45 protein-coding genes (1 of these 45 only partly in view) are annotated in these 57,671 nt (G+C 73.7%); 14 read left to right on the forward strand and 31 right to left on the reverse strand.

Annotated elements, in window-relative coordinates; translation table 11 throughout:
* The coding region (locus ACIPSC_RS12400; protein WP_400825133.1) for a hypothetical protein at window positions 1-556 on the forward strand (556 nt) is incomplete at its 5' end.
* Window positions 557-918: 362 nt separating this feature from the next.
* Here ACIPSC_RS12400 and ACIPSC_RS12405 read toward each other — a convergent pair.
* The 18 genes from ACIPSC_RS12405 to ACIPSC_RS12490 form a co-directional block, all read right to left on the reverse strand.
* The gene (locus ACIPSC_RS12405) at window positions 919-1,428 is read right to left on the reverse strand and encodes a chorismate--pyruvate lyase family protein (protein ID WP_400825135.1); all 510 of its coding nucleotides are present in this window, start codon (window positions 1,426-1,428) and stop codon (window positions 919-921) included.
* The gene (locus ACIPSC_RS12410; protein WP_400825136.1) at window positions 1,425-2,846 is read right to left on the reverse strand and encodes a class I adenylate-forming enzyme family protein; all 1,422 of its coding nucleotides are present in this window, start codon (window positions 2,844-2,846) and stop codon (window positions 1,425-1,427) included. The genes ACIPSC_RS12405 and ACIPSC_RS12410 overlap by 4 nt, the downstream gene beginning before the upstream one ends.
* Window positions 2,843-3,526, reverse strand: coding sequence for an HAD family hydrolase (locus ACIPSC_RS12415; protein WP_400825137.1), 684 nt, complete (start codon window positions 3,524-3,526; stop codon window positions 2,843-2,845). Before ACIPSC_RS12415 ends, ACIPSC_RS12410 begins: the two co-directional genes overlap by 4 nt.
* Window positions 3,523-4,590 (reverse strand): nicotinate-nucleotide--dimethylbenzimidazole phosphoribosyltransferase, encoded by a 1,068-nt coding sequence (locus tag ACIPSC_RS12420; protein WP_400825138.1) that lies wholly within the window; start codon window positions 4,588-4,590, stop codon window positions 3,523-3,525. Before ACIPSC_RS12420 ends, ACIPSC_RS12415 begins: the two co-directional genes overlap by 4 nt.
* Complete coding sequence (locus ACIPSC_RS12425; RefSeq protein WP_400825140.1) at window positions 4,583-5,899, reverse strand: glycosyltransferase family 4 protein; 1,317 nt, start codon at window positions 5,897-5,899, stop codon at window positions 4,583-4,585. The genes ACIPSC_RS12420 and ACIPSC_RS12425 overlap by 8 nt, the downstream gene beginning before the upstream one ends.
* Window positions 5,896-7,056: a CDP-glucose 4,6-dehydratase gene (gene rfbG / locus ACIPSC_RS12430; protein ID WP_400825142.1), complete on the reverse strand. Its 1,161-nt coding sequence runs from the start codon at window positions 7,054-7,056 to the stop codon at window positions 5,896-5,898. Before rfbG ends, ACIPSC_RS12425 begins: the two co-directional genes overlap by 4 nt.
* Window positions 7,032-7,817 (reverse strand): NDP-sugar synthase, encoded by a 786-nt coding sequence (locus tag ACIPSC_RS12435; protein WP_400825143.1) that lies wholly within the window; start codon window positions 7,815-7,817, stop codon window positions 7,032-7,034. The genes rfbG and ACIPSC_RS12435 overlap by 25 nt, the downstream gene beginning before the upstream one ends.
* Entirely contained in the window at window positions 7,814-9,460 is a 1,647-nt protein-coding gene (locus ACIPSC_RS12440; RefSeq protein WP_400825145.1) for a carbamoyltransferase, read from the reverse strand. The genes ACIPSC_RS12435 and ACIPSC_RS12440 overlap by 4 nt, the downstream gene beginning before the upstream one ends.
* Before the next feature lie 102 nt (window positions 9,461-9,562).
* A complete protein-coding gene (locus ACIPSC_RS12445; RefSeq protein ID WP_400825146.1) occupies window positions 9,563-10,579 on the reverse strand; it encodes a 3-oxoacyl-ACP synthase III family protein in 1,017 nt (338 codons plus the stop codon).
* Entirely contained in the window at window positions 10,576-11,577 is a 1,002-nt protein-coding gene (locus tag ACIPSC_RS12450) for an isopenicillin N synthase family dioxygenase (protein ID WP_400825147.1), read from the reverse strand. Before ACIPSC_RS12450 ends, ACIPSC_RS12445 begins: the two co-directional genes overlap by 4 nt.
* Before the next feature lie 47 nt (window positions 11,578-11,624).
* Window positions 11,625-12,869, reverse strand: coding sequence for a cytochrome P450 (locus ACIPSC_RS12455; protein ID WP_400825149.1), 1,245 nt, complete (start codon window positions 12,867-12,869; stop codon window positions 11,625-11,627).
* Window positions 12,866-14,149: a daptide-type RiPP biosynthesis aminotransferase gene (mpaD, locus tag ACIPSC_RS12460; RefSeq protein WP_400825150.1), complete on the reverse strand. Its 1,284-nt coding sequence runs from the start codon at window positions 14,147-14,149 to the stop codon at window positions 12,866-12,868. The genes ACIPSC_RS12455 and mpaD overlap by 4 nt, the downstream gene beginning before the upstream one ends.
* A gap of 120 nt (window positions 14,150-14,269) precedes the next feature.
* The gene (locus ACIPSC_RS12465; RefSeq protein ID WP_400825151.1) at window positions 14,270-15,367 is read right to left on the reverse strand and encodes a MupA/Atu3671 family FMN-dependent luciferase-like monooxygenase; all 1,098 of its coding nucleotides are present in this window, start codon (window positions 15,365-15,367) and stop codon (window positions 14,270-14,272) included.
* 3 nt (window positions 15,368-15,370) lie between these two features.
* Window positions 15,371-15,727 (reverse strand): phosphopantetheine-binding protein, encoded by a 357-nt coding sequence (locus ACIPSC_RS12470; protein WP_400825153.1) that lies wholly within the window; start codon window positions 15,725-15,727, stop codon window positions 15,371-15,373.
* Window positions 15,728-15,748: 21 nt separating this feature from the next.
* On the reverse strand, window positions 15,749-16,990 hold the full coding sequence (locus ACIPSC_RS12475) for an aminotransferase class I/II-fold pyridoxal phosphate-dependent enzyme (RefSeq protein ID WP_400825154.1): 1,242 nt from the start codon (window positions 16,988-16,990) through the stop codon (window positions 15,749-15,751).
* Window positions 16,977-18,608: an AMP-binding protein gene (locus ACIPSC_RS12480; RefSeq protein ID WP_400825156.1), complete on the reverse strand. Its 1,632-nt coding sequence runs from the start codon at window positions 18,606-18,608 to the stop codon at window positions 16,977-16,979. The genes ACIPSC_RS12475 and ACIPSC_RS12480 overlap by 14 nt, the downstream gene beginning before the upstream one ends.
* Before the next feature lie 52 nt (window positions 18,609-18,660).
* Window positions 18,661-18,912 (reverse strand): acyl carrier protein, encoded by a 252-nt coding sequence (locus ACIPSC_RS12485; protein WP_400825157.1) that lies wholly within the window; start codon window positions 18,910-18,912, stop codon window positions 18,661-18,663.
* 1,011 nt (window positions 18,913-19,923) lie between these two features.
* On the reverse strand, window positions 19,924-20,382 hold the full coding sequence (locus tag ACIPSC_RS12490) for a hypothetical protein (RefSeq protein ID WP_400825158.1): 459 nt from the start codon (window positions 20,380-20,382) through the stop codon (window positions 19,924-19,926).
* A gap of 228 nt (window positions 20,383-20,610) precedes the next feature.
* Here ACIPSC_RS12490 and ACIPSC_RS12495 point away from each other — a divergent pair, with 228 nt between their 5' ends.
* From ACIPSC_RS12495 to fxsA, 4 genes are all read left to right on the forward strand, one after another.
* Window positions 20,611-21,051 carry an Lrp/AsnC family transcriptional regulator gene (locus ACIPSC_RS12495; protein WP_238861849.1) on the forward strand — a complete coding sequence of 147 codons (441 nt, stop codon included), beginning with the start codon at window positions 20,611-20,613 and terminating at the stop codon, window positions 21,049-21,051.
* A 30-nt stretch (window positions 21,052-21,081) separates the two neighbouring features.
* Window positions 21,082-22,740, forward strand: coding sequence for an amidohydrolase (locus ACIPSC_RS12500; protein WP_400825159.1), 1,659 nt, complete (start codon window positions 21,082-21,084; stop codon window positions 22,738-22,740).
* A gap of 290 nt (window positions 22,741-23,030) precedes the next feature.
* Entirely contained in the window at window positions 23,031-24,683 is a 1,653-nt protein-coding gene (gene lnt, locus ACIPSC_RS12505; RefSeq protein ID WP_400825160.1) for an apolipoprotein N-acyltransferase, read from the forward strand.
* Window positions 24,684-24,738: 55 nt separating this feature from the next.
* On the forward strand, window positions 24,739-25,317 hold the full coding sequence (gene fxsA, locus ACIPSC_RS12510) for an FxsA family membrane protein (RefSeq protein WP_400825162.1): 579 nt from the start codon (window positions 24,739-24,741) through the stop codon (window positions 25,315-25,317).
* Between the two features lie 228 nt (window positions 25,318-25,545).
* On the opposite strand, the gene ACIPSC_RS12515 is transcribed toward fxsA, so the two are convergent.
* The 3 genes from ACIPSC_RS12515 to ACIPSC_RS12525 all read right to left on the reverse strand — a co-directional run bounded on the left by ACIPSC_RS12515 (window position 25,546) and on the right by ACIPSC_RS12525 (window position 28,187).
* Window positions 25,546-25,920 carry an RNA polymerase-binding protein RbpA gene (locus ACIPSC_RS12515; protein ID WP_030396357.1) on the reverse strand — a complete coding sequence of 125 codons (375 nt, stop codon included), beginning with the start codon at window positions 25,918-25,920 and terminating at the stop codon, window positions 25,546-25,548.
* Between the two features lie 278 nt (window positions 25,921-26,198).
* On the reverse strand, window positions 26,199-27,842 hold the full coding sequence (locus ACIPSC_RS12520) for a hypothetical protein (RefSeq protein WP_400825164.1): 1,644 nt from the start codon (window positions 27,840-27,842) through the stop codon (window positions 26,199-26,201).
* 150 nt (window positions 27,843-27,992) lie between these two features.
* Window positions 27,993-28,187, reverse strand: a complete 195-nt coding sequence (locus tag ACIPSC_RS12525) for a hypothetical protein (RefSeq protein WP_238861855.1) — start codon at window positions 28,185-28,187, stop codon at window positions 27,993-27,995.
* A gap of 403 nt (window positions 28,188-28,590) precedes the next feature.
* On the opposite strand from ACIPSC_RS12525, the gene ACIPSC_RS12530 reads away from it, so the two are divergent.
* The 3 genes from ACIPSC_RS12530 to ACIPSC_RS12540 all read left to right on the forward strand — a co-directional run bounded on the left by ACIPSC_RS12530 (window position 28,591) and on the right by ACIPSC_RS12540 (window position 30,811).
* A complete protein-coding gene (locus ACIPSC_RS12530; RefSeq protein WP_400825167.1) occupies window positions 28,591-29,007 on the forward strand; it encodes an ankyrin repeat domain-containing protein in 417 nt (138 codons plus the stop codon).
* A gap of 42 nt (window positions 29,008-29,049) precedes the next feature.
* Window positions 29,050-29,592 (forward strand): GNAT family N-acetyltransferase, encoded by a 543-nt coding sequence (locus tag ACIPSC_RS12535; protein WP_400825527.1) that lies wholly within the window; start codon window positions 29,050-29,052, stop codon window positions 29,590-29,592.
* A 175-nt stretch (window positions 29,593-29,767) separates the two neighbouring features.
* Window positions 29,768-30,811, forward strand: coding sequence for a serine hydrolase domain-containing protein (locus tag ACIPSC_RS12540; RefSeq protein WP_400825169.1), 1,044 nt, complete (start codon window positions 29,768-29,770; stop codon window positions 30,809-30,811).
* 79 nt (window positions 30,812-30,890) lie between these two features.
* Here ACIPSC_RS12540 and ACIPSC_RS12545 read toward each other — a convergent pair whose 3' ends face one another.
* From ACIPSC_RS12545 to ACIPSC_RS12555, 3 genes are all read right to left on the reverse strand, one after another.
* Window positions 30,891-31,562: a vitamin K epoxide reductase family protein gene (locus ACIPSC_RS12545; RefSeq protein WP_400825171.1), complete on the reverse strand. Its 672-nt coding sequence runs from the start codon at window positions 31,560-31,562 to the stop codon at window positions 30,891-30,893.
* A 64-nt stretch (window positions 31,563-31,626) separates the two neighbouring features.
* Window positions 31,627-32,490: a DsbA family protein gene (locus tag ACIPSC_RS12550; RefSeq protein WP_400825173.1), complete on the reverse strand. Its 864-nt coding sequence runs from the start codon at window positions 32,488-32,490 to the stop codon at window positions 31,627-31,629.
* Window positions 32,491-32,735: 245 nt separating this feature from the next.
* The gene (locus ACIPSC_RS12555; RefSeq protein ID WP_400825175.1) at window positions 32,736-33,413 is read right to left on the reverse strand and encodes a hypothetical protein; all 678 of its coding nucleotides are present in this window, start codon (window positions 33,411-33,413) and stop codon (window positions 32,736-32,738) included.
* Window positions 33,414-34,061: 648 nt separating this feature from the next.
* Here ACIPSC_RS12555 and ACIPSC_RS12560 point away from each other — a divergent pair.
* A complete protein-coding gene (locus ACIPSC_RS12560) occupies window positions 34,062-34,220 on the forward strand; it encodes a hypothetical protein (RefSeq protein WP_400825177.1) in 159 nt (52 codons plus the stop codon).
* Window positions 34,217-34,603, forward strand: a complete 387-nt coding sequence (locus ACIPSC_RS12565) for a hypothetical protein (RefSeq protein WP_400825178.1) — start codon at window positions 34,217-34,219, stop codon at window positions 34,601-34,603. The genes ACIPSC_RS12560 and ACIPSC_RS12565 overlap by 4 nt, the downstream gene beginning before the upstream one ends.
* A gap of 539 nt (window positions 34,604-35,142) precedes the next feature.
* On the opposite strand, the gene ACIPSC_RS12570 is transcribed toward ACIPSC_RS12565, so the two are convergent.
* Together ACIPSC_RS12570 and ACIPSC_RS12575 are read right to left on the reverse strand one after the other, a co-directional pair.
* Window positions 35,143-35,565, reverse strand: coding sequence for a hypothetical protein (locus tag ACIPSC_RS12570; protein WP_400825180.1), 423 nt, complete (start codon window positions 35,563-35,565; stop codon window positions 35,143-35,145).
* A gap of 93 nt (window positions 35,566-35,658) precedes the next feature.
* Window positions 35,659-42,750: an RHS repeat domain-containing protein gene (locus ACIPSC_RS12575; RefSeq protein ID WP_400825181.1), complete on the reverse strand. Its 7,092-nt coding sequence runs from the start codon at window positions 42,748-42,750 to the stop codon at window positions 35,659-35,661.
* 484 nt (window positions 42,751-43,234) lie between these two features.
* On the opposite strand from ACIPSC_RS12575, the gene ACIPSC_RS12580 reads away from it, so the two are divergent.
* Complete coding sequence (locus ACIPSC_RS12580; protein WP_400825183.1) at window positions 43,235-47,647, forward strand: LamG-like jellyroll fold domain-containing protein; 4,413 nt, start codon at window positions 43,235-43,237, stop codon at window positions 47,645-47,647.
* 243 nt (window positions 47,648-47,890) lie between these two features.
* Window positions 47,891-48,784 carry a CHAD domain-containing protein gene (locus ACIPSC_RS12585; RefSeq protein ID WP_400825185.1) on the forward strand — a complete coding sequence of 298 codons (894 nt, stop codon included), beginning with the start codon at window positions 47,891-47,893 and terminating at the stop codon, window positions 48,782-48,784.
* A gap of 41 nt (window positions 48,785-48,825) precedes the next feature.
* Here the strand turns inward: ACIPSC_RS12585 and ACIPSC_RS12590 are convergent, their stop codons facing one another.
* Complete coding sequence (locus tag ACIPSC_RS12590; protein WP_400825186.1) at window positions 48,826-49,683, reverse strand: uracil-DNA glycosylase; 858 nt, start codon at window positions 49,681-49,683, stop codon at window positions 48,826-48,828.
* A 278-nt stretch (window positions 49,684-49,961) separates the two neighbouring features.
* Between ACIPSC_RS12590 and ACIPSC_RS12595 the strand changes: the two genes are divergently transcribed.
* Both ACIPSC_RS12595 and ACIPSC_RS12600 read left to right on the forward strand, forming a co-directional pair.
* Complete coding sequence (locus ACIPSC_RS12595) at window positions 49,962-51,056, forward strand: SPFH domain-containing protein (protein WP_400825188.1); 1,095 nt, start codon at window positions 49,962-49,964, stop codon at window positions 51,054-51,056.
* A 106-nt stretch (window positions 51,057-51,162) separates the two neighbouring features.
* Window positions 51,163-51,633: a CBS domain-containing protein gene (locus ACIPSC_RS12600; RefSeq protein WP_400825190.1), complete on the forward strand. Its 471-nt coding sequence runs from the start codon at window positions 51,163-51,165 to the stop codon at window positions 51,631-51,633.
* A 52-nt stretch (window positions 51,634-51,685) separates the two neighbouring features.
* Here ACIPSC_RS12600 and ACIPSC_RS12605 read toward each other — a convergent pair whose 3' ends face one another.
* The 4 genes from ACIPSC_RS12605 to ACIPSC_RS12620 all read right to left on the reverse strand — a co-directional run.
* Complete coding sequence (locus tag ACIPSC_RS12605; protein ID WP_400825191.1) at window positions 51,686-52,096, reverse strand: PaaI family thioesterase; 411 nt, start codon at window positions 52,094-52,096, stop codon at window positions 51,686-51,688.
* Window positions 52,097-52,255: 159 nt separating this feature from the next.
* Window positions 52,256-56,035, reverse strand: coding sequence for an FxSxx-COOH system tetratricopeptide repeat protein (gene fxsT, locus ACIPSC_RS12610; protein ID WP_400825193.1), 3,780 nt, complete (start codon window positions 56,033-56,035; stop codon window positions 52,256-52,258).
* Between the two features lie 83 nt (window positions 56,036-56,118).
* Window positions 56,119-56,670 (reverse strand): hypothetical protein, encoded by a 552-nt coding sequence (locus ACIPSC_RS12615; RefSeq protein WP_400825194.1) that lies wholly within the window; start codon window positions 56,668-56,670, stop codon window positions 56,119-56,121.
* A 191-nt stretch (window positions 56,671-56,861) separates the two neighbouring features.
* Window positions 56,862-57,671, reverse strand: the 3' portion of a protein-coding gene (locus ACIPSC_RS12620; RefSeq protein WP_400825195.1) for an FAD-binding and (Fe-S)-binding domain-containing protein. 2,169 nt of this gene lie beyond the right edge of the window; only the last 810 of its 2,979 coding nucleotides appear in the window; its start codon lies beyond the right edge, outside the window; the stop codon is at window positions 56,862-56,864.

Here is a 57,671-nt window from a genome sequence, read left to right on the forward strand (position 1 = left end):
CGCCAACGGTCACCTGCGGGTCACCTACAAGCCCGGCAACGGCGCGTGGGAGACCAGCGACCTGACCGCGAGCTTCGGTGCCCCGGTCAGCGACGGACACGTCGGCGCGATCATCGACGGCTCCGGCACTTTGGCGATCTTCAGCCGGAACTCCTCCAACGGCCACCCGCACCTGACCTACCTTCCGGCGAGCGGGGGCTGGCAGAACTTCGACCTGACCGACAATGTCGGCACGCCGGTCTCCGGCGGTGGTGCTCCGGCGGCGTTCCTGCAGAACAACGGCACCCTCGGTGTTGTCACGGCCGATGCCGCCAACGGTCACCTGCGGGTCACCTACAAGCCCGGCAACGGCGGGTGGGAGACCAGCGACCTCACCACCAGCTTCGGCGCCGCCACCTCGGACGGCAACGTCAGCACCGTGCTCGGCAACGACGGCACCCTCTCCGTCTACAGCCGCAACGCGGCCAGCGGCCACCTCAACCTGGCCTGGCTCCCGGCCGCCGGCACCTGGGGAACCACCGACATGGCCTACCAGGCCGGCACCCCCGCACTCTGAGACGGCGAACCCACGAGACGGGTGCCCTGGGCGGTCCGGCCTGAGGCTACCCAGGTGTCACCGGACAGGGCCGAAATACCGACGCGCGGGCATCCGACCGGGGCCGTGAGGACGACTTCGCCACCTCACTCCCACCGCACCTCCGGCCCAGGGTCCGGCACCGATCCCACGGGACGCTGTTGGTGAATCCCGGGCCTCGTTACTTCGCCCCGTCGAGCAACAGCTCGTCGGGGCGGAGTCGTGCGAAGTGGCTGGAAGGCCGACGTCACACACCTCCCGGGATCACCAACAGCGTCCCGTGCTGGTCCCGGGCCCCTCGGCGTCGGCGCGGGCGGATCAGCCGGCCGCACCCGTGCGGCGGATCAGCCGGCCGCCCGCAGGGACTCGGGCGAGAAGTGCTCGTCGATCAGCATCACCGGGACCCCGCCGGCGAACACCCGGTAGCGGCGGGCGGCACCCGACCCGGCCGGGACGCTGTAGGAGAGGATCTCGCGGAAGGACTCCACCCGGTGCCGGCGCAGCAGCCGGCCGATCGGTTCCTCGCTGCCCAGCAGGTCGGCCCGGAGCGGCGCCGGCAGCGCGGACACCGCCATCACGGTGGCCGCCCGCACGTACACCCGGCCCGAGTCGGCCCCCACCAGGTGCGTGGTGCGCGACAGCAGGGGTCCGGCGGCGGGCGCCAGCAGCTCGGCGACGTCCTCGGCGGGCGACGCGGGCGCGTGGGCCAGCCGGGCGGTGACGATGCGCTCGCCCACCACCTGCTCCACCAGTGGCGTCACGGTGCCGTCGCAGGTCAGGATCAGCCGGCCGACCAGGTCGAGCCGGGCCAGCTCCGGCGGCAGCGGGTGCGCGGGGGTGGCCGCGCGCCTCACCGTCCGGCCCCGGGTGCCAGCGCCTTGCCGGTGGCGGAGCGGGGGATCTCCGCGACCACGTCGATGCGCCGCGGCACCTGATGGGGGGCCAGCCGCTCGCGGCACCACGGGACGAGGTCGGGGGCGTCCGCGCGGAGCACCACGGCGGCCACCGGCACCTGCCCGTGCGAGGCGTCCGGTGCGGCCGTCACCCGGACGTCCGCCACCGCCGGGTGACGGGCCAGCACGCGCTCGATCTCGACCGGGGCGACCTTCTTCCCGGCCACGTTGATCAGGGTGCCGATCCTGCCGGCCAGCCGGATGCCGTGCCCGGTGGCGGTCCGGGCGAGGTCGCCGGTGCGGTACCAGCCGTCCGCGTCGAGGTCGAGCGGCACCAGGCCGTCCGGTCCGATCCGGCCGGCCGCCAACGAGGACGTCCGCAGCCGGAGTTCGCCGCTGTGCGGGTCGCCGTCGCCGAGCGGCACCACCCGGGCCTCGACCCCCGGCAACGGTGCGCCCACCGCGCCGTCCTCCGCCGCCCCGGTAGCCGGGGCCAGCGTGACGGCGCCGGCCTCGGAGGAGCCGTAGCAGTTGTGCAGGCGGAAGGCGAACCGCTCGGCGATCGCGGTGGCGACGCCCGGGCCGAGCGGCGCCCCGGCCGACACCGCGGCGGCCAGCGGGGCCAGGGCGGCCGCCAGCGTGCCGCCCGGGTCGGCGGCCTTGGTGAGCAGTGCGTAGTGGAAGGGCAGGGCGATCAGGGTCCGCGCGCCGTCGGCCCGGACGGCGTTCGCCAGCTGGGAGGGCACCGAGCGCGCCGGGCAGTACCGCGCGGGTGCGCCGAGCGCCAGCGGGGCGATCAGGCCGTAGTTGAAGCCGTAGGCGTGGAAGAGCGGTGCGGCGACCGTCACCGGCGCGTCGGGCCGGTAGCCGAGGAAGGCGCCGACCCGGCGGGCGTCCGCCAGCACGGCGGCGGCGGTGCGGACCACCCCGGTGGGCGTGCCGGTGGAGCCGGAGGTGAGGAAGACGTGGGCCCCGGCCGGGACTCCGGCGGGCAGCGTCGAGCGGCCCGGTCCGGTGAGCAGCAGCCGCGGTTCCGCGCAGAGCACGGTGGCCGGGCGGTCCGGGTGGTCCGGGCCGTCCGGATCGGTGTCGAGGACGGTCGGGACGACGGGGTCCGCGGGGGCGGGGGCCGCCGGGTCCTGATGGACCAGCGGGACGCCGGCCAGGTCGCAGCCGAGGACGAGCACGGCGTACGCGGCCGGGGCCGACAGCCGAGCGGTCACGGGCTCGTCGGGCGCCTCCCGGCCGCGCAGCGCCCCGGCGACCCGCTCGGCGGCGGCCAGCAGCTCGCGGTACGTCCAGGCCCGGCCCCCGGCGACCAGCGCAGTCGCGTCCGGCGGGGCCCCGTTGCCCCGCACTGCTTCGACGATGCTGCTCATGGACCGGCCTTTCGGAGGAGTGCGGGGAGGTCGTGGAGGGAACGGAGGGTGCCGTCGGCGGGCGGGCCGTCGCCCGGCCGCAGGAGCAGGGTGGTGACCCCGGCCGCCGCGCCCTGCCGGGAGTCCGCGGGGCTGTCGCCGATGTAGAGCGCCCGGCCGCGGGCGAGGCCGAGCCGGCGCAGCGCCAGCAGCAGCCCGTCCGCGGCGGGTTTGGGGTGCGCGGCGTCCTCCCGGGCGACGGTCAGCCCGACCGGGACGCCGACCGCGTCGAGCAGGGCCCGGGCGTGCGCGCGTGAGCGCCCGGTGCAGATGCCCAGCACCAGGCCCGCGGCCCGCAGCGCGGCCACCGCCTCCCGTGCCCCGGGCATCGCCAGCCGGTCCGTCGGCTCCTCGGCCAGCAGCCGCCGCAGCTCCCGGTCGTAGCCGAGCGCGGCCTCGTCGAGCAGGTCGGGCGGTACCAGGGCGGCCAGGGTCTGCGTATCGGTGGGCCGCTGTGCGGCGGCGAGCCGCGCGGCGCTCGGCTCGGGCAGGCCGACGGCGTGCAGGCTGCGCCGCAGGCAGCGCAGGTGCAGCGCCCAGGAGTCGACCAGCGTCCCGTCCAGGTCGAACACCACCCCCGCCGGTGCGTCCGCGGCGCCGAGCCCGGACCTGGGGCCGGCGTGGGCGGCGCCCGCGGTCACCGGGGCTCCGTGAGGCCGGCCGAGGCGGCGGTGGGAGTCGCGTCGGCGACGGCGAGGGCGCCGTTGAGCAGACCGACGGCCAGGGCCGCACCGGACGCCATGCCGAGGCGCATCTCCAGGCGCAGCAGCGGGGGCTGCCCGAGGGCGGCCAGGACGTGCGGGTGCGAGGGCTCGGTGGACTCGTGGGCCGCGATCAGGTAGCCGGCCGCGGCCGGGCAGAGGCGGACGGCCAGCAGGGCGGCCACCGCGGTGATCGCGCCGTCGAGCAGGACGACCTGGCGGCGGGCGGCCGCGGCGAGGATCACGCCGACGTTGCCCGCGATCTCGTAGCCGCCCAGGGCCGCGAGGACGGTGACCGGATCGTCGGGGCGCTCCGCGCAGCGGGCGAGCGCGCGCTCGACCAGGGCGGCCTTCTGCCGGACGGTGTCGTCCGGCACGCCCGAGCCGAGGCCGGTGAGCTCGGCGGCAGGCCGGCCGAGCAGCCGGGCGGCGAGCGCGGAGGCGGCGGTGGTGTTGCCGACGCCGATCTCGCCGACCGCCACCAGCTCCACGTCGGCCAGCCGCTCGGTGGCGTACCGGGCGCCGGCCAGCACTGCCGCGACGGCCTGATCGGGCGTCATGGCGTCCTCGACCGAGATGTCCCCGGTGCCCGGGCCGATCTTGTAGCGCTGGTCGCCGACCGGCTCTGCCAGGCCGAGGTCCGCGGACTCCACCCGGGCGGGCAGGCGGGCGGCCAGGATGCTGACCGGGGCCCGCCCGGCGTCGATGAGCCGGAGCACGCCGCCGGTCAGGCCGTGCCGGAACCGCGAGGTGCCGTGCACGGCGACCCCGTGGTCCCCGGCGAGCACGCTGACGGCGGCCGTCAGCGGGCCCGGCGCGGCGGTCCGGCGGATCGCGGCGACCCGCTGCACGAGGGTGTCGAGCTGCCCGAGGCTGCCGCCCGGCCGGGCCAGCGTCAGCTGCCGGACCTGCGCCAGCCGGGCGTACCGCCGCTCGGGGGCGGCCACGCCCGAGCAGAGCGCGGCGAGGCCCTCCAGGCCCGCCGCGGCGCCGGTCTCAGCCATCGGTCCGCTGCCCGGTCGCCTGTCGGGCGGTCTCCTGCCGGCCCGCCGTCAGGTCCTCGCCGAGCGCCGCGATGCCCTGTGCGAAGCGCTCGTTGGTGAAGCACTCGGCGATCCGCCGCTGGGCGGCCCCGCCTCGCAGCCGGGCCTCCTCCGGCTGTTCGAGCGCCTGGCGCAGCGCCGCCGCGAGGTCGGCCGGGTCGAGGGTGCGGTCGCCCGAGGGACCGCTCACCGGGACCGGGTAGCCGTACTCGGGGCCGGGAATCAGCTCGCGCAGCGAGTCGACCGCGCTGGCCACCACCGGGTGGCCGAACGCCATCATCTCGGCGCAGACGTAGCAGAAGGACTCCCAGAGGCTCGGCACCACGTTGACGTCGGCCACCGACATCCAGCCGAGGGCCTCCTGCCGGGGCACGTCGCCGAGGAAGGTCACCCGTTCGGCCAGCCCGGACGCGGCGGCGAGCCTGCGCAGCTCCTCCTCCTCGGGGCCGACGCCGACCAGGGCCAGGTGCGGCAGGACCGCCCCGGCGGTGCCCGGCACTTCGACCGCCCCGAGCACCTCCAGCGCCCGGAGCAGCTGGGCGAAGCCCTTGACCGGGACCAGCCTGCCGCAGCCGACCAGCAGCGGTGCGGAGCCGAGGGCCAGTTCCGTCCGGCGGCGGAGCCACTGCGGGTCCCCGGCCACGGAGGCGATCTCCGCCGGGTCGACGCCGAGGTGGACCACGCTGTGCGGGGCGGTGTTCTCCGGGTAGTAGCCGGTGATCGCGTCGGACAGCGCCCGGCTGATGAAGACGGTGTGGTCACTGCCCAGCACCGACTTGCGCTCCAGCTCCAGCAGGTGTGACCGGTCGGCGGTCACCCCGCTGGTGACGCGGTGCTTGTCGCGGTCGTACGGGGTGATCGCGCGGAAGTCCTGGAGCAGGACGTTGACCAGCGGCACGCCGTGCCGGCGGGCGAACATCGCGGCCTCGGGGTAGCAGAAGAGGTCGGGCAGGGCGACCAGCGCGGGGGCGCCCAGCTCGGCGGCCAGCGCCTCGGCGGCCCGGTGGAAGCGCCGGTGGATCAGCAGGCTGTCGTCGGCGAGCCCGCTGCCCGCGTTGTAGACCACCTCGGTGCCGACCCGGTGCACCGTCACCCCGTCGATCCGCTCGCGCAGGTCCTCGGCCGCGCCCGGACGGGAGGTGACCACGACGGCCTCCCAGCCCTCGGCGACCAGGCCGGCCGCGAGGTTGCGGGCGACGGTGCTGGTGCCGCCCACCGTGGTCGGCGGGTACTCCCGCGAGAAGACGAATACGCGTCGTGCGTCGGTCACTGCTGCCCGCCCGTCCGTTCGTTCTGGTTCTGGTGGTGCTGCTGCCGGCTCGCGGGGTAGCGGTCCCGAAGGAAGTCCCCGACCTGCCGCGCGGTCTGCTCCACGGGCGGGGTGCCCGCGGTCACGGCACGGTGCCAGGCGACGACCGCGGCGGCCGAGCCGTCGAGGTCGTAGCGGTGCTGCCAGCCGAGTGCGGCGGCGGCCTTGCGGCCGTCCAGCCGCAGCAGCTCGTCCTCGGTGAACTGCGCCGCCCCGTCGTCGGCGGCCACCTCGGCCGCGGCGCCGCCGGCCGCGGTCCAGGCCGCGGTGAGGGCGTGCGCGAGGTCGAGGACGGTCGCGCCGTCACCGGGCGGGGCGAAGTTGAAGACCTCCCCGCCGGCGACCGAGCCGTCGGCCAGCCGGTCGGCGAGCAGCAGCAGGCCGTGCACCACGTCCAGGACGTGCTGCCAGGGCCGCACCGCGTTCGGGCGCCGCAGCCGGACCGGGCGGCCGGCGTCCAGGGCCGCCAGCAGGTCGGGCACCAGACGGTTGGCCGCCCGGTCTCCGCCGCCGATGATGTTCCCGAACCGCACCGAGGCGCCCCGGGTCGGGGCGTCCCGGTCCCGCAGCAGCGTCGCGTACGCCTCGAAGACCAGCTCGGCGGCGGCCTTGGAGACGCTGTACGGGCAGCCGCCGCCCAGCTCGTCGATCTCCCGGTAGGGCCAGGGCCAGTCCCGGTTGCGGTAGCACTTGTCGGACGTGACGTGCACCAGCACCCCGGGGCGGCAGAGCCGGACGGCCTCCAGCACGTTGAGCGAGCCGGTGATGTTGGTGCCGAGCGTGCCGTGCGGGTCGGCCAGGCCGACGCTGACCAGCGGCTGGGCCGCCAGGTGGAACACCGCGTCGAAGGGCTGCGCGGCCATGGTCCGGTGGACGGCGGAGAAGTCCCGGACGTCGCCGGTGACGATCCGCGCGCCCAGGCCGGCCAGGCCGGCGCTGCGCTCCCGGGTCTGCTCGTCGGCGTCCGCCGCGAACCCGGTCACCTCGGCGCCGAGCCGCAGCAGCGCGGTGGTCAGCCAGGAGCCGACGAAGCCGCTGTGGCCGGTGACCAGGACCTTGCGGCCGTGCCAACCGCCCTGCCCGGCGGCCGGGTTCAGACCCGAACTGGGGTCGGCCATGGGAAGCCCTCCTGTGCCGCCAGCGCCTCGGCGTCGACGAAGTCCTTGTAGGTGTCGAACGGCAGCCACTGCCCGTCGTGCACCACCGCGTCCACCTCGCCGCGCGCGGCGAGGGCCGGCAACACGTCCTCCTCCAGCCCCAGTTCGGGGGAGAGGGCGGCCAGCAGGCGGGGCGAGCAGGCGAAGTACCCGGCCGAGATCAGCGCCGGCTGGAGCGGCTTCTCGACGAAGGCGGTGACCTCCATGCCCGGCCCGACGACCAGTTCGCCGTAGCGGGACCGGACCCGAGTGGCGGTCATCGTCACGGTGGCACCGGACGCCTCCCGGCGCTCGGCGAGCCGGCCCAGGTCGAAGTCGGAGAGCACGTCCCCGTAGCCGAGCAGGAACGGCCCGGGCCGCAGGTGCCCGGCGGCGTCCAGCAGCCGGACGCACTTCTCGGCGTACGGGCCGCTGTCCACCAGGGTGACCCGGATCCCGTCGGCGCTCAGCCGCAGCCAGCCCGGGCCGGTCGCGATGTCCGCGGCGGGAAGTTCGCCGAGCAGCAGCTGGTCCATGGCCCGCGCGCCGTATCCGGTGCAGAGCACGAAGTCGTCCAGCCCGAACGACCGGTAGTGGTCCAGGACGTGCAGGATCAGCGCCCGGCCGTCGGGCAGCGGGCGCAGCGGCTTGGGCAGGTCGTCGCCGTCGCTGCGCTGGCGCAGCCCGAGGCCGCCGCAGAGCAGCACCACCGTCGGCCGCCCGGGGAACGACCGGGCGTTCACGCGCCCGCCTTGCGGATCACCAGGTCGTGCAGGACCAGCACGTCCAGGTCGGTGGCGAGGAAGCAGCGCAGGGCGTCCTCGGGCGTCTCCACGATCGGCTCCTCGTTGTCGTTGAAGGAGGTGTTGAGCAGCACCGGCACGCCGGTGAGCTCGTCGAAGGCGGCGAGCAGTTCGCACAGCCGCGGGTTGAGCTCCGGGGTGGCGGTCTGCAGCCGGGCGGAGCCGTCCACGTGGGTGACGGCGGGGATCACCGCGCGCTTCTCCGGGCGGACCTGCGGCACCAGCAGCATGTAGTGGGCCGGGACGGCGGAGGCGAAGTACTCGGTCTGCCGCTCCTCCAGGACCACGGGGGCGAACGGTCGGAACGCCTCGCGGTGCTTGACCTTGGCGTTGATCCGGTCCTTCATTCCGGGGTCGCGCGGGTCGGCGAGGATGCTGCGGTTGCCCAGGGCGCGCGGCCCGATCTCGGAGCGTCCCTGGAACCAGCCGACGACGGCGCCGTCGGCGAGCTCGCGGGCCACCGTCGCACAGAGGTCCTCGGGGCGCTCCACCACCAGCCGGTCGGCCCGGGCGGCGACGGCCGCCTCGATCTCCTCGGCGCCGTGCAGCCGGCCCAGGTAGGGCGAGAACAGCTCGGCGGCGGGGGCCCAGGGGTGGCCGCCCAGCGCGTAGTGCCCGTGCAGCGCGGCGCCGATGGCGGTGCCGTTGTCGCCGGCGGCGGGCACGATGTGCACCCGCTCGAAGGGCGTCTCGCGGAGGATCAGGTGGTTGGCGACGCTGTTGAGGGCGACCCCGCCGGCCAGGCAGAGGTCGGTGGCGCCGGTCTCCCGGTGCAGCCAGCGGGCCAGCTCGACGACGATCCGCTCGGTGTTGGCCTGGACGGCGTACGCGAAGTCCGCGCGGACCTGCTCGGCGGCCTCCGCACCGCCGGCCCGGGCGAGTTCGCCGGCGATCAGGGCGCGCACCGCCTCCTGCTGGGCGAGCGACTGGCGGAAGTCGCCGTCGGCCAGGTCGTACAGCCCGGCCAGCGCCTCGACGTAACGCGGTGTCCCGTACGGGGCCAGGCCCATGGTCTTGCCGGGCGCGCCCATGCCACCGACGGTGAAGAAGCCGATCTCCTTGGAGACCGCCTCGTACATCCAGCCGATGGAGTTCTCGTAGGTGTCGTCGAGCCGCTGCTCGGCGGTGGCGATCCGGCCGGTCAGGCCGCGCACCAGGGTGAGCCCCCGGGCGTCGCCGGTGTAGAAGCTGATCGTCTCGCCGTGCCGCTCGCCGTCGCGTTCGACCTCGGAGCCCCGGCCGTCCATCACCATGACCGCCGCCCGCTCGAACGGCGAGGTGTAGAAGGTGCTGGCGGCGTGCGAGAGGTGGTGGCCGATCCACTCGATCCGGTCGCGGTAGCGCAGCGAGTACACCGGGTTGAGGAAGTCGTTGGCCACGATCAGGTCGACGTCCTCCGGCCCGACGCCGGCCTCGGCGAGGACGTAGTCCGCCGCCAGGCAGCGCTGCAGGCGCGGCCCGAGGCCGAAGGCGATCTTCACCCGGGTGAGGCGTTCCTCCTCGACGGCGGCCACGATCCGGCCGTCCTCCACCAGGCAGGCGGCGAAGTCGTGGTGGGACCCTCCGAGTCCGAGAATGCGCACGGGGGTTGTTCTCCTTACTAGTTCGGACGCGCGGTGCGGGTCGGGCGGCGCCGGCCCGCCGCCGGTTCGACGGCGGCCCGGGCGGCGCCCGGCGGAATCCGCTCAGACGCGCAGCAGGGTGCAGGCCCAGTGCATGCCGTTGCCGGTGCTGGTGAGGGCCACCGGCGCGCCCGCGGGGAGCGCGCCCGCCTCCAGCAGCCGGCCGAGGCTGAGCAGTTGGTCGGCGCAGCCGAAGTGGCCGTGGTCCAGGGCGATGGCGGCGTTGGTGTGCTCCAGCGGGACGCCGTAGTCGCGTGCGGCCTCGGCGAGGCCGTCCGCGGTGCCGTTCATGTGCAGGACGTGCCGGACGTCCTCGACCGGGACGCCGGCCCGCCGGCAGGCGGCCGCCAGCACGGCCAGGTTGTTGTCCCTGGTCTGCCGCATGAAGCGGAGCTTGGCGCGCAGATCGCCGCCGAGGAACGCGTCCATCAGCGCCACCGGGTTGCCGAGCACGCCGGGGTCCGGGTGCTCGGGGGTGACCGGCCGCGCCGCACCGCCGCCGGGCAGGCGCGCCACGTCGACCCACCGGCCGTCGGTGATCACCTCGGTGGCCAGCCAGCGGCACCGGCCGTGCCCGCGCCGGAGCACGGCCGCGACGGCGCCGTCCGAGGTGATCGCGGTGCTGGACTCCATCCGGTTCCAGTACTGCTCGCAGACCCGGTTGACGGTGATCAGCAGAGCGGTGCGGTAGTCCGGGTGGGTGGCGAACTTGCCGGCGGCGGCGTCGAAACCCATCACCCCGCTGCTGCACGCCTGGTTGACCAGCAACGCCTCGGCGTGGAGCGCGCCCAGCCTGGCCTGGGTGGCGGCCGCCGGGTCCCAGTAGAGGTACTCGGGGATGTCCGCCATCGCCAGTACCACCAGGTCGACCTCCTCGGCGGCCACCCCGGCGCGCTCCAGCGCGTCCCGGCCGGCCCGCTCGGCGAGGTCGGTCAGGCCGACGCCGTCCGGTGCGCGGTGGAAGCGGCGGTAGCCCCAGTCGCGGATCCGCTTGAGGTCGCCGGTGTAGCGCGGGGCGTGTTCCTCGACCTCGCAGGGCTCGCCGAGGGCGTAGCCGAAGGCGGCGATCCCGTACGTCACGGCGCCGCGTCCAACCGGCCCATGCTGCGCAGCACGTAGGCCCGCCGGGACTTCGACAGGAAGTAGTCGCCGGAGCGCACCGGGGGGTGGTGCGGCGGGTCGTCCGGCCCGGTGCAGGTGGGGATGCACGCGATCTCGGCGTCCGGGTTCGCCTGGTAGAAGAAGGCGATCGAGATCCGGTCGAGGTGCTCCTGCTCCTCGGAAGGGTTGACCACCCGGTGCACGGTGCTGGCCCAGCGGTCGTTCGTCCACCGGGTCATCAGGCGCCCGAGGTTGACGACGAAGGAGCCGGCCAGTGGCGGCACGTCCAGCCACTGCCCGTGCTGGTCGCGGACCTGGAGGCCGCCGGGCGCGTCGTCCTGGTAGAGGACGGTGAGGCTGCCGAAGTCGGTGTGCGGGCTGTTGCGCAGCTTGTCGTGGGCGACCCCGGTTCGCGGCGGGTAGTAGTTGACCATCATCGGCGTCATGTGCCGGTCGAACTTGTCGTCGAACCACGTCTCCGGCAGCTCCAGCCCGAGCGCGAACAGCCGCATGATCTCCCGGGACAGCCCGGCGGCGGCCTCGTAGTACGCCAGGAAGGCTTCCCGGAAGCCGGGTTGGTCCGGCCACCGGTTGGGGCTGTCCAGGCCGGGGAAGCGCCCCTCGGTCCGCTCGCCGAGCAGGCTGCCGCCGAACAGCTGCATCCGGTCGTTGGCGCTCCAGCCGTGCTGGAGCGGGTCCTCGAAGTCGTTGGCGGCCTGCTCGCGGACGTCCGCGGGTCCGCGGAAGAACGCGCCCGCGGCGTCGTACAGGCCGGTGACGGTGGCCTCGGGCACGCCGTGGCCGACCACGACCAGGAATCCGCTGGTCTCGCAGGCCCTGCGCACCGCCTGGGCGACGGCCGCCCGCCGCTGCGGGTCGGCCGGCTCCTCCAGCCCGAGGTCGATGACGGGCACGTAGCCGTGCAGCAGGGTGATGCCGTCCGCGTCCGGCTGGACGGCGGGCTCTGTCGTCGGCATGCCGGGCATCCGACCCCCCTCCGTTGGTAGTGGCTCCCGGTGACGGGTCACCAGGTGACGTTCAGGTTCCGCAGGCCGTAGATGAGCATCTCGGCCAGGAAGGCGGGTTCGGCCTGCGGTTCGGCGAGCCGGAGCCCGGGCAGGCGCCGCATCAGTGCGGCGACGGCGAGCTCGGTCTGGGTCTGGGCGAGGAAGCTGCCGAGGCAGCGGTGGATGCCGTGCCCGAAGGCCAGCTGGCTGCGGACGCCGCGGGCGAGGTCGAACCGGTCGGGCTCCTCGAAGACCGAGCGGTCCCGGTTGGCGGTGGCCAGGTGCACCACCACGCCGTCGCCGGCCCGGATCAGCCGGCCGCCGAGCTCGACGTCCCGGGTGGCGACCCGGGCGACGCCGTGCTGGACCAGCGTCCAGTAGCGCAGTGCCTCGGCGACCGCCGGGCCGGCCAGGCGCTCGGGGTCCTCGCGGACCAGGTCGCCCTGCCGCGGGTCGGCGAGCAGCGACAGCATGGTGAGCGAGAACAGGCCGGCGGTGGTCTCCAGCCCGGCGACGACGATCAGGTTGGCCACGCCCACCAGCTCGGCCATGGTCAGGACGCCGTCGTCCAGGCTGCGGGCGAGCCGGCTGAAGAGGTCCTGGTCGGTGCCGGTGCGCTTGGCGGTGAAGAGCTGCTCCAGGTACTGGTTCATCTTCCCGGCCGCCAGGACCCGCTGGGCGACCGTGGCGTCGTGGGTCTGGAGGTCGCGGGTGCAGACGAGGAAGAAGTCCCGGTCGGCGAGCGGGGTGCCGAGCATCTGCGAGGCGCTGAGCGCGGGCAGCGGGACGGCGAGGGCGGAGACGAGGTCCTGCGGGCCGCCCGCCGCGGTCATCCGGTCGATCAGCTCCTCGGCCGAGGCGGCCAGTGCGGGCCGCAGGGCCCGGACCCGGGAGCCGCTGAACTCGGCGGCGACCAGCTGGCGCAGCCGGGTGTGCTGCGGCGGGTCCATGGAGAGGAAGTGGCCGGGGACGGTCCGCTTGGAGGAGAGCGGGAAGGCCGGGTAGCCGGGCAGGGTGGAGTCGGAGCTGAAGCCGTGGTGGTCGGCCAGGACGGTCCGCGCCTGCTTGTAACCGGTCACCAGCCAGGCCTCGCCGCCGTAGCTGAGCGGCACCCGCCGGATCGGCTCGCCGTCCGCGGTCCGGTACTCGGTCGGCGGGTCGCAGGGCTGCGCGCGCGGCACCGGGAAGCTCCAGCCCACCGCGGTGGCGGCGTGCGGGCAGGTCGGGGCCGCGGCCGGGGGCGCGGTCGGGGCGTCGGTCATGCGCCGGTCGCCTCCCCGTCGAGCAGCCACTCGGCGGAGCGGTCCAGACCGGTGCGCAGGGCGGCGGCGAGCAGCTCCAGGTCGGCGTCCCGGTACACCAGGGCGGGAGCGAGCTGGAGGCGACTGGGCCCCGCGGACACCAGCGCCCCGGCCTCCCGGACCTCGTCCATCACCCGTCGCACGGCCTGCTCCGGCAGGTCGGCTCCGTTGACGCCGAGCCGCAGCGCCCGGAAGCAGCCGAGGCCGTTGTCGCCCGCGACCAGCGGGTGGGCGGCCAGCTCGGCGAGCAGACCGTCCAGCTCGGCGGTGACGGCGGCGGCCTGCTCCAGTGCCCGCAGGCGCTCCATCTCCTCGATGGTGGCGAGGATCGCGGCGCAGGTGGGGGGCGCCCCGGCCTGGGTCTCGGCGTGGGTGAGGGCGGCGTCGTGCCGGTCGAAGACGTCGCAGACGGCGTGCGAGACGACCACCGCGGCGGCGGCGCACGTGCCGTTGGTCATGCCCTTGGAGGCGAGCATGATGTCCGGCGGCTCCGGCCAGTTCTGCGAGGCGAAGTAGGAGCCGGTGCGGCCGAAGCCGGTGGCGACCTCGTCGGCCACCAGCAGGAAGCCGTACTCGGCGCGGAGGCGCGCCAGCGCGGCGAGCATCGGCTCGGGCAGCGGCAGTGCCCCGGTGCCGAGCACCGGCTCGACCACCACGGCCGCGATCTGCTCGCCCTCGGCCCGCAGCAGCTCCTCCAGCTCGGCCGGGTCCTCGTGGCTGACGTGCCGGATCAGCCGCTGGTCGACGCCGTAGTAGCTCTGGCCCAGCGACATGCCGGTGAGGCCGTGGCTGCCGTACGTCAGACCGTGGTAGCTGCCCTTGAGGCCGACGACGACCCGCCGCCGGAACTGGCGGTGCAGCGCCCAGTACTGACGGGCCAGCTTCATGGTCAGGTCGTTGGCCGCGCTGCCGGAGGTGGAGTGCACCACCCGGCCGAAGTGCTCGGGGCCGCAGACGTCCAGCAGGGCGCGCGAGGCGGCGACGGCGGGCTCGTGCCCGGAGCGGAAGAGCGAGAAGTAGGAGGACTCCAGCAGCGCCGTGTGGACGGCCTCGGCGACGGCGCGGTTGCCGTACCCGAGGTTGACGTTCCACAGGCCGCTGGTGGCGCACTGGCGCCACCGGCCGTCGGCGAAGAGCACCCGGGTGCCCTCCGCGCGCACCGCGGAGTACTCCCGCCGCCCGAACGTGCTGGGACGCTCCAGGAGTTCCCACAGCGGATAACGCCCGGAATTGTTGCCCACGGATTTCCCCCGACGTGCTGGTAGGTGCGGACGGAACTCGGCGCCCGCCGCCGCGCGCGGAATTCGCGATAACGCGGAAAGGCGCGGCCAAATGACTCTGATCATGTACCGTACAAGAGATTAGGGGTGCTGACCAGCCCTGTTCTCCCCGGTGCCGGGAGAATTCCCGGAGGATTCGCCGGCCGGAGCCGGCGCGGCGAGCCGGCGGCGAAGTTCGGCGAGGTGCTCCAGGCCGTCCAGAACCGCGTCGGCGGGCAGGCCGAAGTCGATCAGGCAGGCGATCTCGTCGACGCCGGCCCGTCGGTACCGGTCCACCAGCTCCTCGGCCCGCTCGACGGTGCCGAACAGCCCGCAGCCCCCGCGCAGGTAGCGCTCCATCGCCGGGCGGACGGCGGCCCGGGTGCGGGCCGGGCTCCAGGAGGCCGCGTCCGCGGGGCCGAACAGGGTCAGCGCGCTGACCAGGTAGTCCTGCAGCGGCCCGCGCACCTCGGCGGTGACGGCCTCGGTGTCGGGGCCGAGGCGGGTGTGCACCATCAGCACCACGTGCCCGTCCCCGGCGTGTCCGGCCGCCGCGAACGCGCGCCGGTACTCCGCGGTCCGCTCGGCGAGGCCGGCGAGGTCCTGGCCGGCCAGGTGCGTCAGCACGCCGACCCCGGCCCGGCCGGCTGCCCGGAAGGTCTCCGGGTTGCCCGAGCTGGTCAGCCACATGGGCAGCTCGCCGCGGACCGGCAGCGGGTAGATCCGCGGGCCCTCGCCGCGGCCGTCCGCGTCCGCGAGGCGCTCGCCGCGCCAGAGCCGGCGCAGCGTGTCGATCGACTCGACCACGGTGCGGGCGCGGTCGGCGTAGCCCTCGGGCCGCAGCACGAAGTCGTCCTCGTTCCAGCCCGAGGCCAGGGAGAGGCCGGCCCGGCCGCCGGAGAGGCCGTCCACCACCGCCCAGTCCTCGGCGATCCGCAGCACGTGGTGGAGCGGGGCGACGACGCTGCCGGCCCTGATCGCGATCCGCTCGGTGCAGGCCGCGACGGCGGCGCCGGTGACCGCCGGGTTGGGGTAGTTGCCGCCGAACCGGTGGAAGTGCCGCTCCGGCGTCCAGACCGCGGTGAAGCCGTGTGCGTCGGCGAACCGGGCGCCCTCCAGGAGCAGCCGGTAGCGGCCCGCCGCGTCGGGCCCGGTGCCGTCGTCGGCGTCGTCGGCGAAGTAGAAGAGGCTGAGGTCCACCGCTCAGCTCCCCGCGCGGCCGGCGTGCCGCAGCCCCGCGGCGACGATCGCGCTGATCCCGTCGATGCTGCCGAAGGACGGGTCCGCCAGCGCGTCGTCGTCGAGCTCCAGCCGGAACCGCTCCTCGATGTGGTTGATCAGGTGCACGGTGCCCAGCGAGTCGAGGTAGCCGGAGGCGAAGAGGTCGACCTGCCGGGTGAAGTCCGGGTCGCCGTCCTCGATCCGGCCCTCGGTCCGGACGAAGCGCTCCAGGATCTCCGCGACGGCGGCGGCGTCCACGGCGGATTCCGCGCCGAATCCGGCGGTCGTCCCCGTGGATTCCGCGGATTCGACGTCACGGGGGGTGGTGATGGTTTCCATGCTTTCCCTGCCTTGCTCGGTTCAGTTCTTCGGGGCGCGGTTCGGACCGGCTCGGCGGGGCGTGTCCGAACCGTTCGGGGTGGCGATTTCGAAGGCCGCGCGCAGGCTCCGGGAGATTTCCCCGAAACGCTCCGGGCCGACGTTCAGGGCCAGTCGGAAATACCCCTCTTCGTGGAACAGCGACGACGGCATCGCGATCACACCCCGGCCGGCGAGGAGCTCGGTGAACTCCCAGTCGCCGAGCCCTCCCGGGCAGCGCGCGTAGAGGAACGCCGTCGCCTCGCCGGGGACGACCCGGTAGCCGAGGCCGGTCAGCAGGGCGCGCAGCGCCTGCTGGTCCTTGCGCAGGGCCGCGCAGTCCGGGGTGAGGCCGGCGATCCGCTCGACCAGCCGCTGCATCAGCGCGGTCGGTGCGCAGTGCCCGAGGGAGCGCAGAGCCCGCTCGGCGCGCACCCGGACCTGCGGCGCGTGCGCCAGCCCGGGCCCGAGGGCGAGGTAGCCGGTGCGCTGCCCCTGGAGCGACCAGGCCTTGCCGTAGGAGTAGAGGCTGACGGTGTCCGGGTACAGCCGCATCGGACTGGTGAACGCCGTGCCGCCCCAGTTCTGGTCGCGGTGCACCTCGTCGCTGATCAGCACCGGGCGCCGGCCGTGCCGGGCCCCCGCCGCCTCCAGGACGCGGGCGAGTGCGGCGAGTTCACCGGCGTCGTGCAGCACTCCGGTGGGGCAGACCGGCTGGCTGATGATCACCCCGGCGGTGCGCGGCCCGAGGGCGGCGGCGAGTGCGTCGAGGTCGAGCCGCTTGTCCGGCCCGGACGGCACCGCCGTGGCCCGCAGCCCCAGCCGGCGCAGGTACAGGAAGTAGTCCATCCAGCACGGGGTCACCACCAGCACCTCGTCACCGGGGGCGAACAGTGCGGCCAGCGCGGTGTTCAGGGCGGCGGTCGCGCCCGGGGTGAGCAGCAGGTCGCGGTACCCCAGCGCGACGCCGGTCCGGGCGGCGAGCGCGGCGGCCGCCTTGCGCCGGGCCACCGTGCCCCCGCCGAACGGCGTGTACTGCAGCGCGTCCTGCCCCGTCCCGTCGAGCAGCCCCCGCAGCAGCTCGAAGGCGCGCGGATCGCGGTGGACCAGCGGGTTGGGGTAGGAGAGGTCGATGACGCCGCCGGAGCGGCGCAGGGCTGCTGCGTGCAGCGCGCCGAACCGTTCCAGCGGCTCGGCGAGCAGCGCCTCCTCGTCCGGCGCGGCCGGGGTGTCAGTCGCGGTCACGGCCGGCTCCCGTCGGTGTGGCTTCCGTCGGTGTGGCTTCCGTCGGCGCGGCGGCGTCCGGCCCGCCCGCGTAGCGGGCCTTGACCAGGGCGCGGTCGGCCTTGCCGGAGCCGGTGCGCGGCAGTGTCTCCAGCACGTGGAACCGGTCCGGCTGCTGGTAGCCCGGCAGCTGGGCACGGACGTGCGCGGCCAGGTCGTCCGGCCGGAAGGACGCCGGGTCGACCGGCACCACCGCGGCGACGATGCCCGGGTCCGGTTCCGCGGAGGCGTCGGCGAAGACCACGGCCGCCGAGAGCAGCCCGGAGGCGAGCAGCCCGGACTCGATCTCGGTCGGATTGACCCGGAACCCGCGCGACTTGAACTGCTCGTCGCGCCGGCCCAGGTAGCTGAGGAACCCCTGCTCGTCGCGGCGCACGTAGTCCCCGGAGTGGACCACGTACTCCGGCACCGCGCCCTCGGGGGCGAACGGGTACGGCCGGAAGACCCGAGCGGTGGCCTCCGGGTCGCGCCAGTACCCGGCCGCCACGGTCGGCCCGCGGTGCACCAGTTCACCGGTCTCGCCCGGCCCGCACCGGCGCCCGTGCTCGTCGAGCACCAGGATCTCGGTGTCGGGGACGGCCCGGCCGATCGAGTCGGGGTGGGTGTCGACCAGCTCCGGCGGCAGGTAGGTGGAGCGGAACGCCTCGGTGAGCCCGTACATGAGGTAGACGTCGGTGCCGGGGTGGGCGGCGCGGATCCGCGCCAGGGTGCCGGTGCGCAGCGCCCCGCCGGTGTTGGTGACGTACCGCAGGTCGGGCAGGTCCAGGTCGAGGAACGGTGAGGGCCGGTTGACCAGCAGCTCCCAGAGCGGGGGGACGCCGGCCAGGCCGGTGATCCGCTCGGCGGCGAGCTCGCGGCAGATCCGGGGTGCGAACACCGCGTCGCCGATCACCAGGGTGCCGCCGGCCCAGAACGTGGCGAGCACCTGGTTGAGCCCCGCGTCGAAGCTCCACGGCAACAGTGACAGGGTGCGGTCGGCCGGGGTGAGCCGCAGGTAGTCGGCGACGATCCGGGCGCCCGCGACCAGGTTGGCCTGGGTGACCATGACGCCCTTGGGACGGCCGGTCGAGCCGGAGGTGTAGACGAGCGCGGCGAGGTCGCGCCCGCTCGGCCCGGCCGCACCACCGCCCTCGGGGGCCGGGACGCCGTCCCGGTCCCGGTCCCGGCCGCAGGCGCCGGCGGGCGCGTCGGGCACGGCGGCGTCGAGTACCGGGACCTCCCCGGCCAGACCGCCGAGCAGCCCCCGCAGCCGCCCGCCGGTCACCACCGCCTTGGCACCGCTGTGCCGGACGATGTGCTCGATCTGCCGGGCCTTCAGCGAGTCGTTCACGACGACGGCCACCGCGCCGAGCCGCTGGGTACCGAAGAACCAGGCCAGGCACGCCGCCGAGTTGGGCAGCAGGATCGCGACCCGGTCGCCCGGCTGCACACCGCGCTCGGCCAGCGCCGCGGCTGCGCCCTCCGCGAGCACCGACAGGCCGCGGTAGTCCAGCGCCTCCCCACGGTGGCGCACGGCGGGGCTGGCGCCGTGGGTCACCGCACGGACCGCGAGCAGGTCCGCGAGGGTGAAGATCTCCATCGTCCGACTCCAATGACGGGCGGGCCGGCGGTGAACCGCCGGCGATCGAGGGCTACTGGTGGGCGACGACGTAGTCGACGATCTTCCCGATGGAGTTGAAGTTGTCGACGCTCAGCTCCTCGTCCGGGATGGTGACGCTGAACTCGCCCTCCAGCCAGACCAGGACCTCAAGAATGCCCAGCGAGTCGAACTCCGGGTAGTCGCGCAGGTCCTTGTCCTCCACCACGCCGTCCTCGCCGAGGCTGGGCAGGATCTGGCGCAGGCGCAGTACCACGGAATCGGTGATTTCCTGACGGGAGGTCACGGTGGGGCTCCAAACTTCGGCATGGCGAAAAGGAATGAAAGGCGGGAACGGAATGCAGGGCGGCGAAAGGGTGCCGCAGTCGCGGGGCCGGACGCCCCGGCACCGGCCGACGGGCCGGTGGTGCCGCCGTTCGCTCCGCGCCGGGTCGATTGCGGCGGAGTCGGCGAGCCGCGGGGCGTAGGACGACGCCCCGGGCGGTGCAGCGAGAGTAAATCATGACAGGTGCATGCACAACCGCTGACCTGGGCAATGTGACTCGTGTGACAGTCCCCTCCGCCCTGCCGGCTCGTCTGGCGGCTCAGGCGTGGGCGCCCCGGTGACGGTCGGTCAAGGTGGCGGTGTGCCGCGGGTGGTGGGGCCGGCCGCGAGGATGGGGCCAGGGATCGTGGCGGCCTGCCCGGGCGGCATCGGGTGAATATAGCCCAGGCCGTCTGACCTGGGAAGAGTCGCCCCGGGGCGACCTGGCGGCGGCGCCGGCGAGGCGTGGCGCGGTCGGGGGCGGACCGGCGCGTCGACCGTTGACGATCTTGTCATGTGCCGCGTAGAGTCCGGCTCGGGTCGATCGAGGGGCCGGTTTCAGCCATCGCGTGGAAACGGCCTCCGGTTCGTTCACGGGGGTGACTATCGGGGGTTCGGCGGGATTCGCACGGAGCGGTCCCATGTCTTTGTGCGGGATTACCGCGAGCGGAACGCTGCGCCATTGTGCGCGCATTCCACCGGAATTACGGTGCCGGGGAATTGCGGAGGCAGCTCCGTAGCGGGACCGGCGGACCGGGGGTGGCCTCCCGGCGGCGCTGCGGCCGGTCGTCGGCCGGGCGTGCAAGTGACCCGCCACCGGTCAACGGTGACGGGCCGACAGGTTCGATCTGCTTGTCGCTCTGCTCTGTTGCTCTGCTTCTCCGTTGTCCTGCTTCACGTGCGCGTCGGCGCCGGTCGCTCAAGTCGTGCTTCCGGCGGGCCGGACGGCCGCCGGGGCCGCGCCGGGGCGGCCGGCGCGGGCGGTCGGGAGCCTCAGCGGCGGGCCAGCCGGGCGCGCGAACGCTGCTCCGGGATGACCGGTGCCGTCGCCGCACGCACCGGGCGGTGCGCCACCGCGTGCGAGAACGGCTGGGTGCGCCAGTCGAGTTCGGCCGGGAGCGTCAACAGGGCCTCCAGGCCGGTGGGTTCGGCGTCCTCCGCGGTCTCCACCTCGGCCAGGTCGTCCGTCGGCGCGCCCGAACCCGGGCAGAGCGCGGGGGAGAAGGGGTGCCAGGCGGTCGGCAGCACCGCGTGCTGCGGCAGCCGCTCCTCGTCGCCCACGAGGGCGATCGGGCGCCGGCACTCGGGGCAGTGCACCCGGATGATCTCCCAGGTGTCCCCCTCGCCCGGGTCCATCCCCGGCGCGGGGTCGGACGGGACCGCGAGGTCCTCGCGGTCGGTCATATCGTGGGTGTCGTCTGCGCTCAACGAACGCTGGTCAGTGGCACGCATGGTGATCCCCCTCGGATCGGGCCCGGCGTGGTCGCCCGGGGCCACAACCAGCACTTCCCTGCGACGCGGACTCATAACCCTGCAGGCCGGCGCACCGTGATGCACCGGGTGTGTCCTTCGCCACATTCGCCCGGCATGTGCCGCCCGGCACGCCGTGCGACCGCGCGTGCCACCGCACGCTCCCGCCCTGGCGCCGCACGCGCCGTCGACCGGGTAGGTTTGCGCCTTGTGGAGGATCTCGACCAACGCATCGTCCAGCTGCTCCTCCAGGACGGCCGGATGAGCTACACGGACCTGGGCAAGGCCACCGGCCTGTCCACCTCGGCGGTGCACCAGCGGGTGCGCCGCCTGGAGCAGCGCGGCGTCATCCGCGGCTACACCGCGATCATCGATCCGGACGCCGTCGACCTGGCGCTCACCGCCTTCATCTCGGTCAAACCGTTCGACCCCAGCGCCCCCGACGACACCCCCGAGCGCCTCGCCGGGCTGCCGGAGATCGAGGCCTGCCACAGCGTCGCCGGCGACGAGAACTACATCCTCAAGGTCCGTGTCGGCGCCCCCGGCGACCTGGAGGACCTGCTCGCCCGCATCCGCAGCGCGGCCGGCGTCTCCACCCGCACCACCGTCGTCCTCTCCACCCCGTACGAGGCGCGGCCCCCGAAGCTCTGAGTACGTCCGACGAGGTGCAGACTTAGGCGCATGACCGAACGCACCCTCCCTCCTGGCCCGCTCTCGGGCAGGAGGGGCCCACGGACCGTCCTGCTGCGCGGCGGCGCCGTCTACAGCCCCGCCGACCCCTTCGCCACGGCGATGCTCGTCGAGGGCGAGCACGTCGCCTGGGTCGGCAGCGACGGCGCCGCCGAGGCGTACGCCGATCTCGCGGACGAGATCGTCGAACTGGACGGAGCCCTGGTCACCCCCGCCTTCGTCGACGCCCACGTGCACGCCACCTCCACCGGACTGGCGCTCACCGGCCTCGACCTCACCGGCAGCCCCTCGCTGGCCGCCGCCCTGACGGCCGTCACCGCCTTCGTCGCCGCGCAGGAGGGGACCGGCGGTGTGCTGATCGGTCACGGCTGGGACGAGACCGGCTGGCCCGAGGGGCGCCCGCCCACCCTCGCCGAGCTGGACGCGGCCGCCGGGGGCGCCGCCGTCTACCTCTCCCGCACCGACGTGCACTCGGCGCTCGCCACCAGCGCGCTGCGCGCCCTCACCGAGGGCCTGGCCGACCGCCCCGGCCACAGCGCCGACGGCCCGCTCACCCGCGACGCCCACCACGCCGTCCGGCGGACCGCGCTCGCCCACCTCACCCCCGAGCAGCGCCGGCGCGCCCAGCACGCCACCCTGGCCCGCGCCGCCGAGCTCGGCATCGGTGCGCTGCACGAGTGCGCCGGCCCGGAGATCTCCTCCGAGCAGGACCTGGCCGCCCTGCTGGAGCTCGCCGCCGCCGGCGACGGGCCCGAAGTCTTCGGCTACTGGGGCGAGTCGGGCGGCGTCGAGACCGCCCGCCGGCTCGGCGCGGTGGGCGCCGGCGGTGACCTCTTCGTCGACGGCGCGCTCGGCTCGCACACCGCCTGCCTGCACACCCCCTACGCCGACGCCGACCACACCGGCACCGCCTACCTGACCGCCGAGCAGGTCGCCGACCACGTCGCCGCCTGCACCGAGGCCGGTCTGCAGGCCGGGTTCCACGCCATCGGCGACGCCGCGATCACCGCCGTCCTGGACGGCGTGCGGGCCGCGGGGGAGCGGGTCGGCGCCGGCCGGGTCAAGGCGCTGCGCCACCGGGTCGAGCACGCCGAGGCGCTGGACGAGAAGTCCGTCGCCGCCTTCGCCGAGCTCGGCCTGACCGCCTCCGTCCAGCCCGCCTTCGACGCCGCCTGGGGCGGGCCGGACGGCATGTACGCCCAGCGGCTCGGCGCCGGGCGGGCGGCCGCGCTCAACCCCTTCGCCGCGCTGCTGCGGGCCGGTGTCCCGCTGGCCTTCGGCTCGGACGCCCCAGTCACCCCGCTCGACCCGTGGGGCACCGTCCGCGCGGCCGCCTTCCACCGGACCGCGGAGCACCGGATCTCGGTCCGCGCCGCGTTCACCGCCCACACCCGTGGCGGCTGGCGCGCCATCGGCCGGGACCAGGACGGCGTCCTCGTCCCCGGCGCGGTCGCCAGCTACGCGATCTGGGCCGCGGACGAGCTGGTCGTCCAGGCCCCCGACTCCCGGGTGGCCGGCTGGTCCACCGACCCCCGCTCCGGCACCCCGGGCCTGCCCGACCTCACCCCCGGCCGTCCGCTGCCGGCCTGCCTGCGCACCGTCGTCCGCGGCCGGACGGTCCACCGGGCGGCCGACCAGCGGCTGCCGTAGGGGAGCCCGGGAGCCCGGGAGCCGGGGCGTCCGGGCGTCCGGGAACCGAGGAGCCAGGGCGTCCGGGCAGGGCCGGGTGCGGTGGGGCCGGCCGCGCCGGAAGGTCGGTCCGGCCCCACCGGCAGGCCCGTCCGGTCGGCCACGCGCCGACAAGATCCACCGGACGGGCCCCGGCCCCGGCCGAGCACCCTGACCTCACGGCCTGATGTCATTCCGGGGTACCTTCTTCGGACAGCGTCCGAACAGTCGGCCCCGCACCCGCGGCGCCGCGCCGAGAGAAATGGTGCGCCGTGGCACTGCCCTTCCAGGCCGAGCGGTCGGAACCCAGGCCGGTCGCGGTTCCGGCCCCGTCCGGCCGTGCCGCCCGCGCCGTCGCCAAGGTCCGGGCCGGGCTGCCGCGCACCGGGCTGGCCGTCCTGGCCGGCCTGCTGCTCGCGCTCGCCTTCCCGCCGTTCGACCTCTGGCCGCTCTCCCTGGTCGGCGTCGCCGCGCTCTCGCTGCTCACCCTGGGCCGCACCGTCCGGCAGGGCGCCTGGACCGGCTTCGCCTTCGGCCTGCCGTTCTTCCTGCTGCTGCTCAGCTGGCTGCGGGTGGTCGGCTGGGACGCCACCATCGGCCTGTCGATCGTCGAGGCCCTCTTCCTGGCGGCCCTCGGCGCGGGCCTGGCGCTCACCTCCCGGCTGCCCGGGTGGCCGCTCTGGGCGGCCTGCCTCTGGGTCACCCAGGAGTGGGCGCGCGACCGGCTCCCGCTGGGCGGCTTCCCCTGGGGCCGGCTGGCCTTCGCCAACACCGCCACGCCGTTCACCCCGCTCGCCGCGCTCGGCGGCGCGCCGCTGGTGACCTTTGCCGTCGCCCTGGCCGGCGCCCTGCTGGGCTGGGCCGCCCTGCGGCTGCGCGGCCCGCGCCGGGCGCCGAAGGCCGCCGCGCTGGCCGCCCTCGGCGCGGTCGCCACCCTGCTCGCCGGCTACGTCGTCCCGGTGCCGACCGCCGCGGCCGACACCGTCAAGGTCGCGGTGATCCAGGGCAACGTGCCCAACCCCGGCATGGACTTCCTCGGCCGCCCGATGATGGTCCTCAACAACCACGCCGCCGCCACCGAGAAGCTCGCCGCCGACATCAAGGCGGGCAGGGCCGAGAAGCCGGACATCGTGATCTGGCCGGAGAACTCCTCCGACCTCGACCCGTTCAGCGACCCGCTGGCCTACCGGCGCATCGACGACGCCGTGAAGGCGATCGGCGTGCCCACCCTGGTCGGCACCCTGGTGGACGGCCCGGACGAGCAGCACGTCCAGAACGAGGGCATCGTCTGGGACCCGAAGACCGGCCCCGGCGCCTCCTACACCAAGCAGCACCCGGTGCCGTTCGGCGAGTACGTGCCCTTCCGCGACCAGCTGATGAAGGTGATCACCCGCCTCCAGCGCGTCGCCCGCGACTTCTACCCCGGCGACCACAACGGCGTCATGCAGCTCGGCCCGGCCAGGATCGGCGACGTGATCTGCTTCGAGGTGGCGTACGACGAGATCGTCCGCGACACCGTCGACAAGGGCGCCCGGGTGCTGGTCGTCCAGACCAACAACGCCACCTACGCCAAGACCGGCCAGCCCGAGCAGCAGCTGGCGATGTCCCGGCTGCGCGCGGTGGAGCACGGCCGGGCCGTGCTGATCGCCGCCACCAGCGGCATCAGCGCCGTGATCGCGCCCGACGGCACCGTGCAGCAGCGCACCGAGGAGCTGACCGCGGCCGAGCTCTCCGCGACCGTCCCGCTGCGCGACGGCACCACGGTGGCCGACGAGGTCGGCGCCGCACCGGAGTGGACGCTGGCCGTCGGCGGCCTGCTCGCCTGCGGCGCCGCCGTGCTGATCGGCCGCCGCCGGGTGACCCGCCCGCGCGACGGGGCCGGAACACCGGACGACCGGGGACCGTTGGACCAGGTGGTGCCGTAGCCGGCCCGGACCTCCCGTGCGGCGCGCAGAGCACCGCTTGGAGTGAGTTCGTACCGTGACCCAGCAAGACACCCCCGCCCGTCCGGCCCGGCGTGGAAAGCTCCGGCGGGTGCTGCCGCTGCTGATCACCGTCTGGCTGGTCCTGGAGATCTGGCTGCTGGTCCAGGTGGGCTCGTGGCTGGGCGGCCTGACCGTGGTGCTGCTCCTGCTCGCGGGCGCGCTGATCGGCGGCTCGCTGATCAAGCGAGCCGGCGCGAAGGCGCTGTCCGCGGCGATCGACCAGAGCCGGGACCCGAAGTCGCAGCAGCCGCAGACCGGCACCAGCCTGACCGTGCTGGCCGGCCTGCTGCTGATCGTGCCGGGCTTCCTCTCCGACGTCCTGGCGCTGACCCTGCTCTTCCCGCCGACCCGGGCGCTCTGGCGGGCCGCCGGGCGGCGCTTCGCCGACAAGGCGCTGCGGAGCACCTCCGCCGTCGGCACCGACCCGTTGGCGGACGCGATGCGGCTGCAGGAGCAGCTGCGCATCCACCGCCCGGACGGCAAGGTGATCCAGGGCGAGGTGGTCGAGCCGGGCGCCGGCCCGGGTGGCCCGCAGGGCCCGGACACCACCTACCGCCCGCCGCTGGCCGGCTGAGCCCCGGCCGCCCGCCGTCCGTCGCTCCTCCGCCCGTCCCGCTGCGCCCGTCCGGTCCCCGCGACCGGGCGGGCGCCGCCGTTCCCCCGGCCGCCGACCCACGGCGGCCGCCGTTCCCCCCGGCGCGACGACGCGACCGGCTCCGGACAACGCGCCCGGACAACGCGAAAGGGACCCTGGTGACCAGGGTCCCTTTTCGCGTGCTCCCGCCGGGTGGCGGGGGCGGGGTCAGGCGCTCTTGCGGGTGTCCCGCGGGTGCACCGCGAGGTTCATCCCACCGGAGCGGAGCACGGCCAGCCGCTCGGCCAGCACCTCCTCCAGCTCCTCGCGCGTCCGGCGCTCCATCAGCATGTCCCAATGGGTACGCGTGGGCTTGGTCTTCTTCTCCTCCGGCTCGTCACCGTCGAGAAGCACCGCTTCCTGCCCGCAGAAGCGGCATTCCCAGGCCGAGGGGATCTCCGCCTCGACCGAGAAGGGAACCTCGAATCGGTGTCCGTTCTGACATGCATACTCGACGGTCTGGCGGGGAGCCAGATCGATACCACGGTCGGTCTCGTAGCTAGTGGCCCCGAGTCGCGTGCCGCGGAGAGCTCGCTCGCTCATGAATCGTGCCTCCCGGGCTTATGGCCCACAGGACTAGTGGTCGCTGTTCTTCGTCGTTCGGTCAACGCTCGGCTTCCGACGAAGATTCCCGTCCCGGGACATGCGTCGTCTGTCGTGCCGCCCCTGTTTGTACCCACCAGCGCCCGATTTGTCACATCTGGCCGGTGATATCACCCCAGGTGTCACCTATTTCACATCCGGCGATCCGGCGGCGGTCTCCTCACGAGCGTACCGGGGCGGGTTCCGGCGGTGGGCGCCGCCCCGGTCCCCGGCGCCGCTCAGGCGAGCGGACGGAACCGCAGGGCGGGGTGCTCCTTGCCCAGGTCGACGCCCGAGCGCCCCTCCGCCGACGGCTCCGCCGGCACGATCGGGACCACCGGCATGACCGCCGGCGGGACGACCGGGCGCGGCGGCACCTCGGTCGGCGCGGCCGCCTCGGTCCGGGTGTCCCGGTGCGGCAGCAGCGCGATCACCGCGTCGCGCAGCGAGGCCGGCGCCTCCTCGTCGAGCGGGTCGACGGTGGCCGGCACCTGGAGCCGGACCGGCCCGCTGTTGCCGATCCGGGCGTAGCCGCGGCCGGCGGGGGCGTGCGCGGCGGGCACGATGTCCAGCGGCGCGCCGAGCGCGGCGTGGCCCTCCTCCGGGCCGGTCGGGCCGAGCAGGACCCGGGCCCGGGTGGTGGCCCGGACGGTCGGGGTGATCCGGTCGCGGGCCTCGACGTCGTCGGCGATCACCACGGTGACCCGGGCGGCGCGGCCGTGCCGGAGCGGCAGCTCCAGCAGGTCCTGCGGATCCGGCCGGCCCTCGGCGTGGGCCAGCTCGCTCAGCTCGGTCGGGTGGTCGAGCAGCAGCCAGAGTGGCCGGGTGACGTCCTCGGGCGGTGCGATCCCGGCGTGCCGGGAGGCGTTCAGCGCGGTCAGCCGGCGCTCGGTCTCCTGGGCGGCCCACTCCAGGGCGGCCAGCGCGCCGTGCAGGCTGGTCTCCACGGTGTGCACGCCGGGCCGGTTCACCAGGCAGGCGTGCTCGCCGGTGCCGGCGCCGTCGATCACCACCAGGTCGGCGAAGGGGAGCGCCTGCAGCGCGATCGAGCGGATCAGGCTGGAGGTGCCGTAGCCGGCCGTGCCGAGGGCCAGCAGGTGCGGTTCGGCCGAACGCGGGCCGGTGCGCCAGACCACCGGCGGCTGCTGGGTGACCGCCCCGCCCTGGCCGACCGGGATGGTGCGGGCGCTGCCGTCCTCGTCGGTGAAGCCGAGCACGATCTCGCCGGGGGCGGTGACGAAGCGCTGCACCGCGATGTCGGTGGGCAGCGGGGCGAGGGCGGCGATCCGCAGCTTGTTGGACTCCTCGTCCCAGTCGAAGCGGTACTCCCGGGCCCGCCCGGCCTTGCCCTGGACCACCTGCTCGATCCGGGCCCGGGCGGCGGGCTCAGTGTCGGTGAAGTACGCCGGGTAGGCCAGCTCGAGCCGGGAGAGCCGGCCCTCGCCGTCGAACTCCCAGGAGCGGAAGACGTCCTTGTAGCTGCCCTCGTGGCGGTAGAGCGGGTTGAGGTCCTCGGGCCCGGCCAGGTACGGGGTGAGGGCCGCGTAGAGGGCGGTGAGCTTGATGTCCGCGACGTCCGGCTCGGGCGCCGCCGGCGCCGCCTTGGGCGCCCGGCCGACCCAGGCCGCGCTCGCCATCAGTGCGATCAGGGCGAACAGCAGGCCGTGCGGCAGCAGGTAGATGCCCAGGCCCATCGCGGCGACCAGGAAGACCGTCGGCCCGCGCCGCTCCTTCGGGGTGGCCTGCCAGCGGGCCTTGGCCCAGCCGGAGTGGTGGCGCAGGCCGCGTCCGATGACGGTGAGCGGCGCGAACATGTCGGAGGCGTGGTCGCCGGCTGTGCGGGCGAGGTCGCGGCCCTTGCTGAGATGGAGGTTGAGCGGCATTCCTTGACTCCCCGGGCGAGTGGGACGGTCGGGTTTCGGGGGACGGGTTCTTCAGCGGTCCTGCGGTCCCGCGCTTCGGTGTGGTTCAGCGGTACGACGGGGCCCGGGGCGGTGGGATCCGCGCCCGGGCCCGTACGGGGAGTGGCGGCGCTAGAACTTGATGCCGCCGAGCAGGCTCGCCAGGCTGGCGCCGCCCGCGGTGATGCTGGGGGCGATGGAGGAGCCGGCCACGTAGAAGCCGAAGAGGGCGCAGACGATCGCGTGCGAGACCTTTAGTCCGTCCCGACGGAAGAAGAGAAAGGCGATGGTGCCGAACAGGACGATGCCGGAAATCGAGAGGATCACGTTCTGCTCCTCGGGGAGGGGGACAGGGAGGGGCGGTGTCACGGAAAGTGCCACAATCGTGACAAAAAGTAATAGATGATGGAACGGCGCAAATGGGTGGTTTCTCCCGGCAATGCCGACCCGGGCGCCGGGCGGAGGTATGCGAACCGCCCCGGCGGGGGCGGTCCGGCGCTTCCTTCCGGCGCGGCGAGGCATTCCCGCCGGGCGGGCGGGAGGCTTCCGGGGGTCACCGAAAGTTCGCTCGAATGGCTGTGCGGCCCTTCCGCCCGCATGTCGGGCCGGGGAAAGGCGCTCGCCGTACATCCGCAATCCGGACGAGTGCTGGATCAAGGCCGGTCCGGCCGTTACGGTGCGGACAGACCGCAGCACGGCAGAGAGACCGCACACGCAAGAGAGGCCAGCCATGACCGACGCCGCCAGCCAGCAGCCCGCCGACGCCCCCGACGCCGAGGTGATCGCGCTCGCCGGCAAGCTGTTCGACGCCGCCCGGGCCGGTGACACCGAGACCCTCAAGGCCTACGTCGACGCCGGCGCCCCCGCCGACCTCACCAACGACCGCGGCGACACCCTGCTGATGCTCGCCGCCTACCACGGCCACGCCGCCACGGTCACGGCGCTGCTGGACCGCGGCGCCGATCCGGACCGGGCCAACGACCGCGGCCAGACGCCGCTGGCCGGCGCCGTCTTCAAGGGAGCCGGCGACGTGCTCGACGCCCTGCTGGCCGCCGGCGCCGACCCGCAGGCCGGCACCCCGTCCGCCGTCGACACCGCCCGGATGTTCGGCAAGGAGGAGCTGATCGCCCGGTTCGAGGGCCGCTGACCGGAGGTCGTAGGCTTTTCAACCATGGAGAGCACCTCGGCCATGGAAACCGGCACCACCGACACCACCGTCCTGCGCGACGCCAAGGGCGACGCCGTCGAGATCCGCGTCACCGGCTACGGCCACCCCGACGCGCAGCGCCTCTCGGCGGAGGTGCAGGAGGAGTACGTCCGGCGCTACGGCGACGGGGACCTCACCGTGCTGCACCCGGACGACTTCGAGCAGCCGGCCGGCCTGTTCCTGATCGCCTACCTCGGGGACCGGCCGGTCGCCTGCGGCGGCTGGCGCGCCAAGCGGGCCGACCCGCACGGCCTGCGGGACGGCGACGCCGAGCTGAAGCGGATGTTCGTGGTGCCCTCCGCCCGGGGTCGCGGCCTCGCGCGGGCGGTGCTGAGCCGGCTGGAGCAGACCGCAGCCGCCGCCGGACGGACCAGGATCGTCCTGGAGACCGGAACCGAGCAGCCCGAGGCGATCGCGCTCTACACCTCCGAGGGGTACGGGCCGATCCAGAAGTTCGGCATCTACCGCGAGCACCCGCAGAGCATCTGCCTGGGCAAGGAGTTCGGCGGCGAGTCCGCCGTCTGACCCGGCGCCCGCCGGGTAGGCTCCCGGCGGACCGACGGCCGAGCGGGCGGGGGCAGGCATGGACGAGCAGACGCGACCGGACGCCTCCGCCCGGCCGGGCCCGGTGCGCGGTCCGGCCCCGTCGCCCGGGCGGTCGTCCCTGCCCCGGCCCGCCCCCTTGCCCACGTCGGCCCCCTTGCCCGTTCTCGCGGCGTCCGGCGGGCCGCTGGAGCGGCTGGTCGCGGACGGGGCGCGCACCGTCGGCACCGGCGCGGTCTGGGCCGTCGGCGACGCCGCCGGCACCCATGGCCGCGGCAGCACCGGGGTCCTCGGCCAGGGTCCGTACGCCCGAGAGGAGATGGGCCCCGACACCCTCTTCGACCTGGCCAGCCTCACCAAGATCGTCGCGCTCTGGCCGTGCGCCGGCGCCCTCCGGCAGGCCGGCCGGCTCCCGCTCGACCGCCCCCTCGGCAGCTACTGGCCGGCCGCGGCCGGCCAACCGGCGGGTGATGTGACGGCCCGTCAACTTCTGTCCCATACCGCGGGCATGCCGCTGCGCACCAACTTCGAGGCGCTCTACGGCCGGGACCGGGCCGCCGTGCTGGCCGGCGTCCTCGCCGCCCCGCTGTACCGGCCGCCCGGGACCGCCGTCGAGTACACCGACCGGGCCGCGGTCCTGCTCGGCCACCTGGTCGAATCGCTGGCCGGCTCCCCGCTCGACGAACTCGCCGCCCGGCAGGTCTGGCGGCCGCTCGGCATGGCCGACACCTGCTTCGGCCCGCTCGGCCCGGCCGACACCGCCCGCACCGCGCCCACCGAGTACGACCGGGCGGCCGGCGCTCACCTGCGCGGCGTCGTCCACGACCCGTCCGCCCGGCTGCTCGGCGGCGTCTCCGGCAACGCGGGCGCCTTCTCCACCGGCCGGGACCTCGAACGCTTCCTCACCGCCCTGTTGGACCCGCCGGGCGCACTGGACTGGGCCGGGCCGTGGACCGCCGAGTCGCTGCGCGAACAGACCGGCGGTCTGGCCCCGGCCCGCGGACTCTCCTGGCTCTGCGCCCCCGGCACCGATCCCGCCGAGGGCACCTTCGTCCACTACGGCTTCACCGGCACCGGGATCTGGCTCTCCCGGCGGCTCGGCCGCTGGGCGCTGCTGCTCACCAACAAGGTCCACTACGGCCGCGAGCTGCAGCCGCTCACCGACCTGCGCAACGCCTTCCGCCGGGCGGTGTTCGGCTGACCCGGCGGAAGGCGCTGTGCGGGCGGAAGGCGCTGTGCAGGCGGGAGGCCTGGGTGCAGGTGCGGGCCGCAGGGGCGGCTCAGAGCAGGGTGGACCAGTAGTACCAGAACCGGTTGAGCACCAGCAGTGCGATCACCGCCGCCCACAGCACCGGCAGCGCCCAGTGGTAGCGCGCGGCCTCGCGGACCACCACCGCCGTCCGCGGCCCGACCGGGATCGCCCCCGAGCGCAGGTTGTGCAGGGTGGTGTACCAGCACAGCACCACCACCGCCGCCCAGACCACCATGCAGTACGGGCAGAGCGCGCCGATGTCGTACAGCGCCTGGTCGATCAGCCAGTGCGCGAAGACGACGCCGAGCACGGTGCCCGCCTGCAGACCCCACCAGAACCAGCGGCGGAAGGCCGCACCCGCCAGCAGGCCCGCACCGATCGCGGCCAGTGCGCCGAAGGCGGCCAGGCCGAGCAGCGGGTTCGGGAAGCCGAACACCTCGGCCTGCTCGGTGCGCATCACCGAACCGCAGCTGATCACCGGATTGAGGTTGCAGCTGGGGACGTACGAGGGGTTCTCCAGGATGCGGAGCTTGTCGAAGGTCAGAACGGCCGAGGCGGCCAGCCCGAGCAGGGCACCGAGGAGGAGGAGCAGCGAGAACGCGCGGCTCGCGCCGATCGTGGCGCCGGGCGCCGCAGCGGCGTCGGCGCGGTCGTCGGCGGGCGCGGGACGGCGGGGGTTCACAGCGGTCGGGGCGGTCATGGCAGAGCACTCCGGTGGGTGAGAAGGGCCGGCCCGGCCGGGAATTCGGCCGGGCCGGTGGTGCTCACTGCAAGCCCGCGGCCTGCTTCACCTGCGCGGTGAACTGCTCCGGCGTCACCGGGCGGTTCGCGCTGAACAGGGTGATCGGCTTGTCGTCCAGCTTCACCGTCGGCGTGCCCGTCACCCCGCTGCTGTTGAACGCCTCCGCGACCTTCGCCGCCCACGGCGCGTAGGTGCGCTCGGTGACCGCCTTGACGAAGGCGTCCGTCTTCAGCCCCGGCACCTGCTCGGCCAGGTCCAGCAGGTGGTTGACGCTGCCGAAGCCGTCCTCGCGCTCCTCCGGCTGGTTGGCGTAGAGCACGTCGTGGTACTGCTTGAACTTGTCCACGCCCTCGTTGAGCGCGGCGCCGACCGCGGCCAGCGCGGTGCGCGAGCCCTTGCCGCCGAGGTTCTTGTCCAGGAACGCCGCCAGGTGGTACTCCACCTTGACCGTGCCGTCGTCGGTGAGCTTCTTGACCGTCTCGCCGTTGGTCGACTCGAAGGTCTTGCACACCGGGCAGCGGAAGTCCTCGAACACCTGCAGCGTGTGCGGGGCGTCCGCCTTTCCGTAGGTGATCACCGTCCCGTCCGGGCCGGTGGCGTTGGCGGGCACGACCAGCGCGGTCGGCTCGCCGGCGGCGGATTCGGCGGACGACTTGCCGTCACCCGCCGCGCTGATCGCCAGCGTCGTGCCGCCCGCCAGGGCGAGGACGGCGACGGCGGAGACGGCGACCACGATCCGCCGGCGGCGCTGGGCGGCCAGCCGCTCCAGGCGCTGCGCCTCCTGGATCCGCTCGCGGGCACTGATCTTCTCGGCGTACTTGCGGCTGGGCTTCTTGTCGGCGGGCTGCTTGCCGGCGGTCGTGGGGGTGCTGTCGGTCTGGGCCATGGTGGGTCAACTCCGTGACGCGGCGCGCGGGTGCGCGCAGGGGTGCCCGCCTCGGCGCGGCGACGGCGCGGGGCGCTCGCGGCTGCGCGGGGACGAGGGGGCTCGGTCGGTGAACGCGGGAGTCGTGCGCACTGCCTGCGGGGGAGCGGCGGGCCTCGGCGGGGCCGTTGGCGCCGTCGGGCCTCAGCGGGTCGGACGGTTCATCCGGGCCTCAGCCGGTCCGCCGCTCGTCCGGGACGAGGGCGTCAGCAGGCAGGCGCGAAGGCGGGCGGCCCACGACGCGGCGCCGGGGCGACCGCCACGTCCTCGCGGCGCGGCCGCGGGAGGTCCGAGACCGGCAGCGGCACCCGCAGCACCGGGCGGACCGCCACCGGCGCCAGCAGCGCGAACAGCGCCCGCAGCGGGGCCGCGAGCGACTCGCCCAGCACCCGCAGCGCCCGGGCCAGGCCCGACAGCGCGGAGTCGCCCAGCCGCAGCCAGACGGCGGCGGCCAACGCGACCAGCAGGTGGACCACCAGGACGAGCAGCTGGGTCAGCGCCGGCGGGAACGGCCCGCCGTGCCCCAACTGCCCCGAGAACAGCGAGCCGTCCACCGAACCGCCGCCGCACACCAGCAGGTTCATGCCGCGCGCGGAGACGTGCTCCGGCCCGAGGACCGGGCCACAGCCCGCCTGGCCGAGGTTGAAGGTCGTGTTCAGCAGCAGCTCGACCGGCACCAGCACGGCCGAGATGTGCAGCAACCGCCGCTCCCCGCCGGCCAGCGCGGCCGCAACCAGGAAGACGACGCCGGTCGCGGCGACCACCAGGGTCAGCGGCAGCGGGCGACCGGTGATGACGACCTGCCCCAGCGCGGACAGCGGCACGGCGAGCGCGGTGAACACCGCGGCCCGCAGGGCCCTCGTCGCAGAGGTGGAAGTCGTCACGCCCGGAGTATGTCACGACCCTTACACCGCGCACGAGGGCGCGTCCGCCCTTTCGCGCCTGACGGCCGAACAGGTTCCCCGCCGGCGCCCGCCCGTTCGCGGCCCGGCGGCGGGAAGTTCACCACTGCGACGGGTTTGCGGCGGGTGCGCGGCCCGAGGCCCGTCCGCACCTGCCGCGGGAGGTGCGGACAGTCGGAGAATCGGGCGATGGACCATGCCACCGGCCTACCGGCCCCGCCGCCGTTGCCGGGCCTCCCGTCCCCACCGGCCCCGCCGACACTGCACCCGCCGCCGGTGCCCGATCCGCCTGAACCACCGAGTCCGCCTGAGCCGCCTGACCTGCCGTCGGTGCCGCACTGCCCGACCGCCTCCCCAGCGGTGACTGCCGCACCCTCGCCGTCCGCACCGGCGGCCACGCGGCCACCGTCTCCGCCTGCACCGGCCGCCGTACCAACGCCGTCGCCGTCCGCGTGGGTCGTACCGGTACTCGTCGGAGCGTCGCCCTCACCGGTTGTACCGGCCCGGCCCGCCCCACCGCACACCGCTTTCGCCATCCCGCCCGACTCTCCATCAGCCCCGCCCGAACCGCCGCTGCCCGCACCGCTTCCCCCGGCGGCCCCGCAGCCCACGAATTCCACCGGCACCGCCGTGGTCGTCGCCGCACCCCCGCCCGCTGCCGCCGTCCCGGGCGCACCCGCCCTCGACCCGGCGGCCTGGACGGCCGTCGTCCTGGTCGTCACCCTGCTCCCCGCCGCCCTCGCCGCGGCGGTCGGCCACCACCCCCCGATCCACCGGAGCCGCCGATGAACCCCGGGCCCCTGTTCAGCGCCGCCGCCGCGGTGGCCGTCGCCGTCACGGCCCTCGCCGTCGCCCACCGCCTGCGCCCCGCCGTCCCCAGGGGCGAAGTCCCGCCCGAGCCGCACGCCACCCTCTCCAGCATCGGCTCCGGCCTGCTCTCCGGCTTCATCCTCCTCACCAGCTTCCTCATCGCGACCGGCTGGGCCTCCCACACCACCGGCCTCGTCCCACCCCGCGGCCTCTACGCCGCCGACCTCGCCGCGGGCATCGCCGTCCTCCTCTACCCCGCCCTCGCCGGCCTCCCCTTCACCCCCCGCTACCTCACCGCCGTCACCTTCTTCGCCGCCCTGGTCGGCTACACCCTCTCCCTCGCCATCCAACTCCGCCCGTAGACGGGGCGCGGAGCACAAACAGGAGTGCCCCGCCCGGTATCCCGGACGGGGCACTCCTGAGCGGCGCCGGTCGCGCTCCCTCAGCCCTTCACGAGCCCGATCACGCCATAGACCAGGCCGTACACCGAGATGGCGATGAACACCCACCCCGCGACAACGTGCACGCGGGCGGGCCCGTTCGCCGAGGACCTGCTACTCGGCTGCATTAGAACTTGCTGATCCCGCGGAAATCCGTGACGACGGCTATGCCCAGGAGCATCGGGATCAAGCACACCAGGAACTGCACCAGAACTCCTTGACCGTAGTGGATGATCGCCCGGACGTCAGTAGCTCGTCTTCTCCTTGCGCCCTATGTGTTTGACGTCGTCTTACCCAGGTGGGACATCGGGGTCGACGTTTCGTAGGTGGGAACATCTGTGTACGACAAGAGCGTCCCGTCCGATATCGGACGGGACGCTCTCAGCAGGCTGTGTCGGGCCCTCCGGGGTCTCCCCGGCGATCAACCGGACAGGCCTCGGGCGACTGCCGGATGAGGGAGATCATCCAGTCGGGGACTTGCGGAGCAGCTGTTCGTCTCCGCAGGTCTGGTCAGGATCCTCGACCAGGCACAGGTTCATCCCGCCGTCATCCTTCTTGATGCTCGCAGAGATGCCGCAGGCGAGCTGCTCGCCCTTTCCGCTGGGCATCAGGCTGATGCCTGAACCCTTTGGATCGCTCGTCCTCGCCACATGCGTCTGATCATTCAGAAGTAGCCATTTCCCTGCGGCAAGGGCCTGGGCGCATCCGTCCTGGAGCGAGACCGCCTTGGTGATCCGATCCGAACGGAAGGTTCCACCAGCCTCGATGACGAGATGCGCCCCCTTCTGATTTGTCCACGTCCCGAGAATGTCGTCCTGGGTTGCCTCGAAGGACGAGCCGCCGGCCGAGCAGCCGCTGAGCAGCAGCCCTGCAAGCCCGATCATGAGAGCGATTCGGGACGGTCTCGGGATCACGGCGCTCCGTTCAGAGTGAATGACGACTGTGTGCATCTTGAACTCCCCATACACGGACCGACCTTACCGTATGTAGGACAGCGTGTTCACGCATCGATTGATCGGCCAATACTCGTCCCACGCAAGGCGCTCGTAGACGGACTGCCCTGGCAGCGGTGCCTCGATCCAGCTCTGCCACGATTCCGGAATCATATGGGTGGCAGAATTCCAGCCCGAGACGTTCTTGATCTCGAAGTGAAGCTTCATGAGATTGGCGCCGGCGTCAACATCCTGCACCCATGCGGATCCGCTGTAGGAGCCCAGGAAGGCCGCCGAAGGGTTGCTGGTCCCTAGCCTCCCATTGGTGATGATGCCCAGTATGTCGTTCACCCCTCCTCTGGGGCTGTTGAGCAGAGTGCCCGGCTCTGGACCCGTGTCCTTGTAGCGCACCGTAGCCGGATCCATGGCATCCGATGCCCCGGTCTGAACGCCTGCTATGAGTGTAGATCGCACTTGGCTCACCACGTCATGCTTGGCGAGGTCAGTGACCAACTGGGAGTTTCCACCGAAGGTCTGGGTGCGGCCCAAGCCATTCAGGAACCACCCGCCCGTCAACTGCAGGGCACTCATGTTGTTGTTGGCCGGACCGGACCCCTTGTCGATCCCCCACTTGTCCGCCCCCGGTGTCGTCGACCCCTTGGCCCCCGGCAAGGAAGGCACCCCGCCCTTACCGGTGTTGTGGCACTCCGGGCAGTACGTGCTGAAGGGCGACTGGGCCCGCAGGAAGCGCTTGAACGCAGCCTGCCGCAGCGGCACCTCGGCCTGGATCTGGGCGACGATCTTGTCGTGGTTCGGACCGTCACCTTCGACCTTGGTTCCGTGGTTCGAGCACCGGTACATCCCGCTTGCGCACTCCTCCAGGGCCAGGCCGCTGGGGTCAGCCTTGTTGATCGGGTTGCTGTTGCTGTAGGCGTAGGCGTTCCACTGCTGCGGATCCTCAGGAGTCATGATCGGGTCCGGGCTGAGGAAGCGGCCGGTGGTGGGCTGGTACTGGCGGGCGCCGAGGTTGGTGAAGCCGGTGGCGTCGTCCTTGAGGCCGCCGACGAAGCCCTTGTCGCCGGACCACGGGGTGGTGAGGGAGCCGGGGCCGCGGGAGACACCGAAGGGGTCGGTGGCGCGGCGCGACTCGGCGAGGGAATCGCGGTCGAGGGAGAGGGAGTTGGTGTCGTGGTGGTCGGAGAACTGGTAGGTGAGCTTGTCCGGGCCCTGGCGGACGAGGGTGATGCCGCCGGGGATGGTGTAGTAACGGGTGCCGGTGCTGGTCTTGGCGACGGTGTCGTAGGTGAGTTCGTCGCCGCCGCCGAGGTTGACGGTGACCTTGCCGGGGTTGCGGCGGATCAGCTGGTTGCCGTCGGCGTCGTAGACGTAGCTGGTGGTGGCGGAGCCCTGGGTGAGTGAGGCGAGCTTGCCCTCGACGTCCCAGGTCAGCGTGGCGCCGTTGGCGGCGTCGACGCCGTTCCAGGTGGGAGTGCTCCACTTGGACTGCCAGCCAGGGGCGTAGACCATGAGCTTGCCATCGTCCTGGACGACCGCGAAGTAGCCGCTGTTGTTGCCGACCCAGGTCTGGGAGGACCAGAGCGGGACGCGCTGGGTGTCGTAGACGACGAAGTTGCCGTCGTCCTGCATGGTCGCCCACGCGCCCGGGTGGTCCTGGGTGTTGGTGGCCCACACGGCCTGGCCGGAGCGCAGGGAGGTGAGGACGAGGTTGCCGTCGCTCTGCATGGTGAGCTGGGCGCCGTTGGAGCGCACGGTCTCACCGGACTTGAGGGTGAAGCCGGCCTTGAGTTCCTTGTTGCCGCCGGGGTTGGTGATCTTGGTGGTGTTGCCGGCGGCGTCGTACTGGTCACTGCCCTGGGTACCCGGGCTCCAGCCGAAGGTGTTCTTGGCCTTGGTCAGGGTGTGGGGTCCGCCGGTGCCGCCGCCGGTTCCGGCTGCGGTGGTGGGGGTGTTGCGGGTGCCGGGGGCGGGGAAGGTCTGCTCGGTCTTGAGGTCCTTCGCCGTGTCGCCGGCCGGGTCGTGGTTGATCAGCTTGGTGCGGTTGCCGGTCAGGTCGTAGGAGTAGTCCTGCCAGTAGGCGGCGCTGCCGCCGACGGTGGTCTTCGCCGGTGCGACCGCCCCGCTGGTGGGGGTGGTGTTGGCGCAGGCGCCCTGTCCGGCGAGGGAGGGGGTGGGCTGGTCGAGCCGGCCGGTGTCGCTCCACGCGGTGGTGAGGCGGCCGAGGTTGTCGTAGGTGAAGCATTGCAGGTCGGTCGCCGCGGGGGTGTTGTTCGGGATGGTGCGGACCGCGGTGATCTGGCCGGCCTGGTTGTAGGCGTAGGTGGTGTTCTGGACGGTGCCGGTGGTGGAGGTCTGCTTGTCGATGTACTGGGTCAGCAGACGCCCGGTCGACTCGTCGTAGGTGTTGGTGGCGACGATCTGCCAGCCGAACGGGTTGACCGTGGAGCGGATGTTGCGCCCGTAGGCGTCCCAGTCCGACTGGCGCAGGTAGACGTCGTCCGCGCCGCCCATGTCGTGCAGCAGGCCGTAGGCCTCGTAGTTGTAGGTGACCTTCTCGGCGGCCAGATCGCCCGCGGCCGCACGGCCCTCCAGCCTCATCGCACCGCTGATCTCGTCGTACAGCGCCGAGTAGTCGAAGGTCGCCTGCCCGGTCTTGCCGATCTCGCTGCCGGGGATGGAGACGCTGGTCTTGGTGGGTCGGTAGGCCTCGTCCATCGCGGTGACGGCCTTGGTGTAGGCCGCACCGCTGGCGCCGCCGACGTAGCGGCTCGAGCTCGCCGGCTGGCCCTTGGCGACGGTGTCGTAGGTGTAGCCGGTGAGCTGGTTGGCCGGGGCGACGGTGCCGTTGTAGGTACCGGTCTTACGGCCGAGCAGGTCGTAGGTGATCGCCACGCTCTGGCCGCGTGCGTCCGTGGTGGTCGCCAGGCGCCCGGCGCCGTCGTAGGTGCGTGTCGAGACACCGGTGTCGGGGTCGTCGGCACGGACCTGGCGGCCGCGCTGGTCGTAGCCGTAACTCCACGAGTTACCCGCAGCATCCGTGCGCGTGGCGGCCTGGCCGCCCGGGGTGTACGTGTACGCGGTGACGTCCGCGTCGGCCTGCTTGCCGGTCGCGTTCGGCGTCCGGTACTGCCACAACTGGGCGGCACGGCCGCGCGCATCCGTGACGGTGCTGGTCGCCGTCGCTCCGGCCGGCGGGGTGACGTCGACCCGGTCGGCACCCGGGTAGGCGGTGGTCGTGGTGTTCTGAGGCACACCCAGCGCGATGAACTGCGAGCTCACCGGACGACCCATGCCGTCGAACTCGGTGTACGTCTGACCCGGGACCTGCGCCGCCGTCGCGTCGAAGCGCACCGTGCCGGGGGCGGACGTGTCGTCGTAGTAGCTGGCGTAGGCCCGGTTGGTCCGGCCCTGCGAGTCGTAGAAGGTGTCGGTGACCAGGCGGCCGTGGTAGGCCGAGATCGCCGGATCCGTCTGGGTCTGCACGACCCGGCCCAGGCCATCCATGATCTGCGTGGACACCGCATAGTCCTCACTCGGACGTATGCTCCGGCTGGTAATCGCCGAAGGCCTGGCCGTGCCGTCAACGGTGTAGTCGAACGTGAAGTTGGCGGTCGCGTTCGTCGCCCGACCCGGCGTCCATACCGCCTTCAACCGGCCCAGACCGTCGTAGGACTGCGTGACGGTACGGGCGTTGGGGTCGGTCGTGGTGATCGGCAGACCACGCGCCGGGTTCAGCGTCACGGTGGTGGTGCGCTTCGCACCCGCGTCCGGCGCACCCGCCGGAGCCGGCGTCCCCGCGACGGTCTGATTCGGCAGCTCACCCGCATTCGCGGAACTGTAGCTCGTCGTGACCGTGGCGCCGCTCGGGTTGGCGCTGTCCGTGGATGTCACATCGGTAACACTAACCGTGCGACCGTAGGTGTCGTAGGCGGTGGCGCCGGTAGTCACCCACTGCGCGGAGGCACCGTCGTAGCGGTCGAGAACCTGGGCCCCCGTCGCCTCACCCTTCGCCCCTGCGCTGCCGAACGCCTGGCCGTCGTACAGGACGCGCGAACCGGAGACGGTGTTGTCCGAAGTCGGCGCTGCCGTACAGGCGTTACTGCCCGAAACCGTCAGGACCTCGGACACCAGGCCGGTCATCTGCGCGTTGCCGCCGGCGGCATAGGAGTTGCGGACACACAGGTCCGGGGTGCCGTCGGCGGTGCTGAGCTTGGTCTTGACCCGGTTGCCGTGATCCTTGTCGGTGGTGGTCACCGTCGAGGTGGTGCGGGTGCCGGTAGTGGTCTTCGCCGTGCTCACGCTGATCGACGTCGTGGCCGCGTAGCGGGCCACCAGGTCGGGCAGACCGGTGCGCTTGTGCGTGGCCGTGTCGGACGGGCCGCTGCTGGTGTTGACGGTCCATGCCTCGGGCGACGTCGCATCCGCGTCGGCGTAGGTGTCGGACTCCAGCACACGGCCGGACAGCCAGTCGGAGTCGGTCTTGGCGCCGCTGGTCGGGCCAGAGACAGAGGCGGGCTTGGCCGTGCCATTGGCCTTGAGGTCGCCGTCCATGCCCTGGTAGTAGCTGGTCGAGGTCTTGGACTTCTTGCCGTCGTTGCCCGAGCCGGTCACCGCGGTGACCTTGGCGAAGCCGCGGAACTGGTCCCAGGTGCGGGACTTGTCGTCCACCAGCGCGCCGTCGTTGCGGTGCCACGCGGCATCGCCGTACTCGTAGGAGGTGGTCCTGGTCAGCGCACCCGTGATGAGGTTGGAGTTCGGGTCGACCGTCACGGACGCGACCGGGTAACGCAGGAACCAGTCGTCCACCATCCCGGCCACGCCCGTGTCGTACCACTTCACATTGAAGCAGGCCATGGTGTTGCTGTCCGCCGAGGCCGGCATCTTCCCGGTCGTACGCCGGCAGGAGTCCTTCACGTACTCCACGCCGATCGTGCCGCCGGTCTCCAGAGTGATCAGCTCCATGCGCGGCCGGTTGTAGCCCGGCCGGGCCGGGACCAGGCCGTCCACCCGGTTGGGCAACAGCAGATCCGCGAAGGTCACCGCGGGCAGCTCCTGCTCACTCTGCCCGCTGAAGGTGTCCTTGCCGATCCGCTTGACCGTCTGCAGCCACGGGATCTGCGTGTTCTCACCCGAGTTGGACGGCGTCTTGAACACGTGCGCGAGATCGTACCGGTCCACCGGACGGTAGGAACCGCCCGAACGAATCGACGTGGTGATGCTGTTCAGCCACTGCGTCGACCAGTAACTCGGCCCGAAGTTCGAGCAAGTACCCAGTTTGGCGCACTGCTTGTCCATCGGAACGTCCGGCCAGTTCGCCGCATTCGCCGTCGTGCGCTGCGCAGGCGCGCAGGCCGTCTCTCCGGCCACGCAGCGCTCACCGGTCCCGAAGTCGATCCTGGACGCCGCCTGGTAGGAGCCGTTGGCGCCGAGCTGGTCGGAGAGCAGCTGGCCGTAGGCGATCGAGGCGAGGGTGCCGCCGCGGGTGTACTCGGTGTTGGTGCCCGAGCCGCGGTTCTGGCCGCCGCCGCGCGCGTACCAGTTGGTCTCCGGCGCATAGGTGTACGTGGTCAGGTTGTTGTGGACGTCGACGACGTAGTCGAGGTTCCAGCGCCACGCCGTCTGGCACCACGAACCCTTGCCCTTGGCCGCGTCGTAGCACGGGTCGCCCGGGTTCGGCGAGTACACCGGTACCGTCCACGCCGACTTCGACTCCGGGCCGACCGTGGTCGGGGTGCCGGAGGCGGAGGGCAGATGGTTGAGGCCGAAGTAGTAGATGGTGCCGGCGGTGTCGGTGACCTTCAGGTAGGAGTCGTTCCAGGTGCCGTTCGTGGCGCCGGTGAGGAACTCGACCTTGGTGCCGTCGTCGTTCTTCAGCCGCCAGGTGCACTTGGACTGCTCGTCCTTGACGTTGCCCGACACGCACGACGTGTCGTGCGGCACGAGCTCACCCGAGTGGCCCCCGAGTGACAGGGTCAGGTTCGCCCCGCCCCAGCACTGGTCACCCGAACCCGCGATCCCGGCCTTGTCACACGGCTTGTAGGAACGCTCCACGAACCCGGAGTTCAGGTCCCAGCCGTCACCCACCCAGGAGGCCTGCGAGTTGGTGGACGACGTCCGACCGTCCACCGACGCCGAGTCGTAGCCCAAAGCCACCTGCGGCGCCGCACCACCGAGAGTCGGCGGCGACTGGATCGGGTAGCTGTAGGTGAACGACCCGGACGAGCTGCCCGCCGTCCACGCCTGACTCGGCGACAACGACGTGGCACTGTAGGTGCCCAGACCACTCGACGGGGTGCCCTCGGCAGCCAGCACCATCGGCGTCGAGGCAGGCGCGAGTGCACCGGACGGCGCCAGTTCGGCCGACTTGGAGTCCGCCTTCCGGCCCTTAGCCTCCACCGCGGGCAGGTCGATGTCCGCGACGAGCTTCTTCGCCTGCGCGTCGTAGTGCGAGGGTATGGGTGTGCGCTCAAGGCAGCCGGCCACCTCCGGGGTGGTCAGCGAACAGGCGGGAAGCGACACCAGTTGCGCCCGCTGCGCGAAGTCACCTCCGAAGCCGACACCCGACAGGTCCAGGCCCACTCGCACCTTCGCCGCATCCGCCTGCTCGTTCCGTGCCAGCGACACCAGTGCACCCTGCACACCCGCCGCAGTCGCGGCCTTCGCATCGGCAACGGTCACCTTGACGGGCGGATTGGCCGGCGGCGCGTCCGTGGCAGCTGGTGCCCCCTGCGCCTTCGCCCCAGCATCGGGCGCGACGGGCGCCAGCCACACCGGCAGCTCACCGGCCTGCTTCGACGCCCCCGCCGCCGGCTCCCGGACCTCGGCGCCGTCCGCACCCTTGCGGACCGCCTTCGCACCCGCCGCCGGCGCCGCCTCCAGCAGTGCCACGGCCGAACCGGCCGCCACCTTGGGCGCGGTCTTCGGCGGCACCCAGTCCGGCGAACCCTTCTTCGCCGGCACCGACTTCGGCTTCTCCGCCGAACCCGCCACCGACGGCGTCTTCGGCAACGGCGTGTTCGGCGGCGACCACACCTTGTCCTTGTTCTTGTCAGCCACCGGCGCAGCCAGCGCCGGCGCGACCGGAGCCACCAGAGCGCCCAGCAGAGCCAGCGCACTCACAAAGGCGACGCGTGTTCTCCCCAAGCCGGGTGGCGGCGCCCCCCTCCCCGCCGGCCAGGATGAACGGGCATGACGAATGGACACCGCTACCCCCACATGGTGACGCTGCGTCAAATGGCGCACGCTTGTACACGACTGTGGCGGACAGTAGGGCGGCTGCGTCGGCCAGGTCGAGCAAATTGTCGACCTATCCCCGTGGTGATCGATGTCACACCGAAGTCAAATTGGTTCGCCTGCCTCCAAAACGGACAGCCTTGCGGCATAAAGCGATTGACGGATAGTCGGTAACTGCGGGAGCTTGCCTGGCGACCTCTGCTCCAGATCTTCACGGATCGCCCACGAGCAGCCGATTCGTCTTGCGTGGGGGACTTCACCAATGTCTGCCGCTCCGCCCGGGGCCCGCTCCGGCGCGCGCCTCCGTTCGAGATTCCCGTCGCCGCGCGCGTCCGCCGCGGCCGTCGGGCTCGTCCTGGCCCTGACCTCCGTGGCGCCCGTCGCGTTCGCCGACGCCGCGCCCGCCGCCAACCGACCCGGCGCCGTTCCGCCGGGCCTGGCCGAGACCATGGCCGCCGCCGATGCCAAGCGCGCCAAGGAGAAGCCCGCCGTGACGGCCGCCGACAAGGCGATCGCCCAGGCCAAGGCGACCAAGAAGCCCGTCCCCGTGCCGGAGCTGACGGACGAGTTCAGCGAGACGGTGGCCACCCCCGAGGGGCACCTCTCCCGTACCCAGCACCCCGAGCAGCAGCGGGTCAAGCAGCAGGACGGCACCTGGGCCGCCCTCGACGCCAAGCTCGTCGCCGACCCCGCCGGCGGCTTCCGGCCGCGCAACGCAGCCTCCGGCGTCCACCTCTCCGGTGGCGGCGAGGGCCCGCTCGGCACCCTGACCAGCGCCGACGGCGAGACCCTCGCCATCGACTCGCCGTTCCCGCTCACCAAGCCGGCCCTCGACGAGGACGGCGACGGCCTGGTCTACCCCGAGGTCGCGCCCGGCATCGACCTGAAGGTCACCGCCGACAGGTTCGGCGGCCTCAGCACCGTCCTGATCGTCAAGACGGCCGAGGCGGCCAGGAACCCGAAGCTCAAGAAGGTCCGCTTCGGCACCAGCGGCAAGGGTGTGTCGGTGAAGGCCGACGGCTCCGGGAACCTCACCGCCGCCACCAAGGACGGCGTGACCCGCTGGCATGCCCCCGCTCCGCAGATGTGGGACAGCTCCGGCGGCACCGCGACCGGCACCGCCACCCCGGCGGCCCCCGCGAACCCCGCCGCCAAGAGCCTCAAGGCCGCGCAGGCGGCCCCGGCGGCCGGTCCGGACGGCGGCACGTCGGCCGGTGCCCCCGCCAAGTCGGGCAAGGCCAGCACCGCGGACGGGCCCGGTGCGGAGGCCAAGGTCGCCACCATGCCCGCCACCGCCACCGGCGACGCGATCGAACTGACCACCGACGACTCGGTGCTCGGCAAGGGCCAGGGCCCCTGGTTCATCGACCCGGGCTGGATCCCCGACCGTCGCGAGGGCAATGCCTGGACCTGGACCCAGTCGGCCTACCCGGGCACCTCCCGCTTCGGGCAGACCACCGCCAGCAACGGGCAGTACGCCCGTCCCGGCGTCGGCTACCAGGGCTACCTGACCGACAAGGGCGTCGAGCGCTCCTACTTCCAGTTCGACACCCGCGGCTACGGCGGCACCGTCGTCAACAAGGCCACCCTGACCGCCTGGGAGTACGAGTCCTCGAACTTCTCGTGCACCGACAAGTACTGGCTGGACCTGTACCTGACGGGACCGATCGACAAGGAGACCACCTGGAACAAGCCGCCGGGTGTGGTCGGCGGCGGGCGGATCGGCGTGGCGGAGGTGGCCGGTTCCGGGGGCGCCGGCTGCCACGACAACGTGCCGTTCAGCTACGACATCACCTCCACCTTCCGGGACTACGCGCCGTCTCGCGACACCCTCACCTTCGGGGTGTTCGCCCGGGACGAGGTCAACCGGATGGGCTTCAAGCGGCTCGACTACCGGCCCGTGATCACCGTCGAGTACGACCGTGCCCCCGACACCCCCACCAGCCAGTACGCCTGGCCGGCGCCGGCCACCGCGGTGCCGTGGGCCGAGAACCAGGGCTGCGACGGCTCCTCGCTGGCCTGGATGAGCGCGGGCAGCAACTTCAACGGCGCGGTCACGCTCAACGCGACCGTGCACAGCCCCGTCCAGAACAGCCTCTACTCCTGGACGCACATCTGGGACTACAGCCTGCCGGGCGTCCCCGACGTCGATTCCGGATTCTCCGGCGAGGTCGGCAACGGCGGCAACGCGGCCTTCGGCGTCCGCGGCGACGTGATCAAGGACGGTCACGTCTACGGCTGGAGCGCGCACGCCACCGACAAGCTGATCGGGATGTCCGGTTCGACCCCGACCTGCCGCTTCGGTGTCGACCAGACGCCCCCGAGCATCTCCGTGCCGGACGTCTACAGCACGCTGAGCGACGCCGAACTGGCCGACCGCTTCCCGCCGTCGGGCAACGGGCAGGTCACCAAGAAGCGTTCGGGCGAGTGGGGCATCGTCCCGTTCACCGCGGTCGACAACGCGCCCGACGGCGGTACCCCGTCCGGCGTCATGTGTGCCCGCTTCGCCTGGGAGCCGCAGTTCAGCGGCGTCGACTGGCAGTGCGGCGGCAGCCTGCCGCAGGGCGGCATCGGTGTCTACGCGGGCCGCTGGGGCACCAACATCGGCTACATCCAGGTGATGGACAACGCCCGCAACGTCTCGCCGGTGGCGCAGTACGCGTTCTACGTGCCGTGGAACCCTGACGGCCCGCCGCCGGTCTTCGGCGACGTGACCGGCGACAGCGCACCCGACATCGTGACGCCCGACCAGGCCGGTGACCTCCGCGCCTACACCGTGCCCGGCAACCCGCAGGCGAAGAGCCCGGCCGCCTCCCTCGTGGCCAGGCGCGAGGACTCGCCGACCGGCCAGGGCTGGGGCAACATCCAGTTCGCCCACCGCGGCACGTTCACCGGCGGCAACAACATCGACGACATCGTCGCCCACGCCCCCGGGGACAGGAACCTCTGGATCTACGGCAACCCGGGCAACACCGGCTACTACGGCCGCGTCGATTCCAAGACCCTGCTGCAGAAGCCGAAGTGCGCCACGACGGCCACCGAGGACTGCTCCTGGCTGACCACGCCCGGCTACAACGCCACCGACTGGTCGAAGACCCTGCGAGTGGCCTCCCTCGGTGACCCGGTAAGCACCGACCTCGACTACAGGCTGCAGTTCAAGAACAAGAGCGGCCTGCTGACCGTCGAGAGCACCGACAACGGTACCGACGCCGCCCTCTGGTACTACCCGGCGACCGCCGGCAACGTCCTCGGCAAGCCCGTCCGCCTGGCCGCGTCCGGCTGGAAGGACAAGGAGCTCATCACCCCCGGTGACTGGGCCAAGCAGGGCCACCCCGGCCTGTGGAGCCGCAACCTGGAGCAGGCGCCGGACGGCGCCAAGGGCGACCTGCTGGCCCACACCTTCACCACCGGGACGGTGCTCGCCACCGATGCGAGCGGACGCCCGGCCCTCGACGCCCACGGCCAGACCATCACCGTGCCGACGCTGACCGGGATGCCCACCACGACCAGGATCGGCGGGGTGCCGGTCGACGGCTGGCCGACCATGGGCTCCGACGGCGACCTCACCGGCAACGGCTTCCCGACCCTGTGGGGCAAGGGCGGCGACGGCCGGCTCGACATCTGGTGGGGCGAGACCGCCGACCCCGGCACCGCCAACCCCGGCTTCACCTGGCAGGTCGGCCCGCAGACGGTCGCCAACACCGCGGTGAACCCGCTCTGGTACTCGCTCGACGCCCAGAACAAGGCGGACTCCAACTACGCCGATCCCACCAAGCCGAGCGCGAAGCCGGAGAACCCGCTCTACCCGAGCACGTTCACCCGCACCGCCGACCACAACGGCGCGGCCGACCGGGCGACCGTCTTCGACGGCTCGTCCACCTTCTACCGCTCCACCAACCAGGCCAACATCGACACCACCCAGAGCTACACCGTCGCGGCCTGGGTCAAGCTCAACAACCGGAACGGCTACCAGAACGTCGTCACCCTGACCGGAGCCGAGCGCAGCCCGTTCTACCTGCAGTACTCGGCCGCGTTCGGCAGGTGGGCGCTCGTCCTCCCGCACGAGGACTACCTCAACACCGGTGCGTACTACAGCGCGGTCGACGACCACGATCCGGACCTCGGCGTCTGGACCCACCTGGTCGGCACCTACAACGCCCAGGCCGGCACGATCACGCTCTACGTCAACGGGCGGGCCACCGGTTCGGCCCAGGTGCCCAACACCTGGAAGGCCACCGGCAGCCTGAACGTCGGCGGCGCGGTCACCTCCCGGTTCACGACCCCCGAGGGCCTGCTGAACGGCGCGATCGGCGACGTCCGGGTCTACCCGTACGCGTTCACCGAGACGCAGGCCAACGCGCTGGCCACCACGGGCTCGCGGGTCCAGCTCCACAGCTCGTACAACCCCGGCAAGTGCATGGACGACTGGGGTGGCGCCGTCGGCGCGCCGGTGGCCGTCTACGACTGCTGGAACAGCGACGCGCAGCACTTCACGCTGACCGCGGACAGCAGGATCAAGGTCCGCGGGGACGACAACCGGTGCCTCGGCATCGCCGACAAGCCCGCCCACTGGGGCTCGAAGGTCCAGATCCAGGCCTGCAACGGCAGTGACCCGGGCCAGATCTGGGTGCGGCGCTTCGACGGCGCGCTGTACAACCCGGGCGCCGACAGCTGCCTGGAACTCCCCTCGTGGAGCACCGAGAACGGCACCGTCCTCGGGATCTGGCAGTGCAGTGGCAACCCGAACCAGCGCTGGTTCGCCCGGGCGCAGCTGGCGTCCTGACCGGTCGGCGGCGATCCGGGTGAATCCGGACCGGCGTCGCCCGCGGCTCCACCGTGGCCTCCTCCGAGCACCCGCTCGGGGGAGGCCACGGCCGTTGGTGCCGGGTGGCCGTCCGGCGGTCGTCCGGCGGCCGGGCCCGTGCCGGGCGGCGGTCTTGTGCCGGGAACGGGGGGAGGACCTAGCCTGGAAGGCGTTCCGGCGGCCCCGAGGTAGTCCCGGCGGCCCCGAGGAAGGGGTGAGCGCGTGGGCGCGCAGAACCGCAGCCGCACGGTCGGTGCGGCGGTGCTCGACCGGATCGGGACGCAGGCCGCCGTACTGGACGGACTGGACGAGGCGGTGCGGGCGGACGAGCCGGACGCCGTGCACCGGATGCGGGTGGCGTGTCGGCGGCTGCGCAGTGCGCTGCGGACCTTTCGGCAGGTGTTCGCGCCCGGGGCCACCGATGAGCTGGTGGCCGAGCTGCGGTGGCTGGGGGCCGCGCTCGGGCGGGCGCGGGACCGCGAGGTGCTCGGCGAGCGGCTGGCGGCGCAGGCGCGGGAGCTGCCGGCGCCCTGCGGACCCGACCGGGTGGCGGGGGAGCTGGAGCGCTGGTCGGCGGAGGAGTACCGGCGCGTGTGGCCGGAGGTGGTCGCGGCCCTGGACAGCCCGCGGCGGCGCGCCCTCGCGGACGGCCTCGCCGCGCTGCTGGCCGAGCCGCCGTTGCGCGGCCGGGCCGGGCGGCCGGCCGGGCCCGAGCTGGCCCGGATCGCCGCGCGCGAGCAGCGCCGGACGGCGGAGCGGGTACGGGCGGCACTGGCGGAGGGCCCGGCGGACGGGCCCGCGCAGGACCGGGCGCTGCACGAGGCCCGGAAGGCGGCGAAGCGGGCCCGGTACGCGGGGGAGACGGCGGTGCCGGTGGCCGGCCGGCGGGCCGCGCGGTACGTCGAACGGATGAAGGCGGTCCAGGAGGTGCTCGGGGAGCACCAGGACGCGGTGGTGGCGGAGGCCGCGCTGCGGGAGCAGGCGGAGGGCTCGGCCGAGGCGTTCGGGTACGGCGTGCTGTACGCGTGGCAGCTGGCGGCTGGCGAGGCGGCGCGGCAGGAACTGCCGGAGGTCTGGGCGGAGGCGTCGGGCCGGAAGCTGGCGCGGTTCGGCTGAGGCGACGCGGGGAGACGCCGGTGCGGCGGGCCCGCCGGGCGTCATACCCCGGTCGGGCCGGGGCCGGTCGGCTGCAGGCCGGCCGAGCGGGCGGCCGTCCGGAGCAGGTCGTGCAGCATGGCGGTGGTCAGCCGGCCGGTGTTCGTGTTGCGCGGGCTGACGTGGTAGCACCCGTAGAGCTCCAGCGGCGGGCCGCCGTCCGTGGCGGGCAGCACGACGTGGGCGCCGTGCCCGAACACCGGGCGGGGGCGCGGCAGCTCCCAGCCGGCCGCGGCGATCACCGGGAGCATGGCCTGCCAGGCGAACCCGCCGAGGGCGACGATCGTCCGGACGGTGGGGCGCATGAGTTCCAGCTCGCGGACGATCCAGGGGCGGCAGGTGTCGCGTTCCGCGGTGGTCGGCCGGTTGTCGGGCGGCGCGCAGCGCACCGGGTCGGTGATCCGGACGCCGTGCAGTTGCAGCCCGTCGCCGTGGCGGACGGACTCGGGGCGGTTTGCGAGCCCCAGCCGGTGCAGCGCGGCGTAGAGCAGGTCGCCGGAGGGGTCGCCGGTGAAGATCCGGCCGGTGCGGTTGGCGCCGTGCGCGGCGGGGGCGAGGCCGACGAGGACGAGCGGGGCGTCCGGCGGGCCGAAGCCGGGGATCGGGCGGGCCCAGTAGTCCCAGTCGAGGTAGGCGCGGCGCTTGGTGCGGGCAGCCTCCTCGCGCCAGGCGACCAGCCGGGGGCAGGCGCGGCAGCCGGTGACCACGCGGTCGAGCGCGGTGAGCCCGTCGGCCAGGGCGGCGGCCGCGGCCGGGTGGTGGGGGTCGTCCGGGGCGGCGGCGGGGCCGGCCGCGCGGCCGGTGGCGGGGCCCGGGCCGGGGCTGCGGCCGAGGGCGGGGCCGTGGTCGGCTGGCTGCATGGCTTGATCGTAGGGCGTGTCCGGTGGGTCGGGCCGGGTCCCGGCCTGACCCACGCGGCAGGCCCTTCGGCGGTCCGGTGCGGTCGGTTTCCGGCCGTCGTGGCGGGGTAGACGCGGCGCGTCTGGCGCCTGCCCCGGCGCCATTCCGCCGGGCCGGCCCCGGCGCGCGTCCCGGTGCCGCGCCCGCAGGCGTAGCGTGGAAGGTGCTGCTCCGGCGGCCCCCGGCACGGCCGGGACGGCGACGGCCGGGATTCGCCGGTGCCCGCGAGGAGGCCGTGATGGTCGTCGATATCGTGGTGGGGGTCATTGTCGGAGTGCTGCTGGTCGGCGCTGTGGTGGCCGGGCTGAGCGTCCGGGTCGTGCAGCAGTTCCAGCGCGGTGTGGTGTTCCGGTTCGGCCGGGTGCGGGACGAGATCCGGCAGCCGGGTCTGGTGGCGCTGATGCCGGTGGCCGACCGGTTGCGCAAGGTGAACGTGCAGATCGTGACGCTGCCGATCCCCGCACAGGAGGGCATCACCCGCGACAACGTGACCGTGCGGGTGGACGCGGTGGTGTACTTCCGGGTGGTCGACCCGGTGAAGGCGACCGTCAACGTGCAGGACTACAAGTTCGCGATCTCCCAGGTAGCGCAGACCTCGCTGCGGTCGATCATCGGCAAGAGCGAGCTGGACGACCTGCTGGCCAACCGCGAACCGATCAACCAGGGTCTGGAGTTGATGATCGACAGCCCGGCGCTGGGCTGGGGCATCGAGATCGACCGGGTGGAGATCAAGGACGTCGCCCTGCCGGAGTCGATGAAGCGCTCGATGTCGCGGCAGGCCGAGGCCGAGCGGGAGCGCCGGGCGCGGATCATCACGGCGGACGGCGAGTACCAGGCGTCCGCGCGGCTGTCGGAGGCGGCGGCGGTGATGAGCGAGACCCCGGCGGCACTGCAGCTGCGGCTGCTGCAGACCGTGGTGGAGGTGGCGGCGGAGAAGAACTCGACGCTGGTGCTGCCGTTCCCGGTCGAGTTGCTGCGGTTCCTGGACAGTGCGGCCGAGGCGCAGCAGCGGCGGACGGTGCCGGCGGACGGCGCTGCGGAGCCGGCGGTCGGGCCGGGCACGGGGGAGCAGCAGCTGCCGAGCGTCGAGCAGCTCGAACTGCCGCCACTGGATGAGCTGTTGGACCGGTCGCCACTGGACCCGCCCGATGGGGCCGCCGAGACCCCGGTCGGGCAGGCGGTCGGGCACGCGGCCGAGCAGCCCCCTGGGCGTTCGGCGGGCGGGTCGGTGAACGGGGCGACGGGCGCGGCCGCGGCCCGCGTGCCGGACCGCTCGGGCGACCGGACCTCGGGCGAACGGGACCGGGAGGAGCGGCCGTCCGGGCAGCCGTGACGGCCGGAGCCCCGAACCCCCGAACCCCCGGAGCCCGGTGGCGAGGCCTGCGGGGCCGGACCAGGATGGAGTGAGCGCCAGTGGCAGGTACGTCAGGAGGCCGATCATGATCAGAGCCAGCGACATCATGCACCCGGGCGCGGAGTGCATCCGCGAGCACGAGACCCTCGCCACCGCAGCCCGGATCATGCGGGACCGCGGCGTCGGTGCCCTGCCCATCTGCGGTGAGCGGCAGCGGCTGCTGGGCATCGTGACCGACCGCGACATTGTGCTGAAGTGCGTCGCCGAGGGCCGCGACCCAGAGCACGTGACGGCGGGCGAACTGGCCGAGGGACGGCCGATGACGGTGGAGGCGGACGAGGACGCCGAGCAGGTGCTGCGGGTGATGGAGCAGTACAAGGTGCGCCGGCTGCCGGTGATCAACCACCCCGAGCACGAGCTCGTCGGGATGATCAGCGAGGCCGACATCGCGCGCGGCCTGCCGCAGGCGCGGCTGGCCGAGTTCGTCACGGCGGTCTGTGAGGAGGACAACCCGAAGTCGAAGGAGATGGAGCAGCCGTACCCGACGCTCCTGTAGCACCCGTCCGCCGCAGCACCCGCCCGACCGCCGGGCGGACGGGGCTCCCTGCTCAGGCCAGCGCGTACACCGCGGTGGCGTGGGCGGCCGGTTCGTGCTGCCCCTCGGCGGTCAGGGCGATGTCCAGGAAGGCGATCCGCCGGCCGAGCTTGGTGACCCGGGCGTGGACCAGGACGTCCTGCCCGGTGACGGCCCGCTGGAAGCTGGTGGACTGCTGGACGGTGGTCATCGGGCCGAAGCCGCCACGCGCCGCCGACACCGCGATCACGCTCGCGGTGTCGGCGGCGGCCATCATCGCCTGACCGGACAGGCCGCCGCCCTCCCGGGCGAGTTGGTCGGACCAGGGCAGTCGGAGCACCGCGTGCTGGGGGCCGGTCTCGGCCACCGAGAGGCCGAGGGCCTGCACCCAGGGGGCGAAGTTGTCGGCCAGGATCTTGTCCGCCTCGGCGGTGGTGAGGGTCATCCCGCCATTGTGGCGGCCGCGCCCTCCCGCTGTCAGCGGCTCCACCCCACACGCGTGTCGAGCCCTGCGCCCGCGAGGGCTGCATGTCGTCCGCTCCGGCCGCCTGTCCGGCCGCCTGTCCGGGCGCCCGTCCGGCCAGTCCAACGCGGTGGGGCGGGCTCAGATCGGCTGGGTCTCCAACTCGCGGTCGAGCGGAAGCAGTTCCCTGGCCGCCAAGGTCTCCGGGTGGCTCTCGCCGAGGCGTCGGGCCAGAGCGGCCACGGCGTGCCGGTGTGCCTCGGGACCGTTCGGGTCGATCCCCCGCCTGAGGACGGTCAGGGCCTGGTCCGCCGCGGCGGTGAGCACGTCGTGGTGCTCGGACCCGTAGCGGTTCCGCAGGCCCTCGACCGCCGTCCGGTGCAGCTGTTCGGCCTCTTCCCAACAGCCTTCGTCGGCGAGGGCGTTGGCGAGGTTGGCGGTGGTGGCCAGGGTGAACGGGTGGGTCGCCCCGACCGCTCCGGTCATGGCCTCCAGGACGGCGAGGCCCTCCCGGACGGCCGCCCCCGGGTCGCCGGCCCGGCGCAGGTAGACGGCGAGGTTGTCGGCGCAGGCCAGGGTGAAGGGGTGTTCGTCGCCGAACATCCCGCGGTAGGCGCCGTGGACGTGGAGGGCCAGGTCCCGAGCGGCCTCCTGGTCGCCGGCGCCGCTGTGGTCGGCGGCCCGACTCAGCATGCAGACCAGCCCGTCGGGCGTGTCGAAGCCGTACCGCCGCCTGTACCGCTCGTAGGCGTCGCGGGTCAGCCGGCCGCCCTCCTCGGGCCGCCCGGCCCGCCGCAGCGCGGCGCCCAGCAGGGTGGTGTTGCGCAGGTGTTCCGGCAGGTCCGGCTCGAGCACGGCGTCGAGGTCGGCCATGGCCTCCCGCAGGAGCCCGATCGCCGGCTCGTGGTGGCCGAGTTCGTGCAGGTCGCGGGCGAGGCAGGTCTTGGTGGACAGGGTGTACGGGTGGCGCGGGCCGAGCACGAGGGTGCGGCGCGCCAGGTTCTCCCGGTCGAGCGTGCGCGCGGCCTCGCTGTCGCCGACCAGGCGGTAGTCGATCGCGAGGTTGTTCGCCATGGCGAGGGTGCGCGGGTGATCGTCGCCGAACAGGCCGGCCCAGTGCCGGTAGGTCGCGCGGTCCAGGTCGAGCGCAGCCTCGAACCGGCCGAGCGCGCGGAAGTCGGCGCCGAGCGAACCGGCGGTCTGCAGAGCGTCGGGGTGGCGCTCGTCCAGCAGCGCCCGCTGGCGCTCCAGGGTCGCCTCGTCCAGTGACAGCGCCTCGGCGTAGCGGCCCTGCGCGCGCAGCACGTTGGCGAGCTGGAAGCGGAGCAGCAGGGTCTGCAGGTCGTTCCCGCCGAGCTTGCGGGTCCAGTCCTCGTCCAGCGACCGGCCGAGGGAGAGCGCCTGCGACAGTTCACCGCGCTTCCACAGGTAGCGGACCCGGTCGATCAGCAGCGTCCGGGTCTCGGGCTCGTCGCAGAGATGGGCCTCGGAGGGGTAGAGGTGCGGCCAGATCTCCTCGAAGGAAGGCCAGTTGGCCGGATCGTCGGTGTCGCCGACGGCCGGGCGGGCCCGGCTGAGGATGCGGTGGACGGTGTGCTTGGCCCGGAGCTGCCCGCCGCCGCCCTCGACCTCGCCGCGGACCACTGCCTGGACCAGCCGGTGGAGTTGGAGACAGCCGGCCTCCGCGTCGACCCGGACGAGCGAGTAGCGGCCGAGCGCCCGGACGGCGGCGGCCACCGCGAAGGCGTCCGTGGCCGCCGGATCGGACTCGGCCAGGGCGGCGATCATCTCCTCGCCGTAGAGCAGGCCGGCAGCGATCGGCTCCGGTGCGCAGTACGCGCAGAGCTGCAGCAGTCGCGCCGCGGCCGGGGACCGGTCCCGCAACCGCTCGATCGAGACGCCCCAGGCGGCGGCCACCGACCGTGGGTAGTCGAAGGCGCCCTCGGTGGAGAGCGCCTGCTCCAGGCGGGTCAGGTAGGCGGTCACCGGCATCGCCGTGGCGTCCAGCCAGGCGGCGGCGACCTCCACAGCGAGCGGCAGGTCGCCGAGTGCATCGGCCACCGCGTGGGCGTCGGCGGTGGAGATTCCGCGGACCCGGCGGCGCAGGTGGTCGGTGCTCTCGTCCCGGGTGAAGACGTCGACCTCCAGCGCGCTGGCGGCCCTGGTCCAGCCCAGGTTCCGTGAGGTGACCAGGACCCGGCCGGGGCCGTCGGGGAAGAACCGGCGGATGTCGGCGGGATCGTCGGCGTTGTCGAAGACCAGCAGCCAGCGGTCCGACGGGTCGCCCCGGCCCAGCGCCTCGCGAGCCGCCTCGGCGGCCTCGGCCACCGAGTCGCCGACCGGGAGACCGAGCCGCCGCGCGAGCCCGGCCAGGGCGAGGAGCACGGACTCGGTCTGCTCGGCGTCGATCCACCAGATCAGGTCGTACTCGGCCCGGTAGCGGTGGGCGTACTCCAGGGCCAGCTGGGTCTTGCCGATGCCGCCGAGCCCGTAGAGGGTCTGCGAGGTCGGCAGGACGGCCGCCACACCGGCGCCGAGCTGGCGGTGCAGGTGCTCCAGCACGGTCCGGCGGCCCGTGAAGGACGGGTGCCGGGGTGGCACCTTGAAGTGCGCAGGGACGGAGCCGGGGTAGCGCAGGCCGGTCAGGTCGGGCGCCCGGGGTGCGCCGCCGACCGCGGCGAGCAGGGCCGCGGCGGCCGGCTCGGGGCCGAGCCCGACCAGGTCGACCACCGGGCCCTCGACCGGTACCGGTTCGATCCGGACGGCCGGCGTTGCCCCTGGGCCGAGGTCCGACAGGGGGCCGGAGTCGGTGGAGGGCCCCACCGTTGATCGGCCGAGGGCGGGCGCGTCGGCCCGGTCGACGGCGGAAGCCCCGCCGGAGCCGGGGCTCGCCCGCAGGAACGCGGGGGAGAGCAGGACGACGGTCCGGTCCGCCGCGTCCGGGAGGACGTGCAGGCCGGCGCGGCGCAGCACTGCCTCGGTCCAGCGCGCCCAGAGGGCGTCCTCGGGTGCGTGGCGCAAGGTGACCGTCGTGCCCTCGGCGGGGAGCCGGCACAGCGCGCACTCGGCGGTCCGCCGCGGCTGCGCGCCCGGTCCCAGTGGCCGGAGCCAGGGCGCGGCCCCGGGATCGGCAACGAGCCGTCCGGCCGCGTCGGCGAGGCCGGCGGGGAGGCGCCCGTGGCCGGCCGCGACCCCGTGCAGCTCGGCCTCGGGCGCCGACAGATCGTGCACGGCCAGACGGTCCGCCAGGTAGTCGGCCGCCTCGGCCGGGGTGAAGGCGCCGACCGGGAGCAGTCGGCGCCTGCTGGTCCGCAGGCTCCGGTCCGCGCGGCGGGTCGTGACCAGCAGGAGTCCGGTCGCGCTCGGGGCGGGCCAGAGCCCGGCCAGGTCGGCCGGGTCGGCCAGACCGTCGAGCACGATCAGCCACCGGCGGTCGGTGGTGTTGAGCCAGGTCAGCAGGCGCCGGTCGGCCGCCGCGGTGCCGCCGAGCCCGCCGTCCCCGCCCACCTCGGCGATCCCGCCGAGTCCGAGACGGTCGGCGGCCAGCGCGTAGGCGTGCCGGATCGCGGCGGCGCTGCTTGCGTCGGCCCACACCACCAGGTCCACTGCCCGGGTGCGCAGGGCGAGTTGGACGTGGTGGACGGCCGCCTGGGTCTTTCCGGCGCCGGCCGGTCCACTGAGCACGACCGAGCGGAGGCTGTCGACCGGGCGGCGGGCCTCGGCCGAAGCACGGCCGTCGGCGGGGCGGGGCCTCTCGGCAGCGACGGAGCCCGGCACCGCGAACGAGCCTTCGACGGCGGCCCGGTGCCGGAAGCAGTCCGCGAGCAGTGGAACGGTGCCGACCTGGACCGGCCAGTCCACGGGGGGAGCCGCGCCGGCGTGCCGCCCGTGGAGGTGCACGTCGCGGACGGAACCAGCCACGACACCACCGGAGTTGAGTAGATCGCGCGCGCTGCGCACCCCGTCGTGCGGGGTGTCGCCGCCGGGCCCTGCCCCGGGAGCGGTCAGCGCGGGGCCGCCCCCGGCGAGGTAGGGCGGTCGGGGGCTCCGGCGTGGCCCGGGGTGCCCGTGCGGTCGGTGGCGCCCGGGCTGTCCGGTGCGCCGCCGATGGTCACCGGCCCGCCGAAGTCCCGGCCGATGGCGCCGCCGTGGTTGATGACGTCCCCACCGGCCGTGACGCCGCTGTGGGACGCCTCGATCCGGACGCCGGCCGGTGCGGCCGTGGCGACCTGCGCCAGCAGCTCCCGGAGGCGGGCGCCCGCCTCCGCCTGCTCGGTCGGATCGAGCCCCTCCAGGAAGTCCTCCAACCTGGTCTGCCAGGACGCGCCCTGGCGCTCGGCCACCAGGACGCGTTCCTCCGGAGTGGCCGCCTCCAGAGCTGCGCCGGTCCGGTCCAGGCGTTCGAGCACGGCCTGTTCGGCGGCCGGCCGCCCCCGTCCCAGTAGACGGGCGACCCGGCCCCGGACCTCCGCCCAGACGTCCGTCCCGGCGGCCTGGACGATTCCCGCCCCGCCGGCCGCGGCCAGTGCGGTCAACGCCTCCACCAGCATCCCCAACCCCCGGAGTCCCTGCGCGCCCGGCGAACCTCGCCAGAACTGCTGACGCCCATTCAATTGCACTGGTTCCCAGCGGGGAAGGGCCCGAAGGGATCAATCCGTCCACGCGGTGGGGAGGGTGGGGCCGAAGGGGCGGAGGAGGCGCTGGAGGCCAAGGATGCCGACCACCCCCGTCGCGTTCGGGGCGTTGGTCAAGTCCGCTGCTCGCGGAGGGACTGGGCGATCAGTTCGGCGAGGTGCAGGGCGCGGCGGCCCTCGGCGAGTTGGGAGATCTGGGTCCGGCAGCTGAAGCCGTCGGCCAGGATCACGGTGTCCGGCGCGGCGGCCCGGACCTCGGGGAGCAGGACGCGTTCGGCGATCGCCTCCGACACCTCGAAGTGGCCCTGCTCGAAGCCGAAGCTGCCGGCCAGCCCGCAGCAGCCGGAGTCCAACACCCGGTTCCGCAGCCCGATCCGGGCCTCCACCCGGCGGTCCGCGGCGGTGCCGAGGACGGCGTGCTGGTGGCAGTGGGTCTGGGTGATGGCGTCGGCCGGGAGTCGGGGGAGCGGGGCCCCGGGGGCGTACTCGTCGAGGAACTCGGCGAAGGTGCGGGTCCGTTCGGCGAGCGGGCGGCCGGCGGCGCCGAGCAGGCGCGGCACGTCCTCGCGCAGGGTGGCGGTGCAGCTCGGGTCCAGGCCGACCACCGGGGTGTCGGCGGGCAGACCGGCATCGTCCAGCGCGCGCAGGCTGCGCCGCACCACCCGCCGGGCGGTGCCGAGTTGGCCGCTGGAGTACCAGGTCAGTCCGCAGCAGACGGGCCCGGACGGCAGCCGGACGTCGAAGCCCAGGTGCTCCAGCACCTCGACGGCGGAGCGCAGCACGCTGGGCTGGAGGTGGTCGGAGAAGGTGTCCGGCCAGAGCAGCACCGGCCGGGCGTCCGCCGGGGCGGGCCGGGCGGCGCGGTGGCGGCGGAACCAGCGGGTGAAGGTCTCCGGCGGGAAGACCGGGACCACCCGGCGCGG

It is taken from the genome of Kitasatospora sp. NPDC090091 (assembly GCF_044747365.1).
GTDB lineage: Bacteria > Actinomycetota > Actinomycetes > Streptomycetales > Streptomycetaceae > Kitasatospora.

Excerpts from the sequence above, each read along its gene's own strand:
- ACIPSC_RS12410 (WP_400825136.1), bottom strand. The coding sequence starts at position 2,846 with ATGAGCAGCATCGTCGAAGCAGTGCGGGGCAACGGGGCCCCGCCGGAC.
- ACIPSC_RS12420 (WP_400825138.1), bottom strand. The coding sequence starts at position 4,590 with ATGGCTGAGACCGGCGCCGCGGCGGGCCTGGAGGGCCTCGCCGCGCTC.
- rfbG (WP_400825142.1), bottom strand. The coding sequence starts at position 7,056 with ATGGCCGACCCCAGTTCGGGTCTGAACCCGGCCGCCGGGCAGGGCGGT.
- ACIPSC_RS12450 (WP_400825147.1), bottom strand. The coding sequence starts at position 11,577 with ATGCCGACGACAGAGCCCGCCGTCCAGCCGGACGCGGACGGCATCACC.
- ACIPSC_RS12455 (WP_400825149.1), bottom strand. The coding sequence starts at position 12,869 with ATGACCGACGCCCCGACCGCGCCCCCGGCCGCGGCCCCGACCTGCCCG.
- ACIPSC_RS12470 (WP_400825153.1), bottom strand. The coding sequence starts at position 15,727 with ATGGAAACCATCACCACCCCCCGTGACGTCGAATCCGCGGAATCCACG.
- ACIPSC_RS12480 (WP_400825156.1), bottom strand. The coding sequence starts at position 18,608 with ATGGAGATCTTCACCCTCGCGGACCTGCTCGCGGTCCGTGCGGTGACC.
- ACIPSC_RS12490 (WP_400825158.1), bottom strand. The coding sequence starts at position 20,382 with ATGCGTGCCACTGACCAGCGTTCGTTGAGCGCAGACGACACCCACGAT.
- ACIPSC_RS12500 (WP_400825159.1), top strand. The coding sequence starts at position 21,082 with ATGACCGAACGCACCCTCCCTCCTGGCCCGCTCTCGGGCAGGAGGGGC.
- ACIPSC_RS12515 (WP_030396357.1), bottom strand. The coding sequence starts at position 25,920 with ATGAGCGAGCGAGCTCTCCGCGGCACGCGACTCGGGGCCACTAGCTAC.
- ACIPSC_RS12520 (WP_400825164.1), bottom strand. The coding sequence starts at position 27,842 with ATGCCGCTCAACCTCCATCTCAGCAAGGGCCGCGACCTCGCCCGCACA.
- ACIPSC_RS12530 (WP_400825167.1), top strand. The coding sequence starts at position 28,591 with ATGACCGACGCCGCCAGCCAGCAGCCCGCCGACGCCCCCGACGCCGAG.
- ACIPSC_RS12535 (WP_400825527.1), top strand. The coding sequence starts at position 29,050 with ATGGAAACCGGCACCACCGACACCACCGTCCTGCGCGACGCCAAGGGC.
- ACIPSC_RS12545 (WP_400825171.1), bottom strand. The coding sequence starts at position 31,562 with ATGACCGCCCCGACCGCTGTGAACCCCCGCCGTCCCGCGCCCGCCGAC.
- ACIPSC_RS12550 (WP_400825173.1), bottom strand. The coding sequence starts at position 32,490 with ATGGCCCAGACCGACAGCACCCCCACGACCGCCGGCAAGCAGCCCGCC.
- ACIPSC_RS12565 (WP_400825178.1), top strand. The coding sequence starts at position 34,217 with ATGAACCCCGGGCCCCTGTTCAGCGCCGCCGCCGCGGTGGCCGTCGCC.
- ACIPSC_RS12570 (WP_400825180.1), bottom strand. The coding sequence starts at position 35,565 with ATGATCGGGCTTGCAGGGCTGCTGCTCAGCGGCTGCTCGGCCGGCGGC.
- ACIPSC_RS12590 (WP_400825186.1), bottom strand. The coding sequence starts at position 49,683 with ATGCAGCCAGCCGACCACGGCCCCGCCCTCGGCCGCAGCCCCGGCCCG.
- ACIPSC_RS12595 (WP_400825188.1), top strand. The coding sequence starts at position 49,962 with ATGGTCGTCGATATCGTGGTGGGGGTCATTGTCGGAGTGCTGCTGGTC.
- ACIPSC_RS12600 (WP_400825190.1), top strand. The coding sequence starts at position 51,163 with ATGATCAGAGCCAGCGACATCATGCACCCGGGCGCGGAGTGCATCCGC.
- ACIPSC_RS12605 (WP_400825191.1), bottom strand. The coding sequence starts at position 52,096 with ATGACCCTCACCACCGCCGAGGCGGACAAGATCCTGGCCGACAACTTC.